Raw genomic sequence first — 57671 nt, forward strand, 5'->3', positions numbered from 1 at the left:
CTAGGCCACGAGTTGAGAACTTCACTTCAGGCAATAATTTCGTCGGTTGAGGTGATTATTCAGAAAAAAGATTCTACAGCATTCGACCACTTTGAGCGATTAGAGAATGCTGCCATGAAAATGGAACGTCAGATGAAAGACCTCGCTGAGTTCGCCAAAGTAGATAATGGCAATGTTGAAATAAAAAAATCATCCTTTAACTTACGTAAAGTTGTCCATGACACTGTCGAGCAAAGCATTTCCATCTTAAACAAGCAGAATGTTAGTGTAAGCATAGATAACATTTCAGATACATATATTAAAAGCGATCCGTCAAGGGTCATGCAAATCATAGAGAATATTGTCACCAATGCCATAAAATATACTGAGAATGGTCGCGTGCAGATAAATGCAACCATCCACGATAAGTCCAGGTTGGTCATCACAGTCAAAGATACAGGCCAAGGAATTCCGAAAGACAAAGTTGATACAATATTTTACCCGTTCATCCGTGTTGGAAATGATAATAAAACCCCTGGTTTTGGGATAGGTTTGGCTATTGTTCATGGTGTTGTTAAAGCTATGAGCGGAACAATTGATGTAAAAAGTGACATCGGAAAAGGAAGCACATTTACAGTGTCATTACCCATTGAGTTTTCAACACCTGAAGATATTGACATTACTACTGATATGGAAGATGAATCCTTCTCAGCTAAAGGCATCAGCATTTTAATTATCGATGACAATGAAATGGCATGTGAAGCACTGGTATCAATTCTTCAAAGTGAATTTACAGTAGAGTATACGACCTCTCCTGAAAGAGCTTTGAAAAAATTATATAGAAAATCATTCGATCTTGTTTTGAGTGATCTACAAATGCCTATTATCACAGGTGACGAGTTGTATAGAATGGTCAAGGAAAATAAAGGCCCAAATAAAAGCACGCCATTCATTTTTATCAGTGCATATACGAACGAAAGCCCCATTAAAGATGTTGAATTTCTAACCAAGCCAGTGAGATTGAATGACATTAAAAAAGCCATAAAGTCAGTGCTGGCAAAGGATTTAGACTCATAAAATACAACCCGAAATTTATACGGGATAAAGAATAAATCGCCCCACTCAGGGGCGATTATAGTCAATTAATTGCTTACGAATTTTGTAAGCGAAGTGGCCATTTTTCCAACCAATGCATCGGGGTATACATCACCAATCGCCGTTCATCTGCTAGTGCGTTACCCAACACAACTTCTCCAGGAATGCCAAGCGAAGACAGCTGGATATACGCCATCGACATCGCTACTACATCGATATCAACGTACGAGACCCACATATGCTTTGGTGGCGGATACCCCAAAGCCTGCATCTCGACTGCGGCCGCGATCATCATACCGCCGGCCCCACATGCCGGTTCGCTGATCGTCACGAACGGCTGAGTCGGCAACAGTTGTTCCAACTCAGTGAACTGCAGCCTGGCCATCATGGACGCTACGCACCAAGGGGTAAAAAACTGCCCGCGATATTTATCACCGAGCTCTAACTTCATGAAGGACATTGCCAAAAAATCACAAGGTTCAGCGGCCAGTGCTATTCGTACCAGGGCAAGTAAATGTGCCAGGCGCTCGACATCCTCACGCTCATAACCTTTGATTATCGTCATGTATTGTTGCTCCAACTCTTCGTCCGGACAAAAGCGGTTATGCACCGCTATCGCACCGCACTGAACAAAATCTGAAAAGACTTTGTATCGGTGATGGTAGCGTGCCGTTTGGCCAAATAGGCTGATGAATTGGTTTTGTACTTCAGTAAACGTCAGCATGGTGAACTCGGTCGTGACGCTGATTTTGGGCCAAGGTCAATTTGGCCGGAATCTCAAAAAACACCTGGAACTAAAACGGGTATGTTTACACAGGCATATATAAGTGATCAAATACAAGAACGGGCTTAATGACATCTCCTGAGTTCGAATCAGCAAAAGCCTGCTCCACCTGCTCAGGCTTATAGAAACGGATCAATTTTTCGATTGGAAATTTGCCCTCCCGCCAAAACTGCAACAATCTTGGTATAAATATCTGGGGCATAGCGTCACCCTCGAGCACCCCTTTAATTGTAAGCCCTCTGTCAACAATGTCTGTGGCTAAGTTGAGCGAGATCTCGTTATTACTTACGGCAACCGCTGCCATGGTGCCGTAAACGCGTAAGCATCGAATAGCCTGTATCTGAACAGCACTAATTCCCGTAGTATCCATTGAAAAATCAGCACCTTTGCCACAGATATCAACAATACGAGCCACAGCATCTTCGTTCATACTATTGACCACATGTGTAGCGCCCAGAGTTTGTGCCAGCTCTAGGCGTTGGCTATGGATATCAATCGCGATAATCTTACTGCAGCCAGCAATTTGCGCTGCCATTATGCCAGCAAGGCCCACTGCGCCAGTGCCAAATATTGCGATTGAACTACCAGGTTCGGGCTTTAAGGCGTTCAGTATGGTGCCACTTCCCGTCATGAAACCACACCCCAAGGGGCCCAGCAGGCGTAGATCCACATCGCGATCCACTTTTACAACGTTCTTAGCAGAAGTCGTACTGTAAGCAGCGAATGAAGATTGACCAAAGAACAAGGATAGGGGCGTGTCATCCATTGTTGATAGAGGAGTTCGATGATGGCCATTCACACCAGATGAATTCAAAGGGACAAAATCCTCACAGGCTCCATTCTTACCAGATCTACAATTATCGCAATATCCGCAATATGAGAAACCAATTACTACATGATCCCCCGGTACAACCTCTGTAACTGCTGAGCCAACGCGCTCAACAATGCCAGCGCCTTCATGGCCAAGAACAGCAGGAAGCGGAAGAGGCGCATCCCCCCGGAGGACTACGGCATCTGTATGACAAACTCCGGAGGCAATGATCCGTACCAGAACTTCATCGATATCCGGTTCCCTAAGGTTGACATCCTGCAATGAGAATGGTGTTTCTTTGCTGGTAACGATGGCTTTGATCTTCATTTCTTTCCTATTAGTTTGATTTAATGTGTACCATGCAAACAGTTAAACCGTAATAATATCAACTACATGAAATCGTTTTTTTTGGCTGCCCATGGAAGGTCATTTACTCAAGGTCTTTAGCAAGAGCTAAAAAATTATTGCACTCAGGAGAACACCAGCCCGCCCTACGGACCAACGAAAATGGAACTAAGCTGCTGTCCACAATCGTTTTTCTAATAAGCACGTCCTTGTTGAGTAGGTCATCCTTCAAGTCGAAGCAGGCAATAACAATTGTCTCGGATGAATGTACACGTTCAAGGACATCCTGATTTAGCTCGACAAATGGAACAAGATTGACTCCAATAGCCTCCCACGGCGAAAAAATAGAATCGAACAATGCAGGATTAAGCGCCCTATTGAAAACAAGAACCGTGTACTGCTTAAGGTCGGATGAAATCAATTCTTTATTAGTTGCAAGCGGATGCTTAGCCGACATCATCAGTTCAATTCGAAGTTGGCAGAGTCTTGTTACTTCGAGCTCTTCGTTACATATATCGCCTGGCACAAAAGCCAAATCCAACAATCCCGACAACACTTTCTCTATTAATGAAGGCGACCAGCCAACATCAAGTTCAACATGAACACCAGGGTTCAGTTTAGAGAAGCGATTTATAATTTCATTCCTAGAGGCAATCTGGTAACTGTATGGAGGCATGCCAATACTAAAACGCTCTTGATTTGCGCGTCGCAACTTGGCAGCTACAGACTCAGTAGCTGTCATAGATAACTCAACACTGTGTGCCACCTCAAGCAATGCGGCCCCCTTACTCGTCAGTTCAATACCATGGGCATTCCGAACAAATAGAGAAAAGCCCAGTTGCTCTTCAAACCTCTTAATGCGTCCCGATAACCAGGGCTGAGCTACATGCAAACGCCTTGCCGCACGTGTAAAGGAGGCTTCTTCTGCAATCACTACAAACTGCACTACTATTCGAGGATCTAGTTTCATTATCATAGCTCTAATTAATCCGATTAATGCCAGATAGATTAATCCCTAGTAAGCCTGAAGTGTAGATCCAGATTGTGCTAAAGCATTTAAGCCCCTCAAAGGGGACAATAGAATCAACCACTAGCCCCCATGTTTGCAGCTTATAGATTTTGCGCTTTAGACAAACTCAACGGGGAAGCTATCAACCCGCTCGAGGAAGAAGAAATAATATTTACCATTGTCAATAATATCAGGGTACGGCCATTCGAAGGCCTTACCATCCATAACACCAAATAGGGTGTTTTCATCTACCTTACGTAAATGGTCGAAGATCGGCACTCCATCATAAACCATGGTGGTTGAAATTTTTCCGCGGAATTCAATCTCCCAGAGAGATGCTTCTCCTTTCATGCTTTTATTGGAGGTCAACCGACCTTGCTCGTCATAACAAACAAGCGGAACCGCATCCAGTTTGCTACGATACCATTTTCCATACCAATTCATTTCGGTCATAGTTGCATTACACCAGTGCCCAGTCTGGAAATCACCACCTTTCCAACGGCCCAGAGCCTCCCCAATCGACACTGAAGGGAGTGTGTCATAAAACGCCAACAGCACTTGGTCATTCAGATTTTTCGCTGTTTTAAGCTGCTCAAATTTCTCTTTCGCTTTCATAAGAATCCTTTCGCTATAAGTTCATTCTGGGAGTGATGCCTCCCCCCCCTTGGAGAGAAATGAGAGATTAGATATTGGAATCAAATAGCATTCCTCTCTAGCGCGGCAGGTTTGAGAACTGAAACCTGACACTAAATTGCTCATCCACTACTAGAGAATGGCTTCTCAAGTGACATATATCAAAGACGAAAATTCGAATACTCCATATCAAAAACATATAGAAAAGCCCCAAGGTCATGTACGTAACTGACCAGCCCCTGGTATAGATATAACTGTAACTCACTAATATTAAAGGACTTTCCACGAATAGGATCCAGTCATACTCAGGAATAGTCAGTTTCATGTTGATTAGGTATTCTGGCAACCGGCAAACTTCTCAGTAAATCTCGACGGGGTCATCATCACAACTCAGAACAGGGTGTCTTTGGTTATAGCCCTAGCCCCAGATTTTGCACCGAGTATCTTCATAAACATGAACCATTTTCTCGCTCAGTAACTCCTGCCTCAGCCCTAACTTATCCAGTATTCCCCCTTGAATTCAGAGAGGTTGTAGGCTATCAGTAACTGAGGGAAATACCCCTGTGAGCAAGACAATTATGTAAACTTATAATGATGGGATACATCAATCTGTTTACATTTAATTACATAGCGTATTTTAAATTAATATTTTTTGTACCAATTTACAGTTGCGGAATGTGAAGAACAGCCATACGCTAATCCCATGGGGGAGAATGAAGACTAATGCTGGTGGTGCTGACTGAGTCAAGACAAACGACTAAGCACTGCTATTTAGATTTGGAATCACTCCCATAAACGCATGCTTCAACTCCATGCTTAGATTATGTTTTTCATCATATAAGAAGGGAACAACCATGAACACACCAAATAAAGAGCACTCAAGTAAAAACGATGCAGTGCGCATTCCATTGAATAAAGAAAGCAGTTATGAGTGGTGGTATTTTGACGGACAAAGTGATGACGGAACCGCCTTTCAATTGCATTTTCAATGCCCAGCAAAAAGCTATATAAATAGCAAAGCCTGCGTCCAAATAAGAATAAGAAAACCAAACGGCATGATCATCTCTGAAGAACTATTTGTTGATGATGGTGACTTTTACGCAGATGAAAATTCATGTAATGTAAAAATAGGTAAAAGCACTCTTCACGGAGGCCCATCAACTTATGAAATATATATAACAACTGGGTCCCTATCCGCAAAGTTAACATATGAAAACCACTGCCAAAGTTTATCTGGCCCAGATAGTTCAGACAGCCCCCCTTATTTAAGTTGGTTTGTTGAAATCCCTTATGGAAAAGTAACTGGCAGTTTAATTTATGACAATAAAGAACATGATTTCAAAGGAAATGGCTACCACGACCACAACTGGGGTGAAGGTGATCTTGGGCAGGTTATGGAAGAATGGTATTGGGGTCGTGTATCAATTAATGACTACACTATAGTATTCGCAAACTTAAGGCCTAAAAATACCAACTTCCCTGTCTTCTTGTTTTTACTAAAGAATGGAAAACTAATAGAAGAGCACCTGTCCTTTTCTAAAGATGCCACTGTGTCTGTAACACCATCAGAACTCTATAAAAACTCGGCAGGGAAATATCAGCCTGGTGTTTTGCAAGTATCATGGGAAAAAGGTGATAATAAATTTTCATTGAAATTTGAAAATCCAAAAAGAATACAAGAAACATATGAGTATTCTAGGTTATCAGGGCGCGATAGAGACAATGTACAATCAGACCAAAAAACGCCTTCCTATATGAGTTTCTTATCAGACGTCAGCCTTGACATCACATACAATAATAATAGTGAACATTTAAATGGCGTAGGCCTGTACGAACATAGAAAATTCAGCTAACACAAAATACAAATGGAAAGGATTACCTTTCCATTTTTAAAAAGCGAGGCCAACATGAACAACAATCAATATGAATACATTACAGAGGCAATTAACGTCGAGGACATGGTTATCATAAGCGATGATTTTGCTATAGGTAGTAGTTATTCAAACAAAAGTACCCCTACCGGACTGTACTTATTCAATACTGTATTAAAAACTCATGAATCTATCAATCTGCAAGATGTAGAGATAAAACATGACATACTTAACTATCCTGATGCCACGCCGCTACCCGATTTAAATTTAATGTCAACTCATGGCTTGGATTATGATCAACACTCACATAAGCTATATGTGATAAACCATGGGCATAGAGAGTCTGTAGAAATTTTTGACGTCTCCTTGCTCAATGGAAAACCTAGTCTTTCCTGGGTTGGTTGCATTATTGCCCCGCCGGGTGCAGAGTTGGATGCGGTCTCATCGCTAAATGATAATGGCATTGTAGCTACTAACATTTGGAACAAACATGACGAAGAGAAAAGAAACAAGCTTATCAATAATAAGCCTGGTGGAGAGATTTTAAAATGGTCACAAAAGGAAGGCTGGAGAAAAATAGAAGGCATTGATTTCATTAGTGCACCCAATGGTATTTTATCTTCAAATAATGGAGAAACTATATATTCAGCGATATGGGGCGGGGGCTATATTTTAAAGATAAAATGCCAGGACAATATCGCAACATCAACAAAGAAACTACAGCTTGAATTTCATCCTGATAACATTAAGTGGTCTAAAAACAAAGACAACATCGTTGTTTGCGGACAAAAAATGCCAATGAAAGATTTATTGACCGCAATTGAACTATTACCAGATTATGAAATACCATTTCAGGTTGATATTGTAGACACTTCACTTTTAACGAAAAAAACGATAATATCAGACAAGATATACAATAGCTTCTGCTCAGCCACTGGAGCTATTGAAATAAATAATGAATATTGGCTGACGTCATTTAGATGCAAAAAAATAGCAATTTACAAGAAGGATGATTTAAATAACAGCAATTAATTTTTGACATTTACAACGCTCTGTGTGTTTTTAGAAGTGACCGCCCAGGCGGTCACTAAACTTGATAATAGAACGACTCATTACAATGCACCGCTCCCTCACCGGCATTGTTCATTCCTCATTGCAAACCTCCCTCAGAATAAGGGCACGACTTGCGCAATTAGCGATTGGGTGGCAGAACCGCATTTATCGCTTCATTTTTATATCGATATGAGTAGCCCTTATCAACAATCATCTGCGCGCATTCCAGCTTGAACTCAAGGGAAAGTACACTTAGTTTCATTGTTCATTAAGCCACCTGTTTTGAGATATAAAACTGTAAATAGACCCGTTTTTCTGATCCTCCCCTATCTATGTCTGTACAATAACCACACGCTAGATTCATATGTTCGGAGTGAATACATCTTCAATATATAGAACCTCCTCATTCACTGAGATTCGATAAAGACTAGGAAGTAACCATGCACAAGCACAAGCACAAGCACAAGCACAAGCATAATTGTAAGAGTCTCTAGAGTTGAAATAGGATCAGCTGCCTTAAGTTAAGGTAGAACAGACCCGCCAAGTAAAGACCGCATAAGTCTTATACATATATTGTTTCACTAAGTTTCCTCATGATAAAAGGAATACTATGATCTCTTTGATTGAAAGATAGATGATGCAACATTATTTACTTGTTGAGCTCACGAGCATAAACCCGCCCCTCCGCTGCTAACGCTAGCAAATCCTTATCATGCTGGCGCTGATGTAAATAGACAATCGAAATAGATTGCTTTGCCTGATATGATTTTGCCAATTTGATAAACTGAATGTTTTTTCATAGAAACTCTTCACTCTTGATGGAATAAGCGATATATATATTCCAGCTTGCACAAGGTTTAACATTGAGAAAATATCGCTCACTGTAGTGATTGCTTTAGGCTCAATGCCCGCTAAACGAAACATTTTTTGAAAGATGTATAAGTAGCAAAGCCTTCATCTAAAGTGATAAAATCGCAATTAACATAGTTACGCAAATCGGAGTTATCTTTTACATCCATTTTTTACTAGAACATAATGCTAAAAATATATCACCCTCAAACAAAGGAACAATATCAAATTTTGACTTGCTAAATTCATTATCACTTGTGACTATCAATATTGCATCAAGTGTATTGTCTTCAAGCATATTGAGCAAATCTCGATTAGATCCCATAGCAAGATCAACTTCGAGTTCTGGTCGCCGACGCTTCATTCCCATAATTAATACTGGAATTGTCTCAAGTGCAAGAGAATATAACGTACCGATCCTAAGGCGGCACCTCCAACCCCTGCGACTTTCTGAGTTTCCTTAATAGCCGTACTCATCTGCGCAGCCAGATCAGTACAATATTTTAGCAAAGTCCAGGCAGAAGGCAGCGCTACAAGAGCTCGCCCTTTATGTATCAATTTATGCTGTCCTCCAATGAATGCAAAGCCCGATGAACGCTGCCAGTGCTAAGTTCTAACATCTCCGCAGTACGAGCAATATTACCTAACTTCATAAATGTAATAAAAACCCTGAGTTTACGAAACGTTATTTCTTGACTGATATCATCACTCATCTTCTCAATTCCCAGCCTTTTTACATTCTTATTGAATAATAGAATTATCTATCTGCGTTTATACCAAAGAAATCTAAAGACGATTGAGGAGCATTTAATGCACTAGTAACAGAGCCCAACATCTTAGGAAAAGCAACTATGGGCTGAGGAATAACGTGCCCACCGCCATAAACTGCATCAAATGAAACGAATGGCTCATTATCTTTATACCATACAGAGCTCTTAACCCATGTAGGATCATTCCGCAATTTTGGTTCAAATGTTATAACTCGGGGAGTGGTATTAATACCATTCCGTTTCGCAATGATTTCTGCTGAGTCTAATGCTGATAATGCTTTACCTCTGGATCCTTTACCAAATAATGTAACGACACCGCCATTAAACGGGTTTATCGGGTCTGCAGTTCCATCTATAAACATTATACGAGATGTCTTTCCTTGAGAAGGACAGGATGAGTCATCAGTACTCGGCATGCTAGCCCCAACGACAGCCACTGCCGTAACACTATCTGGATGTTCTAGTGCCATTCGTAACGCCATGTGGCCACCGTTAGAGTATCCAAAAATGTAAATTCGTTTTGGATCTACCCCGGCTTTTTGGACAAACTCACTAATCAGAGTCTTAATGAAACCGACGTCATCAATATTTTCTACTTTTGCTGGGAATGTCGCATTCTTACGGCAATCATTCCAGTTATTCTTATAACCTTCCGGATATACAACAGCAAATTTACGTTGATCGGCAAACCAGTCAAATTCATAACCGGTCATTTCCCTCATACTTACACCGTTCATTTCCGAACCGTGTAAAACAATAATCAAGGGTGAATTCGGAGGAAGATCCGCAGGTAAATACGCCCAAAACTTGCGCTCTGAACCATCATTATTGATAGTGGAATTGTAGAATTTTCCTGTAAGCTTCGGTGCCGAAGGCATATCTTTAGGTTCAATTGAGAAAACCTTAGCCTGAGAGCTTCCTGTTGCCATAATAAAAATGACACTGCAACAAAAAATAAATTTACTGAAAAAACTCATATAACCTCCTGACTCTAAGCTTGAACAACCACTTTTAAAAACAAATTGAACATTAGAAATAAGTATTCTTTACTTTTTTTGCCCCAATTAAAGCCAATGCTTGGGTTGGAGCATTAGTATTCCCACTAGTTATTGCTGGCATTATTGATGCATCAATAACATGTAATTTATTCACACCATGAACCTTTAAATTAGAGTCCACAACCGAATCCTTATCCGTCCCCATTTTGCACGTACCAACTGGATGGAACATCGTGGTTGCCACCGATTTAACAAAATCTGCAATCTGCTCATCACTTTTTATGTTGCTTCCCGGCATTACTTCTTCTTCTATCAAATCACATAAAGATTGTTGCTTCATTACCTTTCTTATATCTTTCACAGCCTGAACAGCGGTATTTATATCATACTCTTCCATCATGAAATTCGGGTTTATTAATGGCATAGACAGTGGATCATTATCCGCCAATCTGACCCAGCCTTTACTACGAGGCTGGAGAACTATCAACGCAAATGTAATTCCAGATCGAGTTCCTGTAGGGCTTAATCTATTTGTAGATATAATAGGCTCGTGATAACATTGCACTGTTGGATCAGTACCTCCCCCCACTGGGTTCCAATAAGATACAGATTCAAGACCATTACCGGCTGCCGGGCCATCTTTACTTATAATATACTTTATACCTGTATTTATCATACCAAACCCAACAGCAGATTGTTGGTAGCCTAATTTTCCTTTCACATAGGCACTAACAGTTACCACTGGATGATCTTGAAGATTATTGCCAACCCCAGGAAGATCTACCTTTACAGGAATTGAGAACTTATTAAGTTCTTCTTTAGGACCAATACCTGAGTGCATCAATATTTTTGGTGATTGAACAGCCCCTGCAGATAAGATCACAAGCCCTGCCGAAATGACTTTCCTCTTTCCTTGTACATCAACTTCAACACCATTAGCATCATCGCCATCAAACAATATCTTTGTTACCGTATGATTTGTTAGCACAACCACACGTTCTGAATCGATATGGCGTTGTAGATGAGCAACAACTGCACTGCAACGTTTCTGATCACCTATATTACTTTGAACAGGAGACACACCAAATTGGCTATCGCCATTGTAATCTGGGTTATAAGGCAGCCCAAACTCTTGAAATGCCTTCATACAGTACTGATTTAATTTGTTAATACCATGGGGAAGTTGTACTGAAAGATTCCCGCTAATGCCATGATTTTTATTATGGAAAGTATCATTATTTTCTTGTTCAACGAACGTTTTCCATAATGAATCATAGGACCATTCTTCATCGTTAACAGATTGTTGCCAGGTATCAAAGTCACGCTTTTGTCCTCTGACATAACACATGGCATTTATTGATGTTCCTCCCCCCACAACTTTACCCATTCTGAACTTTTGAACATGCCCGTGTTGGGGTACTGTCTCGTAAAGCCAAACATGCTTATCCTTTGCAAGAATTTCAGAATAACCTGCTGGGATATGAATCATTGGATCCAGGTCAGTCTTCCCGGCCTCTAGAACAGCGATACTTGCCTGCGTATTTGTAGCAAGATAATCGGCAACGACACAACCAGCCGCGCCACTACCCACGATCACAACATCAAAATAGTTCTTATTCATGACAACCTCTGATCTGTATTCAATGGGGCTAGGGTATTTTAAGTGCCCTTGCTACTTTTAACAAAAAGTGACAATCTGTTTTTTTTAAGAAAAAACCTAAAATTGTAGCACAAATCGTTCCTTAAACTTATCACATCTTTTATTGTCATTTTTTATCACAAAGCTTAATATTAATTGCATATTTGAACCGATGATATACACCATCGCCATACATTTATATTTGTAAAATACTATAGTTAATAAAAGCTTTTCTTACCATTAAGTTTTATCACTCATGATAAAACCCCAAAAAAACAACATCATCCTCAGCCATTGCCTCTTTAAAAATCTTTTTTTCGCAGTCGATACAAGTACTATACCTAAGCGATACCCCTCATACCGAATTCTTAATTACATTAATAATTAACAACCAAAGCAATACGTTTAATGTAGCGCTATACATGACAGTTCATCATCTTGATCTATCGATATATTTACGAGTGTAATCAAACTCAGCACGCTTAAAATCTAAATGTCACACATCTTACCAAAATGGAGGAAAAGTCACTTATGCATACCAAATAGCTGCGAGAGATATACGGCAGCGCCCACTCCATTCTGTTCTAGCGAGACGCACTCCCCAACCCACTCTGCCTGCCGAGTCAGGACAGTCAATATTCTTCCTGGGAGCATTTCAATCATGCCGGAATTCTGTTTCTGAATGGAGCAGGATTTTGGGTCAGGGTCCACCTGGCAACTGAACAACTCAGACACTCTCCCGATAACCTCGCCGGCTGGCGGGTACCATGGGGAATCAAAGTGCACTGTCAACGTGTTAATGCCATCCCGTACACAGCCGACATTATGGCCTGCCGGCCATTCGACGCCGTACTGTCGACCATAGAGCTCGACAGTGGTCGGCACATCACGCAGCAGTCCACCAGAGCCATTCAGTTCGGTCGCCAGACGCGTCGGGATCAGCATCAGCATATCGCACGGTGCGATATATTCAGGCATTATCCCCAAACGTTCCCAGCAGATGCCGGCATCGATATCAGGGCTAACCCCCACCAGACCGAACCAGTCCGCATACTGGCGAGAAAGCACATCCGCCATACCCGCCTTCGCGACGTTGGAGGATGTTCTCCCATTTCACCGCATCGATACCCGACTGGCGGTAGAGTCGTTCTATCAGGCGAATGTTCTCACCCGTTATGCGTTAAGCGATAGTGATCAAGGTCGGTTACAGCCAGGCAATCATCAATGGCAGAAAGGTTGTTGTGCAGCATACCAACTTGGGGCCGTATCAGGCGGAAAACACCCTGGTTAGCCTATTCGGTTGGTTAATCAGCAAGTGGCCGCCAACAAGGGAATGCCTTTGCAGGTGTGAATGAGCAATACCCCGGTACTTATTACCGTTGCCCAAGATGAATAAGTCGGCTGTACCGTTTATTAAAATTTCCCGCGTTGTCTCCTACCATGAAATCTTATGACGACTAAAAATCAACCGTCTTTTCCTGACTAATTTAAAATGCTTATAAAAAGACAGCAGGCTAAATAAAAATAGTATTACTGCAGAAAGCAAAAAAAACACTTAAGTTCCTTTTATCAAAAAAGAAGAATTTAAAACCAATAGAATAGCAAGCCATCACTTTTCAAAAAAAGATTAGTCATCTTGCGATATTAACCAATACATAAATTCTCGATGGCGATTCAGCATCAGTTTTTTCATAACCGACCGTTTATGGCTATGTACCGTTTTTACATTTATCCCTAGGAATTTGGCTGTTTTTGATTGATCAAAGCCTTTTTTTAGATAATCGATTACCTGTTTTTCCCTGCTCGTCAGTACATAACCGAGAAGCTGTCTTTCAGCAGGAGTTTTAGCCAAGCTCTTCGCCAACAACTCAAACAATCTGCTCCGGTTATCGGTTCGATAAAGGACATTCTCACTCTCATTAACGCGCCCTATTCTTTTTTCTTTAATAGTCATGATAGCCGACACGGCTTCACAAGGATTCATTTTACGCCATCGCTGTGCGCGCCACATCGATACGGCAATCACCATGTCAGCCTGTACGTCATCATCAGGCGACAAAAAACTTACCGTCTTATGATTTTTTTCCGCATATTCCGCAATGCTGAAACGTAGTCCCGTCACAAAATAAGCATTGTCATCATCAATAACGATATTGATTCGCTCCATTATTCACCTCTTAAAAAATGTGGATAGACTGGCGGCAAACGAGTTTGTTGGCTAGGCAAAGGGAAATCATAAGAAACGAATTACACCCTAAAATAACCGCGATGGCAGAATAAAATTCTTTAACCAAACCTTCCGTGCCTATCTATTCATATTCCAGGTTAAAGGTGACAACAGAGCTAAAATCCCCACGAACAATGGTTCTGTGTTGGAGAGCAAGCGGTTCACCTCGAATATAGGCCTGAAGACGGATCTGATTATTACCGCTTACCAGTGAGATCTTTTCTCCCCGCTGATTCAGCGGTAGAGCTTTTCCCTCCATGCTTTCCAGACCGATGGCAACGCCTCTGGCCTGGCTGCCGGCGCCCAATGCCAAATAGCCGGGCAAGCTGCCGTTTTCACTACCGACAAATGTTAGCGTCAGAGATTGCCCCAGGCTTAGATCGCACTCCGCCAGTTGAATGGCCAATGGAACGGGTAACGTACGTTGATAGCTATAAAGATATTTATCTATCACGGTGCCAAAATCGAGCGGGATAACTTCACTGCCCGGTGGGATCACGCAGGGCTCCGCCACCAGCTCGCCATGGAAATACAGGTTATCCTCTGCCCGGACGTGTGGCGTTAACGCAATCAATAACACCATCACCGCAGAAAAAAAATAAAAGTCTTTCATATCAAACCCCTAGGAAAACTCGGCCAGTAATGTCGCGGTCACAAAAAAAGTGCCTTCCGTCAACGTGGCCCCCGGTCTGCTAACCGGCACCGCCTCCAACCGCGGCGGGCTACTGGGATCGATGGAAATAGAGCTGTAGATCATAAAAGGCTCGTCATTTTGATAAACGCGGATCCCCAGATCCGCTTTATTACTCTGCAGCGCGGCCCCATCAAAAGCGGTACCGTTCCCCTTCAACGTTAACCTAAGCTCCCAAGGCCGTGCCCCCGGTTCGCAATCAAGGTGGTAATCGATCGCTTGGCGGTAGTTCACGCCATCCACTTTTTTGATCCCCACGCGGGAGCCAAAATCGACATCTATTTTCGCTCCGGCGTTAATCACGCACGGAGGTGGGGCGATCAAACCGCCACGAAATTGCATCGCAACCTCTTCGGCAGCCAGAGAACCCTGGCTCCATAGAAGCAGACACACAACAGGAAGGAAAAAGTAAGGCTTCATAAATTCACTCCCAGTGGTTATTGATAATCGACTCTCAGAGTTGCGGATGCGGTAAACTCCCCCGTCTCCAGATTGACACCTGCCCGTTTTACCGGCACGGCATCCAGCGTTATCGGATTGGGATAGGTGAAATTGAGCCAAGAATTCAGCGGCAGCTGATTCCCGCTTTGCTTCTGTAAGATGAGGATGCCTAAACCGTCGCGATTAGTGCCGAGCAACCCTTGACCAAAATTGGCCGTGCCGCCTCGTACCTGCATGCGCATGGCGCTTTTATAGGGGTTGGTGCAGGTAAACGAAAAATCTATCGGTACGCGGTAACGGTAACCATCGATGCGTGTCGTCATCAGCTCATCACCGAAGTTCACCTCAATTGGCCGCCCGCCGTTGATGGTGCAAGGCAACGGTTGCACCACCGTCACGCTGACTTTCACCGTCGCGGCTTGCGTGAAAGCCATACCACCACAGCCGCACAACAGCAACGCCGCCATGGCCTGTCGAATTTTGGTTCCCTTTTTCACCCCGTTACTCCTTAGCCATCTTGCTTTCCTTTCTCATGACGACGCGCTTCGGCCAGCGCCAGCTGTTCGCGGCGCAGACGGCCCCCTCAGTCATAGCTCAAATGAAAATCCACCACGGCGTGATAACTGCCGGGCACCAGAGGCTGTGCCGTACGCTCGGCCATTACCCTGTAAGCCAACACATTGCTCCCTGGAGTCAGCCACAGCGGTTCACCGCGGCTGCCTAGGCGCACATTGCGGCCGTGCTCATCCAACATGCGCAACCCGATGCCACCCACCCCCTGCGCTTTTACCAGCTGCGGGTTATCCCGATCGGCCCGCGAGCTGAAACTCACTCTGACCGCCGGTTGATCCGGTGCCCAGCTTAAAATTCCCGTACGCTCATCCCGACTGGCCGCCCTGCTGCGCAAACAGTCACGAAGACGTAATTCAAACGCCACCGGTACACCACGTGCGCCCACCTGTTCAAGCCTTCCGGTCGCTACCTCCCCCAACCACACATCCTGCCGGGCTGAAGCCATTTCCAATCGGCAGGCACTCTCGGCCAGTGCACCGCTGATATGCAGTACGCCATTGGAACCTTCCACTTGCCAATTGTCCGCTGCCTGCGAGGCCGGCATCAGCCATAGCATCATCGCTACGCTGAGTGGCACCATCAATGCCAGGCCCGCTAGCGCGAGCCCATATCGCCATCCATTTACCCTATAGCGCCAGATTTCAGGTATTGCATGCCTACGAGCCATATGTTTTCTCCCTCCACTACGGCCACCGGTTATCTCACGAGTTATTTTTCTCCGGTACGACGTTGCACCTGCCGGTATGGCAATTGAACGTCAGTTGCGGCCGCCCGCCGTAGTCGTTGATATAGGTCAACACAGGGCTGCCCCCCAGGCTGGTAGCACTTGCTGTCAGCGGCACCTGCCCCTTTGGCGGCACCATAAACGGTTCAAAGTTCTGCGCGCCCGCTACGCCTTTACGACCGGCCGCATCGATAATGGTGACGTAATACGGTGTCGGGTTATTGACGATGTATTTATCGCCTTGCCTGGTCAGCGTTAATTGCTCCTGCCATGGCGCAGCGTTGCGCTCCGGCGCTATCGCCGCGGGGCGATAGAACAGCTTGATGCGCGTCTGCAGTGCGATCTGCAGCGAGTTCGGTTTATTGCTCTTTGGCGGGATCTCACGCAGATTGAAGTAGTACAGCGTCTCCCTGTCCTGAGGCAGCTGTTTGGCCGCCGGCAACGCCTGGATTTTCACCTGACTTGGCTTGCCCGGTTCGATACGCTGCACCGGCGGCAACACGGTCAACGGGCTTTGAATCTTGTTGCCTTGCTCATCTTCCAGCCAGCCCTGCGCCAGATAAGGTAGCTGTTTATTCTGATTGCTGACGCTCAGGCTCACTGATTGCTGGCCGCCGTCGAAAATAACCCGGGTGCGATCCAAAGCGATGGCCGCCTGTGACGGCATCGACAAAAAGACACCGCCAACTAATGCCATTGCCGATACGGCTCGCGTAACATTATATTGCATAAACGTATTCATAAATAACCTTCCTCCAGGCAGCTCAATAATCACCTCAGCTACCGAGTTAAATAACATCGTATATTTTAGAATTGCTAAATGACTTCAAATACAATCAGCGCATTGCCAGAAAAAGTGCCGCCATCAACGCCGCTCAGTTGTGTGCCGTCTAATTTGGCTATAAACGCATAAGTCGTATTAAATCCTGGTGAGACATCAATTATCTTCTCATTAGATGAATTGGCATCGCCAACCGATAGCTTCACTTTTATTTCCTCACTTGAGCCACTCTTTCGCAACGTTACCGTATCTGCGCCTATCTGATTGACATCCGTAAATCTGAGGCGGGCTTTTCCTGACGTTCCGCCCTGACAGACCAGTTTGGCTGCCAAGCCTTTAGCCTTGCTTTCGCCCGCCGTCACCACGCCAAAATCAATCTCAATGCTGCTTTGCCATGCCACCGCGCAAGATAACGGCTCTGGCGGTGGTGGCGGCTCTGGTGTAGTTGGCGGCAGCGGCGGAAGTACACCGTTACAAGTGGAACCTAATATGTGGGTGTGAGATCCGGTCTCTAAATGAAGAAACATACACCGTCGGTCATTGTTATTTAAATCGTATTTAAATCTTATCGAATCTTCATATGGCATCGAATTCCTGACCCATTGGTTGGCCTCGTAAGACGACGCCAATAAAGTGCCGCCGGGAGCGAAAAAAACACCTGGCGACACGACTATCCCCGAGTAGCTGTGGATCCATAATACAAACCGACAGCCCTGATTATTACAGCGAACTTTTTTCCCATTGGAAAATATTTCGTCATAGTCATCGAACATAATGGAGGAAAAGCGAAAGCTAATCTCAACCCATCGAGATTGCTGTGTCGGCAGTGGTGGTTCTCCCTCCCAACGCCAAGCGGTGAACCCGCCATCAACATATATTGCTTGTACCATTGCGCTATAGAAATAAATGGGTGCAACGAATATAAAGATAATTAGCCCTCTCAAGTTACGCTCCACTTTCCGATTGATATTCATTTACTCCCGATAATGCCCGGCAAGGGAGTAGTAAATTATTCACCAGTATCTCTGGCGGCAATGACATCGGCAGTTGCACTGTGCACTGTGCGGCCCCCTCCCAGTGCACGGTCATACTTTCACCGGCTTTGATACCGCTCAGATAAATGCTGCCGCCATCGTTAACGATGCCGGTCTCCTGCTGGCGCGCATTCCGCACCGTGGCGCCAAACGGCGGTTCGCTGCCGTCTGCCAGTTTGATTACCGCCATCGCCTTCTCCCCGGCAATCACTTCAAATCTGCGGTAGCCGATGGCACCTTCGGTCAGCGTCGCCTGTACCACCGATTTAACCGCTTCCGCCCCCTCGCCAAGTTTGTCCAAATCGATACTGGCCTTGTTACGGTAGTAACTGTTGACATCCGCCACCACCACTTTCCCCCAAAGGTTGGTCCCTGCTACGTTGCCATAGCCGCGCACCGGTACGCCGCTCACGCCTTCCGTGTCCAGCAACAATCGGGTACTGCCCGGCAGGTTACTGCGATGGAATGCTCCACCTTCGGCGGTGAGCGTCATGCCGCCCTGAGCCGATAAGCCAACCGCGCTGTAGCGATCCTGCTGATAGCTGGCGCTAGCGGTTACCCGCGCCATATCACCCTCGCGGTTGAAATAGCCGCTCAGATTGGCGCCGCTGCGCGAGCCGCCGGCGCTGAGCTGGTAGTTACTGCGACCGTCCAAACGATCGTAATAGCCCACCCGATGAGTGTTGTCGTCGCGCTTGAGCATCGCGTTGTAGCTTAACGTCGCGCCATTCCCCCATGGCACCGACAGCGACAGATACATACCGTCGTCGTTGCGTTCGTTGTAGCGGTTACGATACGCCGACAGCGATAACCCCAAATTTTTAACGCGGCCGACATCAAAATAGCGCGACAGCGTTAGGTTATAGCGATCGTTGGCTGGCCTATCCCAGTAAGTTTGATGGCTGTAATTGAGATAGGCACTCGCCCCCAAATTCCGCAACTGTTGATTGTAGGTAATGGTGTACATTTCCTTGCCGTTGCCGAAACGCCTGCCGTACTCCCGCGCATCCAGATATTCGCTCATGCTCATAAAATTCTGCTCCGAGAAGCGATAGCCAGCAAAGGTCACCTGGCTGTCCAACTCATCGAAACTCTTCGAATAATTGAGCCGGTATGAGCCGCCGCTCAGTATTTCACCGCTATACGGCAATTTGGCGCGCGACTGGGTGGCATCGAACGACAGAGCCCCCAGCAGCATCAGATCGCGGCCAATGCCCAGCGCCACGGCATTATAATCGCCCCCCAGCAATGCGCCGCCGTACAGCGACCAGCCGTTGCTCACCCCCCAGGAAAGCTCGCCGGTACCGAACAGGGGGCCACGATAACGATGTTCAATATCGGAGGGTTTCCCCAAAGCCAGCTTGTAGCGTAGCGATCCCGGCCGAGTCAGATACGGAATGCTGGCGGTGTTCATCGTGAACTCTTGTACGCTGCCATCCTGTTCTTCCACCCGCACATTCAATTCACCAGACACCGCATCATTCAAATCCTGGATACGGAACGGCCCCGCCGCCACCGTGGTTTCGTACAGCACCCGCCCCTGCTGGCTGATGATGACCTTAGCATTACTCTTCGCCACCCCCGTCACCTCCGGCGCATAACCGCGCAGGTTCGGCGGCAGCATGTTGTCGTCTGACCGCAGGCTCAGGCCGCCGAAGCGGAAGCTATCGAACAGCCCGGAATCAAGATAGCCTTCGCCAAGCGTCAGTTTTGATCGCAACGCCGACACGGCCCGATAAGCGTAGTAACGGCTCCAGTCCAAACGCTTGTCAGTCGGTTGCCCCGACCCGGTCTGGTGATTTAGCTGCGCCTGCCAATCTGCCCGTAACCGCCAAGCGCCCAAGTTAGCTCCCGCAGTACCGTTACCGCTCATGCTATAGCCACGCGTACCCGCCTGTATCTGATGCTGGGTTTGCGCATTGAGGTTGTAGTCAAGCAACAGCCCCGGAATGCCTTCATCCCAGCGCGACGGCGGATCCCAATCCTCCGAAACATAGTCCAGATAGGCCTGCGGAATGCTGAGATACAACGATGAGGTGGCCAAGTCACCACGTATCTCCATCCCCTTCAAGCTGGCCTCATCCAGGCATTCGCCCTGATGCCACCAAGCCAAACCCTTGTGCAGCGCCGTTTTCAGCCCTAGCTGTTCCATTAGAGGGCGAGAAACGCAGGCGCGGCTGCCGTTAGGATCATCATCCGGCGCATAAAAAGCGATTTGCTGTTCCGGTAAATCACTTTTATTGACGTGCACCGCCATACCGTAAGTACCCGGCATAATGTAGCCGCTACGGGCGAACTGGCTCAGATCGATGTTTTTGCGATCGTTCACGTCCAGCACATCAATGTTGAACTGGATTTCTTCCTGAGCGCCGGCAGCAGAGGTGAAACCAAAGCAGCACAACGCCACCCAGGCACTCAAAATAGATAAACGAAATGATTTTCCAGCAGGCAAAAACATCATATTCCGAACCTTCTATCTTTTAACTTCCCTGAAATAGTCGATCGATTCAGTAATAATCCATTTTGAATCTAACCGATGAATAAAAATCCCCTGCAGACAAAGGCCGACTATTTGCCATAACTTTCATGACATAATTGAGCCGATAATCCCCAAGTGGCACATTCATCAATGGCAATGGTTTTCCTGGCCTTGCGGCATTGCCTTCAAGATCGATTATTTCCAGCGCTATACCTGAGGCCCCGCCATTAATGCCAAAAAATTCACCATCGGCACGACCGTCGAAAGTCACCTGGAACTGTTTCCACCTCGGCAATGTCTTGTCTGTTCGTTCCAAAACGCAGTTAACTAATTTAATGCTAAAAGGTACGTTCCGACCTTGCCCATCGCGGGCAATATCGGAAACGGATATAATATCTATATCAATAAGTTGCTCACGGCTTTCTGTAGCGATAGCACAAGCAGCGTCATTAATAGCCCCTTGCATATTGACGCGCCCTTCGCCTTGCAACGCAGAAATAGCCTGAGAAACAAAAGAAAATGGCGCCAGCAATAGGCAAAGAGCTCCTAATTTGTTCATCTTATACGTCATCACCTTACCCAACGAAATAATGTCCCCTTGTAAACAGCATGCGGGTTACCCCGCATGCCGGTAATCACACGTATTACGTTAGGTTAACGAATTACTGGTAAGCTAAGGTGAAGTCGGCGACGGACTGGAATTCACCCGGAACAATTACTGCGCCGGAAGTGCTACTGCCTTGAAGATAAGCAGAGAAGCTAAGGGTATTAGAACCGTTCTGCAGCAGGCGTGCATCGGATGCAGTACCCAATTTAATTTTCTTACCACTTCCGTCGGTCAGAGCAATACCCGCACCTTTAGCGGTACCGGTGATGCCCAGCAGAGCGCTGTCCGCATCAGAAGCTGAACCGGAGAAGGTCAACGAGACTTTGTTATTGTTCTTCGATGGATCATTTGCATCCACGGTCAGCTCGCAGTTTTCCAATTTAATCTGGAAAGGACGCGGTGTGGATTTGCCGCCATCTTTCAGCGCCACATTTGAAATAGCGCCCAATTCAACGGTCTGATCAATTGAATCAGGTGAGATCGAGCAAGGCGCATCGATAATAGAACCGTTGAAGGTCACTTTACCGTGACCCTGATCTTTAACCGCAGCATGAGCCAGAGAAGAAACACCAAACGCCATAACGGCAGCCAGCATGATTTGATTCAGTTTCATATAACCAATTATCCTTAATCGTATTAATACATAAGGTATTTTCTTAACGATGAGTAATGCGTATCAACGGCCTGATGTTTTAAAAGTCAAGCCGCCTTTTGCTCGCGGCTATCACTGATGCAGTAGATAACCATGGTTAATAGGTCAACTACATACTATTCAAGGAATAAACCAATCACTTAATACTTACTCATCATGTCTTTCCCAACCGATGAAACCCTCCATCGCCGGGGGTGAAGCTACTTTAGCTCCCCCACTCCGATCTTGAAATATTATTTCATCAAACACTTTAAATACAATATTTAAATCTAAAAAATACCATTAAATTACACATAAATACTAAAAATGACATAACTTATAGCAATAATTAGATCTCCATAAAAAATTTATTATGGATAAATTATCACTTAGTGACAGATATCAATATTATTGGAAAACACAGAGGAGCAGGGTTATTGAAAAATAGAACCTCTCAGCGCAAAATCCCTTCCCGAAACAAAAATGAGAGGATTCCTATGATTTTCATTATAAACGGAAGGGTTAAGTTCAATGAATACGAAGGAACCCTGGAGAGCGTCAACGCCCCGCAAAATATGCAGCCGCTAGCGGCCGCGGCTTGCCGCTTGCTTTCTATTTTCGTTAGAAACAATGAAATGTTAATTAAGCGTCAACAATTACTTGAAGAGGTCTGGGAAGAACGAGGACTAAAAGGAACAAACAGCAACTTGAATAACTATATCTCACTATTACGTCGCCATCTGGCGCAACTTGGCGAGACGGAGTTGATAATCACTTACCCGCGGCAAGGGTTTAAGTTCGTTGCAAAAAAAGTTAGCCGACACGCCACTGCTGAACCAGAAAAAGAACAAAACATAATGGAGGAAATCGTTGTTCCCACGCAACCGCCGGGGCAAGCCCTCCCCAGAGGGCGTGGTAGCGGAAAGTTATTTTCGGCATGGCGGCAGCTTCAGCGCTGGAATAAATGGTTTAATCTCATCCTATTCATCAGCATCGCTGCATTGATCATGGCCAGCCACCAGTATTCCGCACGTAACAACATATTCAGCGGCACTCAGTTCGCGGGTTGCCAAATATACAGCATGGGGTGGGATTACCCAGAGAAGGAAACGGTAACCGACATGGTAAAGGCCTATATCAACTGCCAGAAAAAGACCAAAGTTTATTACTACAACAAAATCACGCAGGATAACCGGCAGTTTGAAGAAAAAATGCTCGTGTCCTGCCGAGAAAATGCAGGCCACCAACCTTGCGAAGTGGTCTATATCCCATAAATGAGTAACGTTTTTCACTACCAGTGATACAAAAACAGCAAGATGTCCGCTCACGGACACGCTCTACCTGCCGTTATTTGCTATACACGCCATCACCAACCACATCCCATAATCATCTCATTATGGGATGTCCACATCATTTTCTGGTTACGGAGCACAGCAGCTCAGGCTGCCTGCCGTAGTACATAATAAAGTTGTCATCATTCAATTTGGCAATTTTTAAAACATAGTAATGCTTTTCCTCACCCAACAGAAACGTCTGAGCATCTGAGTAGGTGAAATTATCCATGGATTGAAGGATTTTCTTCTCAATGGCAACATAGTAAAAACCCCGATGATAGTGATACTTCGTTTCCAGCACCCTGGCGATCACCTGTTTCTTTCCATCCCGATAGGCTAAGCCGTTAAGCGTAATAGTCGCGCGGCGCCATCCCGAACGCACGATGTTAACGTACAAACCGCTGGTTACCGTCCCATTCGGCATCATGCGCGTCGTCGATAAAGACGCATTGCATTCAGGAAAATCTCGCGAAGAAGTCAATAAATAAATCAATATAACAATAACAAGTGAAATAGCAGCATATAATGCCAGATAGAAAGCACGGCGCGAGCTAACCTTCATTGATCACCTCAAACTCATCTTCACAGTGCGCATCCATATTCTTAACGCGGTGTTTCGGGCAATACGAGATAAAATCAATCAGCTTTTTGTAGTTCGTATAACGGTATGTCAATCGAGAGTAATAAACCGTTGCCGGTACATCACAATCAAAACCACGGCTTTTGAGCCTTTCCAGGGCGTCGGAAATATACCGTTCGTCGATCCGCTCGCTGTCGTTCAGCGTCTCCACGCGACAAGATTTGTAGCTGGCGATCTGGGTCTGATAAGCGGTATCGTAACGTTCGGTCAAAAAGTAAACGCCCGCCAATACCAACGCAATCCCGGTTAATAGCAACGTTACCTTCGGTAAAATAACATCCCAGCGTCGCCGAACGGGCAAAGAAACAGCAGGAACGTTTTCGTCCTGCGTCATATGATCCGCTACGGAATGAATGCTAGCTGCGGTAAACATAAATCCTTGCCGAGGTACCGTGACCAGGATTTCATCCTCACCCAGGCTGGAAAAAGACCGGCGCAGGCTGGCGATATAGTTGTTCAGGTTGCTGCTTGAGGCCGTTTTACCGTGATCTTCCCAAACGGCAGAGAAAATAAAATCCCGGCTAATCAGGATATTATTATTCTTCACCAGCAGCGCGAGCAGGCGGTTGGCAATAGCGGTGAGCACCACCGGATCGGCGTTTTCATCTGCCAATGCCAGCGTGAGATTATCTTCATCGAAGATAACCCGGTTATTGATCAAAAATCTCATGCTCACTCTCTTAGGCCTACTCGTGGCGCGGATTATAACCGAACGATAAGAATATTCCTACGAGCTGTATAAATTCCCTCCTACCTGTCAGGCATGCTTCTCCCCCTGCGTAAGTGGGCGGGTTGCCACTGCCGGCCCCACTCACTGCGCTAACCTTTGCCACAGGAGTTAAACAAACGCTAAACCCGGTCGTTAACGTGAGCAATCCATGCCCATAGGTTGATGCCACCGGGGGTAAAATCTTACCGCTGCCGGTGGGTAATAAGGGGAAAATGAGGCTCAGAACGGCCGGAAATTCTCGGTTAGCGGGTGTAAAATGCCGCTGCCCGCAAAAAGACAACCCACTGAATTAATTAAACAAAAACAAGATTTAATCAACCGATTTCATAATTTCACTTCCGATTTCATCTTTGCAAAAAGCGCCCGGCTTTTAATATCACGTTATTTCACCTTCTCAGCGCCTATTTTAGGGTTATTCTAAGCAACGAACACCCGATCCCGGAAATGCAAAACGAACGCAGGCTGGCACATACACCAGAAAATCAGATGAGAACCCATACGATGGGTAGCCGCTTCAGGCGATCGTTTTCATGGCGTCGAGACTCAGGGATATCGGATTTTTACTTAGGAATAATCATTAAAACCACACGCAAGCTTTCATAGGGATTTTCATGGAAAGAAATACACCCGTAGCCTTTACCTGATGTGCTACTCAATTCTAAACGGGCATTTAAAAATTCGGTATTTCTGGCCCGTACACATTTTAATTAAATTTAATTCGTGAAGCTTACTTATAAGAAAAAGGCAGCCTGGTTGCTATAAGCCACCCTATCTGCAGCCGTATTTCTGGGTATTATTCTCATTATACTGGAGCTTATTAATGAATCAGCGTTTGGATATCATCGGCATTGGCCTTGGCCCGTCGAATCTTAGCCTGGCGGCCTTAGGAAGTGAAATAGAGGGGTTTACGGGGCAATTCCTGGAGCGCAAACCTCATTTCTCCTGGCACCCAGGGATGATCCTGGCGGATTGCAGCATGCAGACCAACTTTTTAAAAGACCTGGTGAGCGCGGTTGCCCCCACCAATCGCTACAGCTTTCTCAACTATCTGGTAAAAAAAAGAAAGTTCTATCGTTTTCTGACGACGGAACAGCGCACCGCATCGCGTGAAGAGTTCGCCGACTACCTCACCTGGGCCGCCGGCGGGATGGACTCGTTGGCGTTTAACCAAGACGTTCAGCAGATCGAGTTCGACGATCGGCAGCGCCAGTTCGTGGTGACCACCTCGAATAAGGTCTTCCACGCCAAACACGTCAGCATTGGTATAGGCAAGAAAATAAAGTTGCCGGATTGCGTGACGGCGCAAAGCGATCGCTGTTTCCACGCCAGTGAAATGATGCTGCGCAACCCCGATTTGACCGGCAAACGCGTGGCGATCGTTGGCGGCGGCCAGAGCGGCGCCGATCTGTTCCTGAATATTTTTAAAGGGGAATGGGGGCAGCCGGAACAGCTCGACTGGATATCACGCCGCAACAATTACAACGCGCTCGATGAAGCGGCCTTTGCCAACGAATACTTCACGCCCGATTACGTCGAGAGCTTTTACTCGCTGGATAGCGCGGCCAAGCGGCATATGCTGGCCGAACAGAAGATGACCTCCGACGGCATCACCAGTGAGTCGCTGCTGGCGATTTATCGCGCCATGTACCACCGCTTCGATGTCCTGCGCGAGAAATTATGGGTGCGCCTGCTGCCCAGCCGTTCGCTGACGGCCGTGAAACACACGCTGGATAACGCCTACCAACTCGAAACACGTCATCATCTCGATCACGGTGAAGAAGCCTTCAAAGCGGACGTGGTGATCTTTGCCACAGGTTATCAGACGGCCACGCCAGAGTTCCTTGAACCTTTGGCCCACCGCCTGCTGACCACTGCGGATGGCGAATACCGCATCGCCCCAGACTTTACCTTTGAGTGGGAAGGCCCGGCGGAGAACTGCTTATTCGCCATGAACGCCAGTATGCACAATCACGGCATCGCCGATCCGCAGTTGAGTCTGATGGCGTGGCGATCGGCCCGCATTCTTAATCGGGCGTTAGATCACAAGCCATTTGATCTGGGAACCACGCCGACGGCCATTCAATGGCGCAGTGAAAGCGTGCCACACGCGTTTTAAATACAAGAACGTCTTAATCATTGTCACTACGCTTTGATGGAATTACGGATATGAAAAGACAAGTCATTAAATTTATTGTAAAGCAGCTGGCCGTATTGGCCCCCGAATTCAAGGCCAGATTGCTCTACAAAAAAGCATTTGGCAAACCGTTAAACTTGCAGGCGCCGTCCACCTGGAATGAAAAGATCAATCACCTGAAGTTGAATGGCTATAGTCGCAATGCGTTGGTGAAGCAGTGTGCAGATAAATATGCGGTAAGACAGTACATCAAAGATCAAGGGTGCGAAGAGATCCTCAATGAATTGTACTTTGCCTGTGATTCAGTAAACGATATTCCGTGGGACGTATTACCGGATAAGTTTGTGATCAAAGGGAATCACGGTTCCGGATATAACCTGATTTGCCAGAATAAAAAATTGCTGAATATCAAGAGCGCCAAAAAATTGATCGATGGCTGGATGAAAGACGATTATTGGAAAACCTATGTAGAGCTCAACTACAAAGGGATACAAAAAAAGATCATTGGGGAGAAATATATCGAATCGGCCAATGGTCACGGGCCTGAAGACTATAAAATCTATTGTTTCCGCGGAGTACCTTACTGCACGTTGCTGTGTGTCGGCAGAGATACCGGGTCGCCGAAGTATTACTTCTTTGACAAAGATTTCAAGTTTCTGTGCTACAGCGATGACTGTCTGGCCTTGAGCCAGGAAGAAATAGACGCCTTCGTGAAGCCAGAAGGCTACGATGAGCTGTTTGAGTACGCCTCACGCTTGTCCGCGCCCTTCGAGTTTGTTCGCGTTGATTTCTACATCTCCAAAGGCCAGATCATTTTCGGCGAATTGACCTTTACCCCCTCTGCCGGGCTGGATACGGATATCCTGCCGCCAACCGATGTTTTGCTTGGCGAGATGTTGACGTTGCAACAGCACTGATTTTCACCTGGCCCCACAGTGAAGATCGGCCGCGCCTGAGCAGAAATACCGGCCGGCACGTTTGCCGCCTGCCGGTCGGTATCGCCTTGAGGGGTATCGGGCCGAGGCTCTCGCCTGTTCTGCCGCCGTGGCGACAATATCCCCACCTCCCGCCCTTGGCTATCCGCACCAACCCCAAGGGCAATATCTCAGCAAAGGCTGCATAACCATTTGAAAAACAATGGTATTGAGTGATTAATAAGAATCACTTACATATTTATAATAAAATGTTCTATATGTATAGGAAGCTATAATATAAGATACCGGAAAGTTTCCCTGGTGTTGTTGTGTGTCTTTGCCCTATTTTATAGGGCTTTTTTTGCTAAACATCGTTGATAACCGTATGTTTCCACCCTTCTTCGCCGTTTACTCACCCACAAAAATCATAACCATTTCTAATTAATTGTAACCCTTCTTATTCCTGACTTATCAATAATAACAAAGGGTTGCTATTAACCCTGCAAAGCAACTGGCGGCCCTCTCTGGGCTTCGGCCGCACTTCGCCGTCGGAATGCCCGCCCTAAAGGTAGGTTTTGCCGGCCCCGAACGGATGCTACTATCGGCCTTTTACAAGGATGTTGATCCGCATGTTCTTGTCCAACCGGCATTTTATCTCCGCGCTTCTGGCGCTCGCCATCGGCCTTTGGCTGCCGGGTTCCGTGCTGGCCAGGCCCGACCTGGAACGCAAGATCGGCACTACCGTTGCCGATAGCGATTCTGCAGATTACCGTTTCAGCGATCTGCGCTTCACCTCCGCCGACGGCCAACGGCATTACCGCGTTCGCATCGCCCAGCCGCGCCAGGCCCCTGCGCCTGACGGCTATCCAACGGTTTATTTCCTCGACGGCAATGCGGTGCTGATGGGATTGAATCCCGCCTTGCTGGCCAAATTGGCGGCGGCGAAGCGGCCGCCGGTGCTGGTGATGATCGGCTATGACAACGATCTGCGCATCGATGCCGCCGGCCGCGCCTACGACTATACGCTCCCTCTGCCGGCGGGCCTGAAGCAACCGCCGCGGAGCGGCGGGGGCGCGGATGCGTTCCTGCAATTGATTGAAACGCGGATCAAACCGGCGATCGCCGCCAAACTGGCGGTCGATCCGCAGCGGCAAACGCTGTGGGGTCACTCCTATGGCGGGCTCTTCGTGCTGCACACGTTGTTCACCCATCCCACCGCCTTCCAACGCTACATCGCCGTGGAACCCTCGCTGTGGTGGGGCAACGGCATGATCCTGCAAGAAGCGCAGCAGATGATGGCGCGACGCCCGGCGCCGGTGGCGAGGCTGCAACTGTGGGTTGGCCTGGCGGAACGCGATCGTGCGGCCCCGCCCGGGGTGAAGAGCCCCGCTCTGCCGGCGGACGCAACGCATTTATTGGCCGAACACCTGGCGCAGCTCGACGGTCTCGCCGTCGGCTATCGGGAGTGGCCGGCCTTAGGACACGGCGCCATGCTGGATGCCACCATCGAGCCGGCGCTGAGCAGCGTCATAACAGAGGACTAAATCAGCGGATCAGAAGGTATCGGCCACATTTTCATCTGCGGCGCATATCTTCTGATGAGAAGAGTGTTTAATATCTGAGACAGCGAATGGCGGGCGTGGGTGGGCGCGTCAAAAAACAAAGTGGCTCCCCCGTCGGCAAGTGAGCTTGCTCTATCCGGTGGAGCCATACAGTACTGCAGTTTTCCCGGTGGGGCCCTGGTGAGGCGCAAGTAGGAAAAGATGGTGTAAGCAGGGCATTTCAGCGTTTTAATATCGCCTGTTTCACTATTTTCTTCTCCCTGTGACGCCTACTATAAGCGTCCCCTCACCCGGCGGAAAAGGGTGAAAACCACCCTTGAAATACATTAACGGAAGTGATATTAGAGGCGGTTAGGGCGAAAGTGCCTAATTCAGTTTTGAATAATTAAAACAGGGAATTATATTAAAAATGAATATTAATATCACCGACAAACCCAACCCGCAGGATGAAGAGTTCGTTATCGACAGCCTCTGGGCTCACAACCATAAAACCCAGCCCGTAGACATTCACCCACTGTTCCTGACCGTCACCGACGACAACCAGCAGATCGTCGGCGGCCTGGTCGCACGCACCTGGTGGGGCGGCCTGGAAGTGCAATATCTGTGGGTCGGCGATCAATGTCGCAAAAGCGGTTACGGCCGCCAATTGATGCAACTGGCCGAAGAAGAAGCCCGCAAGCGCGGTTGCCATATGGCCTATGTCGATACCTTCGATTTCCAGGCCCGGGGCTTCTACGAAAAACTGGGCTACCGGGTCTACGGCGAGCTGGGCGACTACGCACATCGCCACACCCGCCATTACCTGGCTAAAAGCCTGTAACGCGGCCTGAGCGGCGCAGAGGTAGGTATGGGTTCATCGCATAAAAATAATGAATCTTATTTTAAGGGCCTCATCACCATGATGGAGCACTTGAGCGAGCCCTGGGGCATCAAAGACCAGCTGTCCCGCCACCTCTATATGAATCGCGCCGCTTATCTCTATACCAATACGCCGCTGAATTTCGACGTCGCCGGCAAATATGACCACGAATTCCCCGCCGACTGGGCCGACTCCGCCGCCGATTTTATCGAGCATGACAAGATGACCGAAGCGGCGCGCGATCGGGTCACGGTCATAGAAACGCACTACTGGTACGGCAAAGACAACCTGACGCCGTTTATCAGCGAAAAGCTGCCGGTGTACAACGATGACAAACAGGTGATTGGCGTGATCTGGAACGCCAAGCCGATGAACAGCCTGTCGCCGCTGAAATACATCAATCAGCAAAAGCCCAGCGTGTTGACCACCGAAGTCAATAACGAGCTGTTCACCCGTGCCGAACTCGATGTCATTTTTCTTATGCTTCAGCGATTTACGGTGAAAGAGATCGCCAAAATATATAACGTCAGCAATAAGACCATCGAAAACCGCATTTATAACATTTACCAGAAGGCCAACGTGCATACTCAGCAGCAATTTGAGGAGTACTGCAAATACGCCAACCTGGATAACTACATTCCCGATCGCCTGATAACCAAAGGCATTCAGTTTATTTGAACCGCAAGGAAGATCTCACCGTGATAAAGATCGAAGATTATCCGCTCACCCGGGTGCCGCAGGATAAAAGAGTTTCGTTTTTAAGCGTGGCCATCGTGCACATGGGCATGTTGACCGCGCTGGACCAGTTCATGCTCGGCGCCGTGCTCGGCAACTCCATGACGCTGATTGACGCCTTCACCGCCATTTTCGTCGGCAGCCTGATCTTCGGCGTGGTGACCTACGGCCTGGGGCTGGCGGGCATGCGCGAAGGGATTTCCGGCAGCCTGCTGGCGCGCTGGTGCGGCTTCGGCCGTCTGGGGTCGGTGCTGATTGGCGTGGTGGTGGCCGTCAGCCTGTTGGGTTGGTTCGGCATTCAGAACGCCATTTTCGCCAAGTCGCTCGACTTCGCGCTCGGCAATAAGCTGGGCTTCGGCCTGGCCGCCGGGCTCTCGGGCACGCTGCTGACCATCCTGGTGGCATTCGGCTTCAAAGCGCTGCGCATCGCCGCCCGTATCGCGGTGCCGATGTTCATCATGCTGGTGGCCTATATATCGGTGACCGCACTGACCGGGCATAACCTGCAGGAGATCATCCAGCTGGCGCCGCCGGGTGAACCGCTGACCATCAGCGCCGGCATCACCATCGTCGTCGGCGGCGCCATCGTGGCCAGCCTGATGACGCCCGACCTGACCCGTTACTCCAAAAACGGCAAGCACGTGCTCGGCGTCACGATCTTCACCATCATCGCCGGCGAGTTCGTGGTGAACGGCCTGGCGATCCTGATCGCCAAAACCCTGGGCACCGCCGATGTGGTCACCATCATGTCGCAAGCGGCCGGCGGTGCCGGTTTGCTGGTCGTGGTGTTCTCCACCCTGCGCGTCAATGATCTCAACCTGTATTCCTCTTCGCTGGGCATCGTCAACGCGGTGGAAGGCATCACCGGCAAAAAGCTGAAGTACACCTACACCACACTGGTGATCGGGATTCTGGGCACCACGCTGTCGGTGCTGGGCATTCTGGACCGCTTTGTCGACTTCCTGACGGTGCTTGGCGTAGTCTTCCCGCCGATTATCGGCATCATGCTGGTGGACTATTATCTGCTGCGCAGCCACCGCAAAATCCTGGACGAGAGCCGCCGCACGGGCCAGTTGCCAAACGAAACGCCAACCATTGGCTGGGCGGCGATCGTCGCCAGCATCGCCGGTGGCGCCGTTGGTCTGGCGACCGAATGGGGCGTACCGACCATCAACTCTCTGGTAGCCGCCAGCCTGCTGTATTGGGTACTCAAACTGGCCTTCAGCCGGGCGCAAAAACCGCTGGCCTCACAGAAGTCGCTCTGATTTTCGCCCATGAGTTAATGCACTCCTCCGGTAACGGGGGAGTGTTTTATGCTCGAGAAAGGTGGGCGTAACGGAAAAGAATGGGCCGATCGCGCGGACAAACGGCCATGATAGTTAGGGTCCCTGGTGTCGGTAGCAAGCAATCTATTAGGCTCAGAGTGTGGCAGCGCCCCCTCTGAGTTTTTTATTATAAAATCGTTGGCTTCAGTGTTTTGATCATAAAGAAAAACTTCAGCTTGAATGAACAGTAGCTTATGAAATCGGCTTTGGTCAACATAAAAGTACACATAAAATTGACTTTTGTGTTCACTTTTCCATAAGCAAAAGCTAATCAATTGATTTACACAGTTTTATCATCTTTGCAGGTCACCCCGATCGCCTGCGCTAACATCACTGCGCTAAACGGCTGACAAAAAACAATAATTACCACCAATAATCAGCCTGTTACCTCCCCCTCAGCGCCTTTTTATCTGGACAACGCCGACGCGTAAGATATAGTGAAGCCAGCGTAATGTTTGTAAGGACAGCCGATGAAAACCACCAACGCACAGCGCAAAATCAACATCATTAAAAATATTGAATATCTGATGCGTACCCGCGGTGAAACCAAGGCTTCCTTTTCCAACCGCAGCGGCCTGACGCGCACGACTCTCTACAAAATTCTTGACGGAAGAGTGAACAACGTTCAGCAATCCACCGTGAATCGGATTTCCGATTTCTTCGGGGTCTCCTGTGAAGAGATCGAAGACTACGATCTGGAAAAACTGGAGCTGCTTAACGAAACGCTGTCCACCGAGGGCAACAAGAACCCTTCCGCCATCCCCGTGATCCCGCAGTCGCGCTATCTGGCCGTCTCGCAGCGCAAGATCGGGCAACTGGTCACCGAGTTTCCTCTGACTTATTTCTTCGGCGATGAGTCGAACATGTTGGCAATGAAAATAGAGACCGAAATTAAAGGGTCATTTATTCCCGGCGAAGTCATCATCATCAAACGCCCGCCGGTACTGATTTGCGATTCACCTTTGCTGTATCACTCGGGAAAAAGCGGCTTCTTTGTGGTTGACGACAAAGACAGCGAAAGCATGGACAAACGCCCTCAGGACACCGTGCAATTCCTGGGTTATATCGTTGGAGAAAGGTTATAAATGGAACCGAATCAGAAGTTCAAGCTGTTGGGCTTCACCCGACATGGCACCATCGCGGCCAATGTCATGGTATTGGCCACCGGCAAAACCATTACCATGGGGCTGAATGAGCTGGCCGACAGCGAAATATCAGAAGATCTGAGCCGGCACGAGCTGCAGGCGCTGTACCGCAAACTCTATGGCGACAACAAACAAAAAACCGCCTACGAGCTCAGCGATCGCCACGAACGCTCTTGGTACGCCTACCTGATTATTACCGTGGCGCTCAGCGTGATTTATATTTTCTCAACGCTGTGCGGCGTCAAGCCGATCCAAATCCCGGTGCTGAATCTCATCACGCCACCGGCGATCTTCATCTACCCGCTCACGTTCATTCTGGTGGACATCCTCAACGAATTCTATGGATTACGGCTGGCCCGGCGCACGATTATCATCTCGTTTATCGCCAACCTGACCTTCGTCCTGGGGGTCTGGGTAACGACGCTGGTGCCGAGCATTCCGCAGTGGGAGTACAGCGAGACCTACAACGGCATCGTGCACAGCATCATGGCGGTGCTGGTGGCCTCGTCAGCGGCCTATCTGATCTCCGAGAACGTCAACTCCTACCTGCTTTGCAAAATCAAAGAGTTGACCAACTCCCGCTACCTGTTTGTGCGCGTGATCACCAGTACCGTTGTGGCTTCGGCCATCGACAGCGTGGTGTTCTGTACGCTGGCGTTCTACAACGTGCTGAGCTGGGACATCATCAAAACCATGATCCTGTCGCAGTTCCTGATCAAGGTGGTTTACGCCCTGCTGGGCGTCGGGCCAATCTACGCCACCCGCAGTCTGTTTAACCGCTACATCAATACCGAACAAGCAAAGGGCAATGAATATGCATATCCAAAAGCAAGATAAGATCACCCATCTTGGCGCGAACTCCGATTATCCGGATCAATATGCTCCCACATTGCTCGAAGCCTTGCCGCGTGCGCGCGGCCGCGATCTGATCGGCGTGGACGAGCGGCAGCTGCCGTTCAGCGGCTTTGATCTGTGGACCGCCTTCGAGCTGTCCTGGCTCAACGCCAAGGGCAAGCCGGTGGTGGGCATCGGCGAATTTACCTTCCCGCACTCCTCGTCGAACCTGATCGAGTCCAAATCGTTCAAGCTGTATCTCAACAGCTTCAACCAAACGCGCTTTGACAGCGTGGAACAGGTGAGCGCCGCCATGCAGAAAGATCTGTCGCAGGCGGCCAACGGCCAGGTCACCGTCAAGCTCTATCCGGGGCTGGAAGGTTACCCGGCGCAGATCGAGCGCCTGCCGGGCATCAACATCGACGATTTGGATATCGCGGTCGACGACTTCACCTTCAAACCGGAATACCTGAGCGGCGCGGCCGAGAGAGGGGAACCGGTGTCGGAGACGCTGTCTTCCAACCTGCTGAAATCCAACTGCCTGGTCACCAACCAGCCGGACTGGGGCAGCGTCGTGATCCGCTATGAAGGCCGCAAAATCGACCGCGAAAGCCTGCTGCGCTACCTGATCTCCTTCCGCCAGCACAACGAATTCCACGAGCAGTGCGTCGAGCGTATTTTCAACGACATCAAGCAGAGCTGCCGTCCGGAAAAACTCAGCGTGTTCGCGCGCTACACCCGCCGCGGCGGCCTGGACATCAACCCCTTCCGCAGCGATTTCGAAACGGCACCGGCGCTTGGTCGCCTGATCAGACAGTAAGCGTTATCCCCGCAATGCTCCCGCCAGGGAGCATTGTTTCCCTCGCTTTCATCTCCCTGTTATTTTTCGCCATTATCGTCGTCAGCGGCTATCTTCAAAGCACACTGACGGAGATTAACGACGCATGCCTGACCTTTCACGCAGAGACATCCTGCGGGCTGCCGCCATCGGATCGGCGTTCTCGCTGTTGCCCGCCTCGATTCGCAAAGCGCTGGCCATCCCCGCCAACAACCGCACCGGCACCCTGCGCGACGTCGAACACGTGGTGATCCTGATGCAGGAGAACCGCTCTTTCGACCACTACTTCGGCACCCTGCCGGGCGTGCGCGGCTTCAGCGATCGCTTTACCATTCCATTGCCCGGCGATCGCCATGTCTGGCAACAGCAGGGCGCCGAACGACTGGTGCTGCCCTACCACCTGGACAGCAAACGCGGCAACGCCCAGCGCGTCACCGGCACGCCGCATTCGTGGGTGGATGAGCAAGCCGCCTGGGATCACGGCCGCATGAGCGCCTGGCCCACCTACAAAACGCCGGCCTCGATGGGCTACTACCGCCAGCATGAGCTGCCGTTCCAGTTCGCGCTGGCCAACGCCTTTACCCTCTGCGACGCCTATCACTGCGCTATTCACGCCGGCACCAACACCAACCGGCTGTTCCACTGGACCGGCACCAACGGCCCGTCCGCCGCCGACGTGGCGGTGGTGGTCAACGAATGGGACAGCCCCGGCCCGGCGGAGATCGGCTACCAGTGGACAACCTATCCGGAACGGCTGGAGGCGAGCGGCGTCAGCTGGAAGGTGTATCAATTCCTGCCGGACAACTTTACCGACAACCCGCTGGCGGGTTTTCGCCAATACCGCGCCGCCAGCATTCAGGTGGGCAATCCGGCGCGGCCGCCGAAAGACTTCAACGCCTTCGTGCCCTATCGCGATGCGCTTAACGAGGCCGCGCCACTGTACAAAGGCAACGGCAACACCCTGCCGGCCGCCGACGGCAACGATCTGGACGCCATGCTGGCCGGGTTCCGCTCCGACGTACAGCAGGGCAAACTGCCGCAGGTCAGCTGGATCATCGCGCCGGCGGCCTATTCGGAACACCCCGATCCCTCCAGCCCGGTGCAGGGCGGCTGGTTCACCCAAGAGATCCTCAACGCGCTGACCGACAACCCGGAGGTGTGGAGTAAAACCGTCCTGCTGGTCAACTACGACGAAAACGACGGCTTTTTTGACCATATGCCTTCGCCTTCCGCGCCGTCGCTGCGCGAGGACGGCAGCTTCGCCGGTAAATCGACGGTGCCGTTCGACACCGAGATCTTCCAGCACGTGGCGCCGCCCGGTTCGCAGGATCAACCGCCGCCGGACGGCCGCATCTACGGCCCCGGCCCGCGGGTGCCGATGCTGGTGCTGTCGCCCTGGAGCCGCGGCGGCTGGGTCAATTCGCAGGTCTTCGATCACACCTCGGTGCTGCAATTCCTGGAAAAGCGCTTTCAGGTGCATGAACCCAACATCAGCGCCTGGCGCCGCGCCGTGTGCGGCGATCTCACCTCGGCGTTCAACTTTGTCGACCCTAACGGCGAAGCGCTGCCGAGCCTGCCCGCCACCAGTCGCCACGCCGCCGATGGCCTGCGCCAGCGCCAGGAACAGCTGCCGCAGGTACCGCTGCCATCGCCTGTCCACCAGCGTTTGCCCCACCAACGTCGCCTGGCGCGCCCTTCCCGCGCGCTGCCCTACCAGCTGCACGTCGAGGCCACCGTCGAGGCCGAACAGCGCCGCGTGACGCTGAACCTGTTCAATACCGGCGAGCAGGGAGCGGTGTTTCACGTCTACGATCGGCGAGATCTGGCGCAGATCCCGCGCCGTTTTACCGTCGAGGCGGGCAAGGCGGTCAGCGACGACTGGCAGACGGAGGATGAGTACCATCTGTGGCTGCTCGGCCCCAACGGCTTTCATCGTGAACTGCGCGGCGCCCTGAACCGGCCGCAGCCGGAGGTGCGTTTGCGCCCGACGGGCCGCAGCCTGCAGCTGCAGCTGAACAACCCGGGCACCGAAGCGATCGCGGTTACCCTCGAACGCTGCCCCTATACGCAGCAGGGCCCGTGGCACATCACGCTGCCGGCGGGCGGCAGTCACCAACAGAGGTTTGACGCCCGCGCCAGCGGCGGTTGGTATGACCTTACGCTGCAAAGCCCGGGAGGTTGGCTGCGCCGCCTGGCGGGCCGGTTGGAGGATGGCGAGCACAGCGTCAGCGACCCGCTGATGGGCCAGGAGTAAAGCGTTATAGATTGAAATCGCGGAAATTAAACCGCCAGCCTCTTTGTGGCGCCCACAGACGTCGGTTCTCCTGCGGAGGGCGCATTCTCAAAACCTTATCCCTGCCCCACCCCCGCTATTTTTTTGATCTCGCTCACGGTCGGATATTATTTCATTGCCTTGCTAAACCGGTTCTTCTATTTTAGCACCCCATCTGACAAGGACAAAAACAGGGATTAAGCATGATAAATCGCGTATGGGTACTGGGTGACGCCGTGATCGACCTGGTGCCGGAAAATGCCAACGGTTATCTCAAATGCCCCGGCGGCGCGCCGGCTAACGTGGCGGTGGGCATCGCCCGGCTCGGTGGCGACAGCGCCTTTATCGGGCGGGTGGGGCAAGACGGCTTCGGTGCCTTTTTGCAGCAGGTGCTGAGCGATGAAGGGGTGGATATCGGCCATATGCGGCCGGACCCCGAACACCACACCTCCACGGTCGTGGTGGATCTCGATCTGCAGGGTGAGCGCTCATTCACGTTTATGGTGCAGCCCAGCGCCGATCTGTTTTTGCAGCCTGACGATCTGCCGGATTTCCAACGGGGGGAATGGCTGCACCTCTGCTCCATCGCGCTCTCGCAGGAGCCCAGCCGCAGCGCGGCCTTTGCCGCGATGGAGCGCATCCGGGCGGCCGGTGGCCGGGTCAGTTTCGATCCCAACATCCGCGAAGAGGTCTGGCGCCAGCCGGAAGCGCTACGCCCCTGCCTGCAAAAGGCGCTGCTGCTGGCGGACGTGGTAAAACTGTCGCGCGAAGAGCTGGCTTTCATCAGCCATCTTGACGATCTGGAGAACGCCATTCGCTGGATGATGCAAACCTATCCGCTGCGCCTGCTGCTGGTGACGCTGGGCGGCGACGGCGTCTATGTGCATGACGGCCAACGGCTGCGTCATTTCCGCGCGGCGCCTGTCGTTCCGGTCGATACCACCGGCGCCGGCGACGCCTTCGTCGCCGGGCTGTTAGCGGCGCTGGCACGCCTTCACGAATTGCCGCAGGAAGCGCAGTGGCCGGCGGTTATCGCCCAGGCGCAGGCCTGCGGCGCGCTGGCCACCACCGCCAAAGGGGCCATGACCGCCCTGCCCCACGCCGACGAGCTGGCGGCTTTCCTCCGTTGATCCTCTGCATCCACGGCGATCCCCAGGTTCGCCGTAGTCTTTTGCCCACGATTTGCGCGCTCGATCACAATAGCTGAATCGGGTTAGCTAACTGAGTTGCCAGCTCGCCTCCCTCTCGTTATCTTTCGCCATGAAAAACCGGTTTAGCAATTTAGCAAACAATAATAACAACCCTTACCCGGATGATAGACGATGATGAAAAAACTCAGCTATTTGGCGATAACAACAGGGCTTTTCCTCTCCGCTTCCAGCGCAGCGGCATCGGGCAGCGGCGGCATCGAGGCGCGCCTCAACGCCCTGGAACAACGTCTGGCGCTGGCGGAACGGCGCGCCGCACAGGCTGAAACCCGCGCGACGGCGGCGGAACGCCGGGCGCAACAGCTGGAACAACGCACCGCCAACACCGAACGGCAAACCGCGCAGATTGCGCAGCATGCCGCTACGCCGATTGCCCCGGCCAGCGCGCTGAAATTGAGCGGATTCAATGAGCTGAAGCTGTACGGCGACGTGGAGTTCAACCTGGACGGTGCCAGCCGCAGCGGCCAGCTGACGTCGCTGAAAGGCAGCGACCACAAGGACTGGAAGCCCGGCAACAAAGAACGTTGGGATATCAACGGCCGCATTCTGGTCGGGCTGGACGGCTACCGCCGCAATCAGGACGGTAACTTCTCCGGCTTCAGCGTGCAGCCGCTGGCGGACATGACCGGCAAAATGAATCTGGACGACGCCGCCTTCTTCTTCGGCAATGAAAAGAACTGGCAAACCAAAATCGGCCGCTTTGAAGCCTACGACATGTTCCCGCTGAATCAGGACACCTTCATTCAATACTCCGGCAATACCGCCAACGATCTGTACGCCGACGGCTTCGGCTATATCTACATGATGAAAGAAGGCCGCGGCCGCAGCAGCAGCGGCGGCAACCTGATGTTGAGCAAATACGCCGGTGATGTCTATTTCGAGCTGAACACGCTGGTGGAGGACGGCACTTCGCTGTTTCAGGACAACAGCTACCACGGCAATACCATGAATAATAAGAAAAACGTCGCCTATTTACGCCCGGTAATCGCCTGGAAGAAAGACGCCTTCAGCATCGCGGCGGCGATGGAAAGCAACGTGGTGAATAACGCCTACGGCTATCAGGACGGCCAGGGCCGCTTCGTCGATCAGTCCAAGCGCAACGGCTACGGCATGACGATGAGCTGGAACAACAGCGCCGCCGATCCGGACAACGGCGTGGTGGCTAATCTGAGCACCGCCTATCTGGATGCCTCAGGCGAGCAAGACTTCACCGCCGGCGTCAACGTGCTGTGGCGGCGCTTCGAACTGGGTTATATCTATGCCCATAACAATATCAAAGAGTTCAATACCGCCGGGATCGCCGCCGATATCCACAACCCACTCAGCGAACCGGGCAACTACGACATCCACACCGTTCATGCGTCGTATCAGATACCTAACATTATGAATATGAAGAATTTCAATTTGTATTTGGGGGCCTATGTTTCACTGCTGGAAGCCAACGCCGACAACAAGATAGCCAACGGCGACAACGACCAACGTTACGGCATGCGCGCCAGATTCAAGTATTTCTTCTGACATCGATTCACGTCGCTGCGCCGCAAACTGCGCAGCGGCATTTTTATTTAGCAAGGGGACAACATGGACATTACCGCAACCGCCAACGCGCTGTTGCCGCTGCTCGGTGGTAAAGAGAATATCGCCAGCGCCGCCCACTGCGCCACGCGCCTGCGCCTGGTACTGGTGGACGACAGCAAAGTGGATAAAGAGGCCATCGGCAAACTGGATGGCGTCAAAGGCTGTTTCAGCAACGCCGGTCAGATCCAGGTGATCTTCGGCACCGGGCTGGTCAACAAGGTGCATGCGGAATTCATCAAGGCGGCAGGCGTCAGCGAATCCAGCAAGGCCGAAGCCGCCGATATCGCGGCGAAAAAGCTCAACCCGCTGCAGCGCATCGCCCGTCTGCTGTCGAACATCTTCGTGCCGATCATCCCGGCGATCGTCGCTTCCGGCCTGTTGATGGGGCTGCTCGGCATGGTGAAAACCTATGGCTGGGCCGATGCCAACAGCGCGCTGTTCATCATGCTGGATATGTTCAGCTCGGCGGCGTTCATTATCCTGCCGATTCTGATCGGCTTCACCGCCGCACGCGAATTCGGCGGCAATCCCTACCTGGGTGCCACGCTAGGCGGCATTCTGACGCATCCGGCGCTGACCAACGCCTGGGGCGTCGCCGGAGGGTTCCACACCATGAACTTCTTCGGTCTGGACATCGCCATGATCGGCTATCAGGGCACCGTGTTCCCGGTGCTGCTGACGGTGTGGTTCATGAGCGTGCTGGAAAAGCGGCTGCGCAGGGTGATCCCCAACGCGCTCGATCTGATCCTGACGCCGTTCCTGACGGTGGTCATCTCAGGCTTTGTCGCCCTGCTGTTTATCGGCCCCGCCGGCCGGGCGCTGGGCGACGGCATCTCCTTCGTGCTCAGCACGCTGATTGCCCATGCGGGGTGGTTCGCCGGGCTGCTGTTCGGCGGCCTCTATTCCGCTATCGTCATCACCGGCATCCACCACAGCTTCCACGCGGTAGAAGCCGGGCTGCTCGGCAATCCCAATATCGGCGTCAACTTCCTGCTGCCTATCTGGTCGATGGCCAACATCGCGCAGGGCGGCGCCTGCCTGGCGGTGTATTTCAAAACCCGCGACGCCAAAATCAAAGCCATCGCGGTGCCTTCGGCCTTTTCCGCCATGCTCGGCATCACCGAGGCGGCGCTGTTCGGCATCAACCTGCGCTTCGTGAAGCCTTTCCTGGCGGCGCTGGCGGGCGGCGCGCTCGGCGGCGCCTGGGTAGTGGCCAACCATGTCGGCATGAACGCGGTCGGGCTGACGGCGATCCCCGGCATGGCGATCGTGCAGGCCAGTTCGCTGGTCAGCTATATCATCGGCCTGGCAATCGCTTTTGGCAGCGCCTTCGTGCTCTCCCTGCTGCTGAAATACAACACGGACGCACAATGATGGAAGAACTCAGCTTAATCAAACAGGCACTGCGGGCGGTCATGAACGGCCAGCCACTCGCGCTGCGCGATCCGCACCGCCCGACCTGGCATCTGGCGCCCAGCGTTGGCTTGCTGAACGATCCCAACGGCTTTATCCAGCACAACGGCGTTTATCACCTGTTCTATCAGTGGAATCCGCTGGGCTGCGATCATCGCAACAAGTGCTGGGGACACTGGCAGTCGATCGATTTAGTGCATTGGGAACATCAGCCGCTCGCCCTGGCACCGGGCGCCTGTTACGACAGCCACGGCTGTTACTCCGGCTCGGCGGTGGTGGCGGAAGACAAAGTCACGCTGATCTACACCGGCAACGTGAAATTCCCCGACGGTTCACGCACCGCTTACCAATGCCTGGCTCAGGCAAGCGATCGGGGCGAATACCGCAAACTCGGGCCGGTGCTGCCGCTGCCGGAGGGCTACAGCGGCCACGTACGCGACCCGAAAGTGTGGCGTCATCAGGATGCCTGGTACATGGTGCTCGGCGCGCGTGACTTGCAGGATCGCGGCAAGGTGCTGCTGCTGCGCTCCAGCAATCTGCGCGACTGGCTAGCACTGGGAGAGATCGCCGGTTCCGGCCTGAACGACCTGGGCGAATTCGGCTACATGTGGGAGTGCCCGGATCTGTTCTCGCTGGACGGCGGCGACGTGTTGATCTGCTGCCCGCAGGGGCTGGCGCCACAGCCGGAACGCTACCTCAACCGTTATCAGGCCGGCTATCTGCTCGGCAAGCTGGATTATCGGCAGGCGGCCTTCAGCCACGGCGAATTTCACGAGCTGGACGCCGGCTTCGAGTTCTACGCGCCCCAGACGACGCCGGCGGAAGATGGCCGCCGCCTGCTGTTCGCCTGGATGGGCGTGCCCGAGCAAGATGAAGAAGCCCATCCGACGCGTCGTTATGGCTGGATCCACACCATGACCTGCCCACGCGAGCTGTCGCTGCAGCATGGCCGCCTCCACCAGCGCCCAGCGCGCGAGTTGCAACAGCTGCGCGGCGAGCGAGAAGACTGGCGAGGCCGCGCCGATGACGCCCCCACCTATGCGCTGGGCGCCGCGGAGCTGCAGCTGACGCCGCAGGGCGCGTTCAGCGCCGCCTTTGGCGACGCGATGACGCTGAACTGGGACGGCGAGCGGCTGCAGCTGACGCGCGCCTCTCTGGCCGACGGCCGGCCGGAGCACCGTTACTGGCGCGGCCCGGTCACGCATCTGCAGCTGCTGTTCGATCGCTCCAGCGTGGAGATCTTCATCAACCACGGCGAGGCGGTGATGAGCGCGCGCTACTTCCCGGCAGGTGAACCGCAACTGCGGCTGAACGGGAGCGCGCCGCTGGCGTTGGAATACTGGCCGCTGACGCCATGCATGCTAGAATGACGCATCCTCCGATGACTTCAGATGGCGTCAGTGAAAAAAAATAAACGCATTACCATCAGTGACATCGCCACGCTGGCCGGGGTGTCGAAATCGACTGCCAGCCTGGTGCTGAACGGCCGCAGCAAGGAATACCGGGTGTCCGACGACACCCGCGATCGCATTCTGGCGCTGGCGCACGAACACCATTATCAGCCCAGCATCCACGCCCGCTCTTTGCGCTCCAACCGCAGCCACACGCTGGGGCTGGTGGTGCCGGAGATGACTAACTACGGCTTTGCGGTGATCTCGCGCGAGCTGGAAACACTGTGCCGCGAAGCCGGTCTGCAGCTGTTGATCGCCTGCACCGATGAAAACCCGGCGCAGGAGATGATGGCGGTGAACAGTCTGGTGCAGCGGCAAGTCGACGGTTTGATCGTCGCCTCCAGCCAGCTGAACGACGCGGAATACCAGAAGATCAACGCCGGGCTCCCGGTGGTGCAGATGGACCGCCTGATCGCCGGTTCCGAGCTGCCGCTGGTGATCACCGATTCGGTTAATGCGACCGCCGACCTGGTGGAAAAGGTCGCGCGCCAACATCCGGATGAGATCTATTTTCTCGGCGGGCAGCCGCGCATTTCGCCGACCCGCGATCGGCTGGCCGGCTTCCAGCTTGGCCTGGAGCGCGCCGGCGTAACGTGCAAACCGGAATGGATCATCAACGGCAGCTACCACCCCAGCTCGGGTTACGAGATGTTCGCTCAGCTGTGCGCACAGCTGGGGCGTCCGCCCAAAGCGCTGTTCACCGCGGCCTGTGGCCTGCTGGAAGGGGTGTTGCGTTATCTGACGCAGCATCAGCTGATGGAGAGCGACATCCACCTGTGCAGCTTCGACGATCACTACCTGTTCGATTGCATGACGCTGAAGATAGATACGGTCGCGCAAGACTGCCGGGCGCTGGCGCAGCATAGTTTCGACCAGGTTACCGCGCTCATCGATGAGCGGCCGCTGGAACAGAATGCGCTTTATCTGCCGGGCCGCATCCACTGGCGCCATGCCGGTTCCCGGGCGTTGTTGGCCGGGGAGTGATATTTCTGAATCAATAAAAAAGGGCGCCTGAGCGCCCTTTATCGTTTTGCTGCCGCTACTTGGCGGCGCCTTCCATGCCCACCAGCCCCACTTTCAGGTAGCCGGCTTTACGCAGGGTGTCCATCACGCTCATCAGCGTTTCATAGTCCACGCTCTTGTCCGCCTGGAAGAAGATGGTGGTTTCTTTGTTCGCCTGAGTGCGTTGATCCAGCACCGAAGTCAGCTGATCGGCATTCACCGGCTGATCGCCGACGTAGAGCTGCTTGTCGGCCTTCACCGACAGGAACACCGGTTTTTCCGGCCGCGGCTGCGGTTTGGCGGAAGAAGCCGGCAGATCGACGCGAATATCTACCGTTGCCAACGGCGCGGCCACCATAAAGATGATCAACAGCACCAACATAACGTCGATAAACGGCGTCACGTTGATTTCATGCAGTTCGCCGCTGTCGTCCAGATCTTCATTTAAGCGCATCGCCATGACTCACCCCGCCCGCAGTTGGTGTGCGTGCTGTGAGCGCTTGGCTTCCGCCGTTGCGGCCAGATCCAGATCGCGGCCCTGCAGCAGCAAGACCTGCGCCGCTACGTCGCCCACCTGGGCGCGATGGCCGCTGATGACGCGGGCGAAGATATTGTAGATAACGACGGCAGGGATCGCCGCGACCAGGCCCAGCGCGGTCGCCAGCAGCGCCTCTGCGATGCCCGGCGCCACGACCGCCAGGTTGGTGGTCTGCGAATGGGCGATGCCGATGAAGCTGTTCATGATGCCCCACACGGTGCCGAACAGGCCGACGAACGGCGAGATGGCGCCGATGGTAGCCAGGAAACCGTTGCCGCGGCCCATGTTGCGGCTGTAGGCCGCCACGCGGCGCTCGAGGCGGAAGCCGGTACGCTCTTTAATGCCGTTGTTGTCGTTGGATTCCGCAGACAGCTCCAGCTCATTTTGCGCATCGTTCAGCAACACCGCGCTGACGCTTTCCGGGCCGAAGTTTTGCGCCAGCTCGGAGGCTTCATCCAACGAGCGCGCTTCGGCCAGCGCCAGCTGTTCGCGGCGCAGACGGCGCTTGGCCCGCAGCAGTTCGCTGCCTTTGGAGAACAGAATGGTCCAGGTCACGATCGAGGCCAGCACCAGGCCGATCATTACCGCTTTCACCACCGCGTCGGCGTGCTGGTACATGCCCCAAACGGACAGGTCCATGCCGCGGGTTTCCGGTGGCTGGATCGTTGGCGCCGGGTTCACCGGCGTGATGCTCTCCGGCGCGGCGGCTGCAGGCGCGGTGGTCGGCGCAACGCTTTCGGTAACGGCCGGATTGGCCGCCGGCGCTGCCTGCGCGCTGCCGGCCAGCCCCACGACCAGCACCATAGAAGCCATCAGGCTGCGGCCGAAGGCCTTGCCCCACTGCGCCCGGCCCTGGCCGAACGATCCTTGATTTAAATTCTTGCCAGCCGTTTTCACGCTGTGCCTCCACCCATTACCGATCAAAATTAAGGAATAATTCAGCGTGCGATCATATCAAACCAACCGGGGATTGATAGTAGTTCTCATTATTATTTACCAAATAAACGAGAAAATTTTAGCCAGCCCCGCCGCAAAGCGCCAATCTGCGCCCGTTCACCGCCAAACGCCCCTTTTATGGGCTTATTTCGTTACTTTTCTCCCACAACGACGCAACAAGGCCACGCTGCCAAACGGCGTCTTGACCGAGGAATGGGCTTCTCTCTCGCACCACGGCAGAAGGATGAGGTGAGAAAGGCGCGCCCGGCAGCCAATTATAGCCGTTTCTATATCTGGAAGTTAAAACGTCTGGATGGCCATATTAACTCATGCTAACGTAAGGGCTATCGCAAACGGGCACGTGCAGAGCAACCAGAGGTGAGCCAGGTACCATGACGTCAAAACACATCGAAACCACGCTGATCGGCGCCGGCCGCGGCAAACGCTACACCCAGGGCTCCGTCAATCCCGTCACGCAACGCGCCTCTTCTTTGGTTTTCGACTCCGTCGCCGCCAAAAAGCATGCCACCGCGCAACGCGCCCACGGCGAGCTGTTTTACGGCCGACGCGGCACGCTGACCCACTTCGCCCTGCAGGATGCGATGGTAGAACTGGAGGGCGGCGCCGGCTGCGTGCTGTACCCCTGCGGCGCCGCGGCGGTGGCCAATGCGATCCTGTCGTTCGTCGGCGCCGGCGATCACCTGCTGGTCACGGGCTCGGCGTACGAACCGACCCAGGATTTCTGCACCCATATCCTCGGCCGCATGAACGTCAGCACCACCTATTTCGATCCGCTGATCGGCGCCGACATCGCCACGCTGATCCAACCCAATACCCGCGTGGTGTTCCTTGAGTCCCCCGGCTCCATCACCCTGGAAGTGCAGGACATTCCGGCGATGGTGCAGGCCATTCGCGCCGTAGCGCCGGAGGTGGTGATCATGATCGACAATACCTGGGCGGCGGGCGTGCTGTTCAAGGCGTTGGATTTCGACATCGACATTTCGATTCAGGCCGGCACCAAATACCTGATCGGCCATTCCGATTACATGCTCGGCACCGCCGTCGCCAACGCGCGCTGTTGGGATCGGCTGCGCGAGTACTCCTACCTGATGGGGCAGATGGTGGATGCCGACACCGCCTACATGGCGAGCCGCGGCCTGCGCACCCTGAGCGTGCGCCTGAAGCAGCACGAACGCAGCAGCATCGAAGTCGCCCACTGGCTGGCGGCGCGGCCGGAAGTGGCGACGGTCAATCACCCGGCCCTGCCCAGCTGCAAGGGCCACGAGTTCTACCGCCGTGACTTCAGCGGCTGCAACGGGCTGTTCTCCTTCGTGCTGAAAGAGCGGTTGGACGATGCGCAGTTGGCCGCCTACCTGGACAACTTCAGCCACTTCAGCATGGCCTACTCCTGGGGCGGCTTCGAGTCGCTGATCCTGGCCAACCAGCCGGAAGAGCTGGAAGCGATCCGTCCGGCAGGCGGCGTCGATTTCTCCGGCACGCTGGTGCGCCTGCACATCGGCCTGGAGAACGTCGAAGACCTGATCGCCGATCTGGCGGCCGGTTTCGATCGCCTCAACGGCGTGCGCTAAGGCGGATTCCGCTAATTTTCTTCGTCTCGTTTAATGTCGGCTTAAGCTATTAGCGGTACACTACCCGGGTAACTGTCAGATACGGTAACCGCCGCACCCTGGAGAACGTGACCCCGGGCGCAACCGGCATGCAACAGGACATAAAATGGATGTATTACGAGAGATTATTCATGCGCTTTGGCAGCAGGACTTTATCGCCCTCGCCGATCCAAGCGTAATTTGGGTGGTTTACGCCGTACTTTTCACCACTCTGTTTTTGGAAAACGGACTGCTGCCCGCCTCCTTCCTCCCCGGCGACAGCCTGCTGCTGCTGTCGGGTGCGCTGATCGCCAAAGGCGTGATGGGCTTTGCCCCCACCCTGCTGATTCTGACCGCCGCCGCCGGCCTCGGCTGCTGGCTGAGCTATATCCAGGGCCGCTGGCTGGGCCACACCGGCCTGGTGAAGGGCTGGCTGCTGCAGCTGCCGGCGCAATATCACCAGCGCGCGCATAACCTGTTCAACCGCCACGGGCTGACGGCGCTGCTGATCGGTCGCTTCCTCGGCTTCGTGCGCACCCTGCTGCCGACCATGGCCGGCATTTCCGGGCTCAACAGCTCACGCTTCCAGGTGTTCAACTGGCTGAGCGCGGCGATCTGGGTTTGCGCGCTGGTGGGCCTCGGCTACGCTTTCAGCCAAATCCCGCTGGTGAAGCGCTACGAAAGCCAGGTGATGACCGGCCTGATGCTGCTGCCGCTGCTGCTGCTGTTCGTCGGCCTGCTGGGCGCCATGCTGGTGATCTGGCGTAAAAAGCGCGCCTCCTCCTGAGCCCGGCGCACTACAGCGCCTTCTCGACCAACGCCAGACTGGCGGGTAACTTGCTTACCAGCGTATCCACCGCCAGCCGCACCTTCAGCGGCAGGTGAGGCGTGTGCGGCCACACCGCATGCGCTTCAAAGGCGGCGCCCGGCCGGTCACGCAGCAAGCGCACCAGCGCCCCGCTCAACAGCTGCTCACGCACCAGCCAGCAAGGCAGCCAGGCAATGCCGAACCCCGCCGTCGCCGCATCCGCAATCGCCTGCAGATCGTCCATTTGCAGCCGGTTAGTCGGCATCACTTCCTGCGGCTTGCCGTCGCTATCCAATACCAACCAGCTGCGCCGTGCACCGGCGCGCATATAGGTCACCGCCTCATGCTGTGCCAGCTGTTCGATGCTGTGCGGTTCACCGCACCGCTGCAGATAGGCCGGCGAGGCGCACAGCGCCATGCGGTGATCGCCGATGCGGCGCGCCACCAGCCCGCCGCTGTTGGCCAGCGTGCCGTTGCGGATCGCCATATCGAAGCCGTCCTCAATCAGATCCACCACCCGATCGTTGAACGACAGCTCCAGCTCCAGGCCCGGGTGCTCGCGCGTCAGCTCGGTCAACAGCGGCGCAATACACATGCGGCCAAACAGCACCGGCATCGATACCCGCAGCCGGCCGCTGACCTGTCGCTTGCCCGACTCCAGCAGCGTTTCCGCACCGCGGATCTCCTCCAGCGCTCGCAGGCAGCGCTCATAGAATAACGCGCCGTCGTCGGTCAGGCTCTGGCTGCGGGTGGTGCGATGAAACAGCCGCACGCCCAGCCGCTGTTCCAGCCGGGCGATGGTTTTCCCCACCGCCGAACGCGACAGGTGCAGCCGGCTGGCCGCCAACGCAAAACTGCCCGCCTCCACGGCGGTGACGAATACCGAAATACCGCTCAACCGATCGCTCATGATTTGTCGCCCTAAAAGAAACAATCTTCGGAAATCTTATCGCCACTGGCGAACCTTCATCAACGATATTATCGACCGGTCGTTAATCGCTGACTTTGGAGAACATCATGACCGACACGATACAACGCTGGACGATGGACGCCCTGGGGCGTGAACACCTGCGGTTGACCGTCGACGCGATCCCGCAGCCGGGGCCACACGAAATCAGAGTGAAAGTGAAAGCGGTCGCGCTCAACTACCGCGACAAACTGATGATTGAAAGCGGCATGGGGCTGACGTTGCCGCAGCCGTTCACCCCCGCCTCGGACATGGCCGGCGAGGTCGACGCTATCGGCCCCGGCGTCAGCCGCTTCCAACCCGGCGCTAGGGTCATCTCTACCTTCAGCCCCGGTTGGCTCGACGGCCGGAAAAAACCGTACGGCAATGCTCGCCGGGTGCCTTACCACACCCTCGGCGGTTTCTATCAGGGCGTGCTGGCGGAATATGTGATTTTGCATGAGGACTGGCTGGTGGCGGCGCCGGCGTCGCTGGACGACGTGCAGGCCAGCACCCTGCCGTGCGCCGGGCTAACCGCCTGGTTCGCGCTGGTGGAGCAAGGCAAACTGCATGCCGGCGAGACGGTGCTGGTGCAAGGCACCGGCGGGGTGGCGCTGTTCGCGCTGCAGATCGCCAAAGCGCACGGCGCCGAGGTGTATGTGACCTCCGGCAGCGATGAAAAGCTGGCGCGTGCCCAGGCGCTGGGCGCCAGTCACGGCATCAACCGGCTGAAAGGCGATTGGGTGGAAGCAATTTATGCGCTGACGCAGGATCGCGGCATCGACCATGTGATCGACACCGTCGGCGGCCCGAATCTGGGCAACTCGGTACGCGCCGTGGCGGTGGGCGGCCGCATCTCGGTGATCGGCGTGCTGGCGGGCGCCGAGATTTCCGCCCCCGCCGGCCTGCTGCTGCTGAAATCGGCGGAGATCCAGGGCATCGGCGTCGGCCACCGCCGCGCGCTGGAAGATCTGGTGCGCGCCGTGGACGCCGTCAACCTGCAGCCGGTGATCGACCAGGTCTACCGTTTCGATCAGCTGCCGCAGGCGTTGGATCACCTCGATCGCGGACCGTTCGGCAAGATCGTCTTGACCCCGTAAACGCGGTTCAGCCCTCCAGCAGCTGCGGGTTGGCGTCGCGCAGCCGGGCGATTTCATCGCTCGGCGTCATGCCGAACAGGCGCTTGAATTCACGGCTGAACTGCGACGCGCTCTCGTAGCCGACGCGGATCGCCGCCGTGCTGGCCTTCAGGCCGTCATGCACCATCAACAGGCGCGCCTTATGCAGCCGGTACGACTTCACGTATTGCAGCGGCGAGGTGTTGGTCACCGCCTTGAAGTTGTGGTGGAACGCCGAGACGCTCATGTTGACCTCGCTGGCCAACTGTTCGACGTTGAGGTTGTCGGCATATTGATTTTCTATGCGCCGCAGCGCCTTGGCGATCTGGCTGAAGTGGGTATGGCGGTTGACCAGCTCCTGCAGCGACGCGCCGCAGGTGCCGCGCAGCACGTAGTAAAGGATTTCGCGCACGATCTGCGGCCCCAGCACCCGGGCATCTAGCGGCTTGGCCATCACGTCCAGCAGGCGTTCGGTGGCGCACAGCAGCGCTTCCGTCAGCTCGGCCAGGTTCACCCCGTTGCTCTCCGCCCGCGGTTGCATCAGGTAGTCGTCGTCGCCAATGTCGATCAGCAAGTCCTGCAGCATTTGGGTATCGATATTGACCGCCAACCCAACCAGCGGCAGTTCCGGGCTGGCGAAGGTTTCGCACTCGAACGGCAGCGGCACCGTCATCAACAGGTAGTTGCGCGGATCGTACTGGAACATCTTGTTGCCGCAATAGCCCACCTTATGCCCCTGAAAGACGATCACGATCCCCGGCTCGTACATCACCGGTTGGCGCGGGCAGTGGCGATCGACATACAGGATCTTTACCCGTGGCACCGGTGACGGCGTGTAGCCGTTGCCGGTGGCGATAGCCATCGCCTGGCGCGCCATGCGGCTGCGCTGCGCATCGATTTCAATCACGGAAACACCCTCTTACAGTCAGAACGATTCGGCATAAATAATAATTTAAAACTCGCCATTTCTACAGCGACTTGTAGGAATAGGCAAGAACCAGACAGGAATGTGCATTGTGCGTTGCCGCCAGGTTCCTGACAATACGGGCCAGAAACCTTTGCGCCACTTTGGCGCCCGCCTGACAGAAAGAGAGAAATCACCCATGCAAAACTTCATTCTGCATACCCCAACCAAAATCCTGTTCGGCAAGGACCAAATTGCCGAAGTGGCCGGCCAGATCCCGGCGGACGCACGCATCCTGATCACCTACGGTGGCGGCAGCGTGAAGAAAAACGGCGTGCTGGATCAGGTGTACAGCGCGCTGGCCGGCCGCGACGTGCGGGAGTTCTCCGGCATCGAGCCGAACCCGACCTACGAAACGCTGATGAAAGCGGTCGAGGTGGTGAAGGCGGAAAACATCGATTTCCTGCTGGCGGTCGGCGGCGGTTCGGTGGTTGACGGCACCAAGTTCATCGCCGCCGCCGCCCGTTACACCGCCGACGGCGACGCCTGGCATATCCTGCAGACCGTCGGCAGCCACATCACCGACGCGGTGCCGATGGGCTGCGTGCTGACGCTGCCGGCCACCGGTTCCGAATCCAACAGCGGCGCGGTGATCACCCGTAAAAGCAGCGGCGACAAGCAGCACTTCTTCTCGCCGCTGGTGCAGCCGCGCTTCGCCGTGCTGGATCCGGTGGTGACCTACTCGCTGCCGCCGCGCCAGGTAGCCAACGGCGTGGTCGACGCCTTCGTGCACACTCTGGAGCAGTATCTGACCTACCCGGTGGACGCCAAAGTGCAGGATCGCTTCGCCGAAGGCCTGCTGCTGACCCTGCTGGAAGACGGGCCGCGCGCGCTGGCCGAACCGGAAAACTATGGGGTGCGCGCCAACGTGATGTGGAGCGCCACCATGGCGCTGAACGGCCTGATCGGCGCCGGGGTGCCGCAGGACTGGGCAACCCACATGCTGGGCCACGAGCTGACCGCCATGCACGATCTCGACCACGCGCAAACGCTGGCCATCGTCCTGCCGGCGCTGCTGCACGAGAAGAAAGCGCAGAAGCGCGAAAAACTGCTGCAGTACGCTGACCGCGTCTGGGGCCTGCGCGAAGGCAGCGAAGACAGCCGTATCGACGGTGCCATCGCCGCCACTCGCGCCTTCTTTGAGCAGATGGGCGTACCGACCCGCATGGCGGATTATCAGCTCGACGGCAGCAGCATTCCGGCGCTGCTCGACAAGCTGCATCAGCACGGCATGACCGCCCTGGGCGAGCATCAGGACATCACCCTGGACGTCAGCCGCCGCATTTACGAAGCGGCGCGTTAATCGCAAAACGGCGATTTTTTGCTAGGCTTTAGTCTCCGTCAGCCATTTTTCGCCGCATCCGGCGCCCGGCCGATCACCGGGTGCCGTCAGGCGCCTCCGCGCGCCGCCGATCGTTTCGCCCCCCCGTCTTACCGCTCATTCGCAGGGAGAGCGGGGAGAAAGTCGCCCTCCCGCCACCGCTGAAATTAGGCTGGCAAACCCGGCAACCGCTCATTTTGCCAACTAGAATTTATCTATAGCCGTTTCGGTGCCGCAGCGCCGCAATCCGTACACAAGGAGATGCGCATGACAACGCAACAACCCATCATCAAACTCCACGATGGTAATCTGATGCCGCAGTTGGGTCTCGGCGTTTGGCAGGCGAGTATTGAAGAGACCACCCGCGCGGTGAGCAAAGCGCTGGAGATCGGTTACCGCTCCATCGACACCGCCGCGATCTACAAGAACGAGGCAGGCGTCGGCGCCGCGCTGCAGTCCAGCTCGCTGCCGCGCAGCGAGCTGTTCATCACCACCAAGCTGTGGAACGACGATCAGGGCGATCCGCTGGCGGCGCTGGAAACCAGTTTGAAAAAACTCAGGCTGGACTATGTTGATCTTTACCTGATCCACTGGCCGCGCCCGCAGCAAGATCAATACGTCTCCGCCTGGCGCGAACTGATCAAGCTGCGCGATCAAGGCCTGGTGAAAAGCATCGGCGTATGCAACTTCCATACGCCGCACCTGCAGCGCCTGCTGGATGAAACCAACGTGGCGCCGGTCATCAACCAGATAGAGCTGCACCCGCTGCTGCAACAGCGCCAGCTGCGCGCCTGGAACGCCACGCACCACATCGCGACCGAATCCTGGAGCCCGCTGGCGCAGGGCGGTGAAGGGGTGTTCGACCAGCCGCTGATCAAGGCGCTGGCCGAGAAATACGAGAAAACCCCGGCGCAGATCGTGGTGCGCTGGCACCTGGACAGCGGCCTTATCGTGATCCCGAAATCGGTCACGCCGTCGCGCATCCGCGAAAACTTCGAGGTGTTTGATTTCAAACTCGATAAGGACGAACTGGGCGAGATCGCCAAGCTGGACGTCGGCAACCGCCTCGGGCCGGATCCGGATACCCTGTAACCCCTCCCCAAGCCCTCTCCCGCCGGAGGGGGCTTTTCCTTCCCGCGCATTGCTCCCTTACGCCGCCTGACGTTATGATGACGACGCCGGAGGCCTCGCCCGCCGGTTAACGCCGTTAAAAAAACAGACAAGCACGGAGCACCATGAAATTCTCTTTCTCACACGGGTTAAGGCTGAGCATGCTTTGCGTCATGCTGGTGCTGGCGGGTTGCGCCGGCAAGAAACAGCGCGTCAGCTACGATCGCCACGCTTTCGATAGCGCCATTAAAGACGCCGCCAGCGAATACGGCGTGGACGCCAAGCTGATCACCGCCATGATCCAGGTGGAGTCCGGCTTCAACCCTGCGGCGGTGAGCAAGTCCAACGCTATCGGCCTGATGCAGCTGAAAGCCGATACCGCCGGCTGCGATGCCTACCGCTACAAAGGCAAACGCGGTTGCCCGGACGCTGACGACCTGCGGGATCCCGACACCAATATCGATCTCGGCGCCGCCTACCTGGCCACCTTGCAAAAACAGCAGCTTAAAGGGATCACGAACCCTGTTACGCTGCGCTACGCCACCATCATCGCCTACGTCAACGGCACCGGCGCGCTGCTGCGCACCTTCTCCAGCAACCGCCAGCAGGCCATCGCGATGATCAACAACCTATCGCCGGAAGCCTTTAACTGGCACGTGCGCAAATACCACCCCGCTCCGCAGGCGCCGCGCCATTTGATGAAAGTGGAAGCCGCCTACGATAGTTTGTGATGAGCAAAAGTAAAAAGGAGAACCCGAGGGTTCTCCTTTTTGTTTGCGCACGCGGCGTGGCCGTTACGGCTTGGCTTTGCGAATCGGTTTGCGCGGCGGTTGGTTGGACGGCGTGCGCTGCCGATTGATATCGGTATGCTTGGTCAGCGCCGGCCGGGTATGGCGCTGCAGGCGTTTCGCTTCGCGCTGCTCGTCGATGCTCGGTGCCGGCACCAGACACTCGCGGCGGCTGCCGATCAGGTGCTTCAGCCCCATCTCTTCCAGCGCGGTGCGGATCAGCGCCCAGTTGGCCGGATCGTGGTAACGCAGCAGCGCCTTATGCAGGCGACGCTGGCGATCGCCGCGCGGCACCACCACGTCTTCGCTCTTATACCCCACCTTGCTCAGCGGGTTTTTACCGCTGTAATACATGGTGGTGGAGTTGGCCATCGGCGAAGGATAGAAGTTCTGCACCTGATCGAGGCGGAAACGGTTCTTCTTCAGCCACAGCGCCAGGTTCACCATGTCTTCATCGCGGGTGCCCGGGTGCGACGAGATGAAGTACGGGATCAGGTACTGTTCTTTGCCCGCCTGCTTCGAATAGTGATCAAACAGCTGCTTGAAGCGATCGTAGCTGCCCATGCCCGGCTTCATCATCTTCGACAGCGGCCCTTCTTCGGTGTGCTCCGGCGCGATCTTCAGGTAGCCGCCGACGTGGTGGGTCGCCAGCTCCTTGATATAACGCGGATCTTCCACCGCCAGATCGTAACGAACCCCGGAAGCGATCAGGATCTTCTTGATGCCCTCCAGCGAACGCGCACGGCGATACAGTTTGATGGTCGGCTCGTGGTTGGTGTCCATGTAGGTGCAAATCTCCGGATACACGCACGAGGCGCGGCGGCAGGTCTGCTCGGCGCGCGGGTTGGTGCAGCGCAGCATATACATGTTGGCGGTCGGGCCGCCGAGATCGGAGATCACGCCGGTAAAGCCCGGCACCTTGTCGCGGATCTCTTCGATTTCACGAACGATCGAATCTTCCGAACGGCTCTGGATGATGCGCCCTTCGTGCTCGGTGATCGAACAGAACGAGCAGCCGCCGTAGCAACCGCGCATGATGTTCACCGAGAAACGGATCATGTCATAGGCCGGAATGCGATCCTGGCCGTAGGACGGATGCGGCACGCGCTGATAAGGCAGCGCGAAGACGCTGTCCATCTCCGGCGTGGTCAGCGGGATCGCCGGCGGGTTGATCCACACGTAGCGGTCACCGTGTTTCTGCATCAGCGCGCGGGCGCAGCCCGGGTTGGTTTCATGGTGCAAAATGCGCGAGGTGTGCGCATACAGCACCTTGTCGCCCTTCACTTTCTCGAAGGACGGCAGCAGCACGTAGGTCTTCTCCCACGGCTTCGGCTTGGCGGCGCGCACGGTGACAGGCTTGGCTTCCGGCTCTTTCGGCTTGGCGCCGTCGGCGCACGGCAGATCGTCACCGTACGGGTTCGGGATAGCTTCGATGCGGCCCGGCTTGTCGAGACGGGTGGAATCCACGCCGCTCCAGCCCGGCAGCGCTTCTTTGCGCATCACCGCGGTATTGCGAATATCGTGGATGTCGCCGATCTTCTCACCGGCGGCCAGGCGATGCGCCACTTCCACCAGAGGGCGTTCGCCGTTGCCGTAGATCAGCATGTCGGCTTTGGAATCCACCAGCACCGAGCGGCGCACGGTATCCGACCAGTAATCGTAGTGGGCGATGCGGCGCAGGCTGGCTTCGATGCCGCCCAGCACGATCGGCACGTCTTTGTAGGCTTCTTTACAACGCTGGCTGTAAACCAGGGTAGCGCGATCCGGGCGTTTGCCGCCGACGTTGCCGGCGGTGTAAGCATCGTCGTGGCGCAGTTTGCGATCGGCGGTATAGCGGTTGATCATCGAGTCCATGTTGCCGGCGGTAATGCCGAAGAACAGGTTCGGTTTCCCCAACCGCATGAAATCTTCTTTGTTGCTCCAGTCCGGCTGCGCGATGATGCCGACGCGGAAGCCCTGCGCTTCCAGCATGCGGCCGATGATCGCCATGCCGAAGCTCGGGTGATCGACATAGGCGTCGCCGCTGATGATGATCACGTCGCAGCTGTCCCAGCCCAGTTGATCCATCTCTGCTCGCGACATCGGTAAAAACGGCGCGGTGCCAAAACATTCCGCCCAATAAGGCTTATAGGAAAACAGTTCACGATCGGGTTGGATCAGGCTGGTGGTGCTCATTCTGCTGCTCTTTTTACAGGTTAATTAATCGCCGGGCGGCGATTATACGCACTAGCAGCAAAAAGAGCATGGTTATTTCGCTAACCGTTCACTTCGAATTCATAAACGTCGCTGCGACACAAGATATCGCTGAACTCCAGCGCCTCACCCTGGGCATTGCGGCTGGTCTGGGTGATGTGCAACAACGGCGCGCCGCACGGCACGTTGAGCAGCTCGGCGACCTCGTCGCTGCAGGACACCGCCTTCAGCAGAAAGTGTTTATCTTCAGGCACGATGCCGCGCGATTGCCATAACGCATACAGCGAATGCTCCAGCTGCCCCGGTTCGGGCAGGAAGCGCGGCGGAATATAGGTGGTTTCCAGCGAGACCGGGCTGCCGTTCAGCAAGCGCAAACGCCGCAGTTTGATCACCTCATCCCCCTCAGCCAGCCCCAGCGCCGCCGCGGCCTTGGCCGGCGCGCCGACCCGGGTGCGCAGCAACCATCGGTTACTGACGCTGCTGCCGTGGCGCAGCGCCTGAGCGGTGAAACCGCTGTCTTTATCGAGGGAATAGCCGATGCGCATCGCTACGCGGGTGCCAACGCCCTGCTGCCGCGAAATCAGCCCTTTCTCCTCCAGCAGCTTCATCGCCTTGCTGACGGTGACGCGCGACAGCGCCAGGCCTTCCGCCATCTGCCGTTCGGGCGGCAAAAACGCCTCTGCCGCCAGCACCTGCTGCCTGATTGCGGTTTCTATCGCCGTCGCCAGCTGAATATAACGCGGCGCTACCGCCCCCTGCGCCAGATGGCCACGCAGCCAGGCCATAAAATCCGTCATTCGCCCGCCCTCTTACCTATGCCATTTGTCTGGATTTCGTTTTTTATCCTATCGCCGATCCGGCGATAAGCCCCTCACCTTAACTAAAATATCGCTAATGTTTTCAGAGTGGCATCACAATTTTTGCCTAATGGACTTTCATTGGATCTAGATCGCGCGTAATCTGTGCTTATTGATGTTGATACATCAATTGCACCAACACCAGGGACCCACTTTAAAAAAAATAAAAAACCCGCTGCCGGCCCTAAAGGATACCCTTGATGGCCGGTAGCGGGGATATACTGTCAGCACAAACGGCCGAGAATAAGCAACGTAGCTAATGGATAGCTTGCTCACTGCTCATAGCCACATCACAGGATCCCCTTGCGGTGGGCGCAACGGTTTGATGTCGGCAAATAGAAACGTTCCCGCTTCGCCAAACCCCGCTGCAGACCCACTCTTTGACTACACTCATTGGCGCCGTGCGGCCGACGTGCCTCACCCGATAAGGTGGATACCGCCCTCACTTTGACAGACCCGGCGGTATCAGCCGCTACACACTGCGCGG

49 protein-coding genes and 2 pseudogenes (1 of these 51 running past the window's edge) are annotated in these 57671 nt (G+C 53.3%); 25 read left to right on the forward strand and 26 right to left on the reverse strand.

Annotation, left to right across the window (positions count from 1 at the left end):
* On the forward strand, window positions 1-1056 hold the 3' portion of the coding sequence (locus tag C3F38_RS23875) for a hybrid sensor histidine kinase/response regulator (protein ID WP_103767439.1). It extends 657 nt beyond the left edge of the window; 1056 of the gene's 1713 nt are visible here — the last part of the coding sequence; the start codon falls outside the window, past its left edge; its stop codon occupies window positions 1054-1056.
* A gap of 73 nt (window positions 1057-1129) precedes the next feature.
* On the opposite strand, the gene C3F38_RS23880 is transcribed toward C3F38_RS23875, so the two are convergent.
* The 4 genes from C3F38_RS23880 to C3F38_RS23900 all read right to left on the reverse strand — a co-directional run bounded on the left by C3F38_RS23880 (window position 1130) and on the right by C3F38_RS23900 (window position 4638).
* The gene (locus C3F38_RS23880) at window positions 1130-1798 is read right to left on the reverse strand and encodes an N-6 DNA methylase (RefSeq protein ID WP_055317717.1); all 669 of its coding nucleotides are present in this window, start codon (window positions 1796-1798) and stop codon (window positions 1130-1132) included.
* A gap of 85 nt (window positions 1799-1883) precedes the next feature.
* Window positions 1884-2996, reverse strand: a complete 1113-nt coding sequence (locus tag C3F38_RS23890) for an NAD(P)-dependent alcohol dehydrogenase (RefSeq protein ID WP_103791737.1) — start codon at window positions 2994-2996, stop codon at window positions 1884-1886.
* Window positions 2997-3099: 103 nt separating this feature from the next.
* On the reverse strand, window positions 3100-3984 hold the full coding sequence (locus C3F38_RS23895; protein ID WP_158006785.1) for a LysR family transcriptional regulator: 885 nt from the start codon (window positions 3982-3984) through the stop codon (window positions 3100-3102).
* A gap of 156 nt (window positions 3985-4140) precedes the next feature.
* Window positions 4141-4638: a DUF4334 domain-containing protein gene (locus C3F38_RS23900; protein ID WP_055317720.1), complete on the reverse strand. Its 498-nt coding sequence runs from the start codon at window positions 4636-4638 to the stop codon at window positions 4141-4143.
* Between the two features lie 872 nt (window positions 4639-5510).
* On the opposite strand from C3F38_RS23900, the gene C3F38_RS26305 reads away from it, so the two are divergent.
* Together C3F38_RS26305 and C3F38_RS23910 are read left to right on the forward strand one after the other, a co-directional pair.
* A complete protein-coding gene (locus C3F38_RS26305; RefSeq protein WP_139108061.1) occupies window positions 5511-6509 on the forward strand; it encodes a hypothetical protein in 999 nt (332 codons plus the stop codon).
* Window positions 6510-6563: 54 nt separating this feature from the next.
* Window positions 6564-7559 (forward strand): hypothetical protein, encoded by a 996-nt coding sequence (locus tag C3F38_RS23910; protein ID WP_065772203.1) that lies wholly within the window; start codon window positions 6564-6566, stop codon window positions 7557-7559.
* Between the two features lie 670 nt (window positions 7560-8229).
* Here the strand turns inward: C3F38_RS23910 and C3F38_RS23920 are convergent.
* The 14 genes and pseudogenes from C3F38_RS23920 to C3F38_RS23985 all read right to left on the reverse strand — a co-directional run bounded on the left by C3F38_RS23920 (window position 8230) and on the right by C3F38_RS23985 (window position 22006).
* Window positions 8230-9142, reverse strand: a pseudogene (locus C3F38_RS23920) (LysR family transcriptional regulator).
* Between the two features lie 44 nt (window positions 9143-9186).
* Complete coding sequence (locus C3F38_RS23925) at window positions 9187-10176, reverse strand: PHB depolymerase family esterase (RefSeq protein WP_071934104.1); 990 nt, start codon at window positions 10174-10176, stop codon at window positions 9187-9189.
* 52 nt (window positions 10177-10228) lie between these two features.
* Window positions 10229-11818 carry a GMC family oxidoreductase gene (locus C3F38_RS23930; protein ID WP_055317029.1) on the reverse strand — a complete coding sequence of 530 codons (1590 nt, stop codon included), beginning with the start codon at window positions 11816-11818 and terminating at the stop codon, window positions 10229-10231.
* A gap of 723 nt (window positions 11819-12541) precedes the next feature.
* Window positions 12542-13013 (reverse strand): annotated as a pseudogene (locus tag C3F38_RS23935) (DUF1281 domain-containing protein); the annotation flags it as partial.
* Between the two features lie 450 nt (window positions 13014-13463).
* Entirely contained in the window at window positions 13464-14003 is a 540-nt protein-coding gene (locus tag C3F38_RS23940; protein ID WP_055317030.1) for a LuxR C-terminal-related transcriptional regulator, read from the reverse strand.
* Between the two features lie 142 nt (window positions 14004-14145).
* A complete protein-coding gene (locus C3F38_RS23945; protein ID WP_055317031.1) occupies window positions 14146-14676 on the reverse strand; it encodes a fimbrial protein in 531 nt (176 codons plus the stop codon).
* A 9-nt stretch (window positions 14677-14685) separates the two neighbouring features.
* On the reverse strand, window positions 14686-15174 hold the full coding sequence (locus C3F38_RS23950) for a fimbrial protein (protein ID WP_055317032.1): 489 nt from the start codon (window positions 15172-15174) through the stop codon (window positions 14686-14688).
* Between the two features lie 17 nt (window positions 15175-15191).
* On the reverse strand, window positions 15192-15692 hold the full coding sequence (locus tag C3F38_RS23955; RefSeq protein ID WP_224217736.1) for a fimbrial protein: 501 nt from the start codon (window positions 15690-15692) through the stop codon (window positions 15192-15194).
* An 86-nt stretch (window positions 15693-15778) separates the two neighbouring features.
* The gene (locus tag C3F38_RS23960) at window positions 15779-16435 is read right to left on the reverse strand and encodes a fimbrial protein (RefSeq protein ID WP_055317033.1); all 657 of its coding nucleotides are present in this window, start codon (window positions 16433-16435) and stop codon (window positions 15779-15781) included.
* A 34-nt stretch (window positions 16436-16469) separates the two neighbouring features.
* Window positions 16470-17189 carry a fimbria/pilus periplasmic chaperone gene (locus C3F38_RS23965; protein WP_224217855.1) on the reverse strand — a complete coding sequence of 240 codons (720 nt, stop codon included), beginning with the start codon at window positions 17187-17189 and terminating at the stop codon, window positions 16470-16472.
* Between the two features lie 119 nt (window positions 17190-17308).
* Window positions 17309-18247 carry a hypothetical protein gene (locus C3F38_RS26310; RefSeq protein ID WP_134267820.1) on the reverse strand — a complete coding sequence of 313 codons (939 nt, stop codon included), beginning with the start codon at window positions 18245-18247 and terminating at the stop codon, window positions 17309-17311.
* Window positions 18219-20768 carry an outer membrane usher protein gene (locus C3F38_RS23975; RefSeq protein WP_055317035.1) on the reverse strand — a complete coding sequence of 850 codons (2550 nt, stop codon included), beginning with the start codon at window positions 20766-20768 and terminating at the stop codon, window positions 18219-18221. Before C3F38_RS23975 ends, C3F38_RS26310 begins: the two co-directional genes overlap by 29 nt.
* A gap of 46 nt (window positions 20769-20814) precedes the next feature.
* A complete protein-coding gene (locus tag C3F38_RS23980; RefSeq protein WP_306685991.1) occupies window positions 20815-21345 on the reverse strand; it encodes a fimbrial protein in 531 nt (176 codons plus the stop codon).
* Between the two features lie 103 nt (window positions 21346-21448).
* Window positions 21449-22006 carry a fimbrial protein gene (locus tag C3F38_RS23985; RefSeq protein WP_055317037.1) on the reverse strand — a complete coding sequence of 186 codons (558 nt, stop codon included), beginning with the start codon at window positions 22004-22006 and terminating at the stop codon, window positions 21449-21451.
* 455 nt (window positions 22007-22461) lie between these two features.
* Here C3F38_RS23985 and C3F38_RS23990 point away from each other — a divergent pair, with 455 nt between their 5' ends.
* Window positions 22462-23298 (forward strand): transcriptional regulator, encoded by an 837-nt coding sequence (locus C3F38_RS23990; protein ID WP_233211761.1) that lies wholly within the window; start codon window positions 22462-22464, stop codon window positions 23296-23298.
* 136 nt (window positions 23299-23434) lie between these two features.
* Here the strand turns inward: C3F38_RS23990 and C3F38_RS23995 are convergent, their stop codons facing one another.
* Together C3F38_RS23995 and C3F38_RS24000 are read right to left on the reverse strand one after the other, a co-directional pair.
* Window positions 23435-23920 carry a hypothetical protein gene (locus C3F38_RS23995; protein WP_080479013.1) on the reverse strand — a complete coding sequence of 162 codons (486 nt, stop codon included), beginning with the start codon at window positions 23918-23920 and terminating at the stop codon, window positions 23435-23437.
* Complete coding sequence (locus tag C3F38_RS24000; protein ID WP_080479014.1) at window positions 23910-24668, reverse strand: helix-turn-helix domain-containing protein; 759 nt, start codon at window positions 24666-24668, stop codon at window positions 23910-23912. The genes C3F38_RS23995 and C3F38_RS24000 overlap by 11 nt, the downstream gene beginning before the upstream one ends.
* An 880-nt stretch (window positions 24669-25548) precedes the next feature.
* On the opposite strand from C3F38_RS24000, the gene C3F38_RS24005 reads away from it, so the two are divergent.
* The 15 genes from C3F38_RS24005 (at window position 25549) to C3F38_RS24075 (ending at window position 43980) form a co-directional block, all read left to right on the forward strand.
* Window positions 25549-26844 (forward strand): lysine N(6)-hydroxylase/L-ornithine N(5)-oxygenase family protein, encoded by a 1296-nt coding sequence (locus C3F38_RS24005; protein WP_047729835.1) that lies wholly within the window; start codon window positions 25549-25551, stop codon window positions 26842-26844.
* 50 nt (window positions 26845-26894) lie between these two features.
* Window positions 26895-27779, forward strand: coding sequence for an ATP-grasp fold amidoligase family protein (locus C3F38_RS24010; RefSeq protein WP_055317541.1), 885 nt, complete (start codon window positions 26895-26897; stop codon window positions 27777-27779).
* 626 nt (window positions 27780-28405) lie between these two features.
* Window positions 28406-29320: an alpha/beta hydrolase gene (locus C3F38_RS24015; RefSeq protein WP_055316202.1), complete on the forward strand. Its 915-nt coding sequence runs from the start codon at window positions 28406-28408 to the stop codon at window positions 29318-29320.
* A 427-nt stretch (window positions 29321-29747) separates the two neighbouring features.
* Entirely contained in the window at window positions 29748-30158 is a 411-nt protein-coding gene (locus C3F38_RS24020; RefSeq protein WP_019453029.1) for a GNAT family N-acetyltransferase, read from the forward strand.
* Between the two features lie 27 nt (window positions 30159-30185).
* Window positions 30186-30875, forward strand: coding sequence for a PAS and helix-turn-helix domain-containing protein (locus C3F38_RS24025; RefSeq protein WP_038879387.1), 690 nt, complete (start codon window positions 30186-30188; stop codon window positions 30873-30875).
* Window positions 30876-30895: 20 nt separating this feature from the next.
* Entirely contained in the window at window positions 30896-32197 is a 1302-nt protein-coding gene (locus tag C3F38_RS24030) for a cytosine permease (RefSeq protein ID WP_047730842.1), read from the forward strand.
* A gap of 530 nt (window positions 32198-32727) precedes the next feature.
* Window positions 32728-33342, forward strand: a complete 615-nt coding sequence (locus tag C3F38_RS24035) for a helix-turn-helix transcriptional regulator (protein ID WP_004937341.1) — start codon at window positions 32728-32730, stop codon at window positions 33340-33342.
* Window positions 33343-34239 carry a queuosine precursor transporter gene (locus C3F38_RS24040; RefSeq protein WP_019453032.1) on the forward strand — a complete coding sequence of 299 codons (897 nt, stop codon included), beginning with the start codon at window positions 33343-33345 and terminating at the stop codon, window positions 34237-34239. It abuts the gene before it with no gap.
* Window positions 34217-35056: an NADPH-dependent 7-cyano-7-deazaguanine reductase QueF gene (queF, locus tag C3F38_RS24045; RefSeq protein ID WP_055316204.1), complete on the forward strand. Its 840-nt coding sequence runs from the start codon at window positions 34217-34219 to the stop codon at window positions 35054-35056. The genes C3F38_RS24040 and queF overlap by 23 nt, the downstream gene beginning before the upstream one ends.
* Before the next feature lie 124 nt (window positions 35057-35180).
* Window positions 35181-37328, forward strand: a complete 2148-nt coding sequence (locus C3F38_RS24050) for a phosphocholine-specific phospholipase C (RefSeq protein ID WP_055316183.1) — start codon at window positions 35181-35183, stop codon at window positions 37326-37328.
* A 221-nt stretch (window positions 37329-37549) separates the two neighbouring features.
* Entirely contained in the window at window positions 37550-38476 is a 927-nt protein-coding gene (locus C3F38_RS24055) for an aminoimidazole riboside kinase (RefSeq protein ID WP_038879399.1), read from the forward strand.
* Window positions 38477-38671: 195 nt separating this feature from the next.
* The gene (locus C3F38_RS24060) at window positions 38672-40072 is read left to right on the forward strand and encodes a carbohydrate porin (RefSeq protein WP_055316206.1); all 1401 of its coding nucleotides are present in this window, start codon (window positions 38672-38674) and stop codon (window positions 40070-40072) included.
* A gap of 63 nt (window positions 40073-40135) precedes the next feature.
* A complete protein-coding gene (locus C3F38_RS24065) occupies window positions 40136-41506 on the forward strand; it encodes a sucrose-specific PTS transporter subunit IIBC (protein WP_055312645.1) in 1371 nt (456 codons plus the stop codon).
* Window positions 41506-42915, forward strand: coding sequence for a sucrose-6-phosphate hydrolase (locus C3F38_RS24070; protein WP_055316185.1), 1410 nt, complete (start codon window positions 41506-41508; stop codon window positions 42913-42915). The genes C3F38_RS24065 and C3F38_RS24070 overlap by 1 nt, the downstream gene beginning before the upstream one ends.
* Before the next feature lie 21 nt (window positions 42916-42936).
* Window positions 42937-43980 carry a LacI family DNA-binding transcriptional regulator gene (locus tag C3F38_RS24075; protein ID WP_038879406.1) on the forward strand — a complete coding sequence of 348 codons (1044 nt, stop codon included), beginning with the start codon at window positions 42937-42939 and terminating at the stop codon, window positions 43978-43980.
* Between the two features lie 55 nt (window positions 43981-44035).
* Here C3F38_RS24075 and exbD read toward each other — a convergent pair whose 3' ends face one another.
* Window positions 44036-44458: a TonB system transport protein ExbD gene (gene exbD, locus C3F38_RS24080; RefSeq protein ID WP_004937307.1), complete on the reverse strand. Its 423-nt coding sequence runs from the start codon at window positions 44456-44458 to the stop codon at window positions 44036-44038.
* A gap of 3 nt (window positions 44459-44461) precedes the next feature.
* Complete coding sequence (gene exbB, locus C3F38_RS24085) at window positions 44462-45433, reverse strand: tol-pal system-associated acyl-CoA thioesterase (protein WP_072271105.1); 972 nt, start codon at window positions 45431-45433, stop codon at window positions 44462-44464.
* Between the two features lie 431 nt (window positions 45434-45864).
* Here exbB and metC point away from each other — a divergent pair, with 431 nt between their 5' ends.
* Both metC and C3F38_RS24095 read left to right on the forward strand, forming a co-directional pair.
* Window positions 45865-47061 (forward strand): cystathionine beta-lyase, encoded by a 1197-nt coding sequence (gene metC / locus C3F38_RS24090; protein WP_038879409.1) that lies wholly within the window; start codon window positions 45865-45867, stop codon window positions 47059-47061.
* Window positions 47062-47206: 145 nt separating this feature from the next.
* Window positions 47207-47866, forward strand: a complete 660-nt coding sequence (locus C3F38_RS24095; protein WP_038879412.1) for a DedA family protein — start codon at window positions 47207-47209, stop codon at window positions 47864-47866.
* Window positions 47867-47876: 10 nt separating this feature from the next.
* On the opposite strand, the gene C3F38_RS24100 is transcribed toward C3F38_RS24095, so the two are convergent.
* Window positions 47877-48797 (reverse strand): LysR family transcriptional regulator, encoded by a 921-nt coding sequence (locus C3F38_RS24100; RefSeq protein ID WP_038879415.1) that lies wholly within the window; start codon window positions 48795-48797, stop codon window positions 47877-47879.
* Window positions 48798-48904: 107 nt separating this feature from the next.
* On the opposite strand from C3F38_RS24100, the gene C3F38_RS24105 reads away from it, so the two are divergent.
* Entirely contained in the window at window positions 48905-49933 is a 1029-nt protein-coding gene (locus C3F38_RS24105; RefSeq protein WP_055316187.1) for an NAD(P)-dependent alcohol dehydrogenase, read from the forward strand.
* Between the two features lie 7 nt (window positions 49934-49940).
* Here C3F38_RS24105 and C3F38_RS24110 read toward each other — a convergent pair whose 3' ends face one another.
* On the reverse strand, window positions 49941-50828 hold the full coding sequence (locus C3F38_RS24110; RefSeq protein ID WP_176602459.1) for an AraC family transcriptional regulator: 888 nt from the start codon (window positions 50826-50828) through the stop codon (window positions 49941-49943).
* Window positions 50829-51054: 226 nt separating this feature from the next.
* On the opposite strand from C3F38_RS24110, the gene yqhD reads away from it, so the two are divergent.
* The 3 genes from yqhD to C3F38_RS24125 all read left to right on the forward strand — a co-directional run bounded on the left by yqhD (window position 51055) and on the right by C3F38_RS24125 (window position 54077).
* The gene (gene yqhD, locus C3F38_RS24115) at window positions 51055-52218 is read left to right on the forward strand and encodes an alcohol dehydrogenase (protein WP_038879425.1); all 1164 of its coding nucleotides are present in this window, start codon (window positions 51055-51057) and stop codon (window positions 52216-52218) included.
* Window positions 52219-52503: 285 nt separating this feature from the next.
* Window positions 52504-53328 carry a 2,5-didehydrogluconate reductase DkgA gene (gene dkgA / locus C3F38_RS24120; RefSeq protein WP_055316189.1) on the forward strand — a complete coding sequence of 275 codons (825 nt, stop codon included), beginning with the start codon at window positions 52504-52506 and terminating at the stop codon, window positions 53326-53328.
* Window positions 53329-53471: 143 nt separating this feature from the next.
* Entirely contained in the window at window positions 53472-54077 is a 606-nt protein-coding gene (locus tag C3F38_RS24125) for a transglycosylase SLT domain-containing protein (protein WP_038879430.1), read from the forward strand.
* A 63-nt stretch (window positions 54078-54140) separates the two neighbouring features.
* Here C3F38_RS24125 and C3F38_RS24130 read toward each other — a convergent pair whose 3' ends face one another.
* Window positions 54141-56309, reverse strand: a complete 2169-nt coding sequence (locus C3F38_RS24130; protein WP_038879433.1) for a YgiQ family radical SAM protein — start codon at window positions 56307-56309, stop codon at window positions 54141-54143.
* An 80-nt stretch (window positions 56310-56389) separates the two neighbouring features.
* The gene (locus tag C3F38_RS24135; protein WP_038879436.1) at window positions 56390-57124 is read right to left on the reverse strand and encodes a GntR family transcriptional regulator; all 735 of its coding nucleotides are present in this window, start codon (window positions 57122-57124) and stop codon (window positions 56390-56392) included.
* Window positions 57125-57671: the final 547 nt, after the last annotated feature.

It is taken from the genome of Serratia sp. SSNIH1 (assembly GCF_002935055.1).
Taxonomy (GTDB): domain Bacteria; phylum Pseudomonadota; class Gammaproteobacteria; order Enterobacterales; family Enterobacteriaceae; genus Serratia; species Serratia nevei.

Bases quoted from the DNA above. Each gene is read 5' to 3' on its own strand.
- C3F38_RS24070 (WP_055316185.1), top strand. From the start codon at position 41,506: ATGGAAGAACTCAGCTTAATCAAACAGGCACTGCGGGCGGTCATGAAC.
- C3F38_RS24000 (WP_080479014.1), bottom strand. From the start codon at position 24,668: ATGAGATTTTTGATCAATAACCGGGTTATCTTCGATGAAGATAATCTC.
- C3F38_RS24095 (WP_038879412.1), top strand. From the start codon at position 47,207: ATGGATGTATTACGAGAGATTATTCATGCGCTTTGGCAGCAGGACTTT.
- C3F38_RS23925 (WP_071934104.1), bottom strand. From the start codon at position 10,176: ATGAGTTTTTTCAGTAAATTTATTTTTTGTTGCAGTGTCATTTTTATT.
- C3F38_RS23980 (WP_306685991.1), bottom strand. From the start codon at position 21,345: ATGAACAAATTAGGAGCTCTTTGCCTATTGCTGGCGCCATTTTCTTTT.
- C3F38_RS23910 (WP_065772203.1), top strand. From the start codon at position 6,564: ATGAACAACAATCAATATGAATACATTACAGAGGCAATTAACGTCGAG.
- C3F38_RS23985 (WP_055317037.1), bottom strand. From the start codon at position 22,006: ATGAAACTGAATCAAATCATGCTGGCTGCCGTTATGGCGTTTGGTGTT.
- C3F38_RS23930 (WP_055317029.1), bottom strand. From the start codon at position 11,818: ATGAATAAGAACTATTTTGATGTTGTGATCGTGGGTAGTGGCGCGGCT.
- yqhD (WP_038879425.1), top strand. From the start codon at position 51,055: ATGCAAAACTTCATTCTGCATACCCCAACCAAAATCCTGTTCGGCAAG.
- C3F38_RS26310 (WP_134267820.1), bottom strand. From the start codon at position 18,247: ATGAATATCAATCGGAAAGTGGAGCGTAACTTGAGAGGGCTAATTATC.
- C3F38_RS23965 (WP_224217855.1), bottom strand. From the start codon at position 17,189: ATGGCATTAGTTGGCGGTGTCTTTTTGTCGATGCCGTCACAGGCGGCC.
- C3F38_RS23950 (WP_055317032.1), bottom strand. From the start codon at position 15,174: ATGAAGCCTTACTTTTTCCTTCCTGTTGTGTGTCTGCTTCTATGGAGC.
- C3F38_RS23895 (WP_158006785.1), bottom strand. From the start codon at position 3,984: ATGAAACTAGATCCTCGAATAGTAGTGCAGTTTGTAGTGATTGCAGAA.
- dkgA (WP_055316189.1), top strand. From the start codon at position 52,504: ATGACAACGCAACAACCCATCATCAAACTCCACGATGGTAATCTGATG.
- C3F38_RS24015 (WP_055316202.1), top strand. From the start codon at position 28,406: ATGTTCTTGTCCAACCGGCATTTTATCTCCGCGCTTCTGGCGCTCGCC.
- C3F38_RS23975 (WP_055317035.1), bottom strand. From the start codon at position 20,768: ATGATGTTTTTGCCTGCTGGAAAATCATTTCGTTTATCTATTTTGAGT.
- C3F38_RS24100 (WP_038879415.1), bottom strand. From the start codon at position 48,797: ATGAGCGATCGGTTGAGCGGTATTTCGGTATTCGTCACCGCCGTGGAG.
- C3F38_RS24065 (WP_055312645.1), top strand. From the start codon at position 40,136: ATGGACATTACCGCAACCGCCAACGCGCTGTTGCCGCTGCTCGGTGGT.
- C3F38_RS24035 (WP_004937341.1), top strand. From the start codon at position 32,728: ATGAAAACCACCAACGCACAGCGCAAAATCAACATCATTAAAAATATT.
- C3F38_RS23995 (WP_080479013.1), bottom strand. From the start codon at position 23,920: ATGAAGGTTAGCTCGCGCCGTGCTTTCTATCTGGCATTATATGCTGCT.
- C3F38_RS24130 (WP_038879433.1), bottom strand. From the start codon at position 56,309: ATGAGCACCACCAGCCTGATCCAACCCGATCGTGAACTGTTTTCCTAT.
- C3F38_RS24050 (WP_055316183.1), top strand. From the start codon at position 35,181: ATGCCTGACCTTTCACGCAGAGACATCCTGCGGGCTGCCGCCATCGGA.
- queF (WP_055316204.1), top strand. From the start codon at position 34,217: ATGCATATCCAAAAGCAAGATAAGATCACCCATCTTGGCGCGAACTCC.
- C3F38_RS24110 (WP_176602459.1), bottom strand. From the start codon at position 50,828: ATGGCGCGCCAGGCGATGGCTATCGCCACCGGCAACGGCTACACGCCG.
- C3F38_RS23945 (WP_055317031.1), bottom strand. From the start codon at position 14,676: ATGAAAGACTTTTATTTTTTTTCTGCGGTGATGGTGTTATTGATTGCG.
- C3F38_RS26305 (WP_139108061.1), top strand. From the start codon at position 5,511: ATGAACACACCAAATAAAGAGCACTCAAGTAAAAACGATGCAGTGCGC.
- C3F38_RS23880 (WP_055317717.1), bottom strand. From the start codon at position 1,798: ATGCTGACGTTTACTGAAGTACAAAACCAATTCATCAGCCTATTTGGC.
- C3F38_RS24060 (WP_055316206.1), top strand. From the start codon at position 38,672: ATGAAAAAACTCAGCTATTTGGCGATAACAACAGGGCTTTTCCTCTCC.
- C3F38_RS24025 (WP_038879387.1), top strand. From the start codon at position 30,186: ATGGGTTCATCGCATAAAAATAATGAATCTTATTTTAAGGGCCTCATC.
- C3F38_RS23900 (WP_055317720.1), bottom strand. From the start codon at position 4,638: ATGAAAGCGAAAGAGAAATTTGAGCAGCTTAAAACAGCGAAAAATCTG.
- C3F38_RS23940 (WP_055317030.1), bottom strand. From the start codon at position 14,003: ATGGAGCGAATCAATATCGTTATTGATGATGACAATGCTTATTTTGTG.
- C3F38_RS24040 (WP_019453032.1), top strand. From the start codon at position 33,343: ATGGAACCGAATCAGAAGTTCAAGCTGTTGGGCTTCACCCGACATGGC.
- C3F38_RS24010 (WP_055317541.1), top strand. From the start codon at position 26,895: ATGAAAAGACAAGTCATTAAATTTATTGTAAAGCAGCTGGCCGTATTG.
- C3F38_RS24125 (WP_038879430.1), top strand. From the start codon at position 53,472: ATGAAATTCTCTTTCTCACACGGGTTAAGGCTGAGCATGCTTTGCGTC.
- C3F38_RS24055 (WP_038879399.1), top strand. From the start codon at position 37,550: ATGATAAATCGCGTATGGGTACTGGGTGACGCCGTGATCGACCTGGTG.
- metC (WP_038879409.1), top strand. From the start codon at position 45,865: ATGACGTCAAAACACATCGAAACCACGCTGATCGGCGCCGGCCGCGGC.
- C3F38_RS24020 (WP_019453029.1), top strand. From the start codon at position 29,748: ATGAATATTAATATCACCGACAAACCCAACCCGCAGGATGAAGAGTTC.
- C3F38_RS24105 (WP_055316187.1), top strand. From the start codon at position 48,905: ATGACCGACACGATACAACGCTGGACGATGGACGCCCTGGGGCGTGAA.
- exbD (WP_004937307.1), bottom strand. From the start codon at position 44,458: ATGGCGATGCGCTTAAATGAAGATCTGGACGACAGCGGCGAACTGCAT.
- C3F38_RS24135 (WP_038879436.1), bottom strand. From the start codon at position 57,124: ATGACGGATTTTATGGCCTGGCTGCGTGGCCATCTGGCGCAGGGGGCG.
- C3F38_RS24005 (WP_047729835.1), top strand. From the start codon at position 25,549: ATGAATCAGCGTTTGGATATCATCGGCATTGGCCTTGGCCCGTCGAAT.
- C3F38_RS23960 (WP_055317033.1), bottom strand. From the start codon at position 16,435: ATGGCTCGTAGGCATGCAATACCTGAAATCTGGCGCTATAGGGTAAAT.
- C3F38_RS24075 (WP_038879406.1), top strand. From the start codon at position 42,937: ATGGCGTCAGTGAAAAAAAATAAACGCATTACCATCAGTGACATCGCC.
- C3F38_RS23890 (WP_103791737.1), bottom strand. From the start codon at position 2,996: ATGAAGATCAAAGCCATCGTTACCAGCAAAGAAACACCATTCTCATTG.